The sequence below is a fragment of the Candidatus Methanoperedens nitratireducens genome (assembly GCF_000685155.1).
Lineage (GTDB): Archaea > Halobacteriota > Methanosarcinia > Methanosarcinales > Methanoperedenaceae > Methanoperedens > Methanoperedens nitratireducens.
The window spans coordinates 162739-218791 of sequence record NZ_JMIY01000003.1; the positions used below are offsets into that span (position 1 = coordinate 162739).

Genomic DNA, 56053 nt, shown 5'->3' on the forward strand with positions numbered 1-56053 from the left:
AGCTTCATTTCATCTGCATTTACAATCCAGTTGAACCTGAAAGATCCTGTATCGTTTGATTCAAGGATCATTTTGCTTGGAAAGGAGGATATCTACAGGTATCTCGTATGGAGACAGGCAGAGACATGGAGGAACCATGTAAGCTCTTATGGATACTATACACTGTTGAATACCGGTCTTTCTGAGAATGAAGCAGCTTCACGCCTGAAAAATATGAAGGCCAGCTCAATCCATGAACTTGTATTCCAGCATGGCATCAATCTTTCACAGACACCTGCGTGGCAGAGACGCGGCATACTGATCTACAGAGAAACCTATGAGAAAAAGGGATATGACCCCATTAATAAGATATATGTCAAAACGATAAGGAAAAAGATAATACAGGAATGGAACACCCCTGTATTTAAAACAGAGGAAGGAAGAGAACTTGTTAACCGTCTTATTGCCTGATATGTTTGTGTCAATTTTTGCCTGTAACGTTACTTTATATATAAAATAAGCATGGTTTAAGCTATTTATTATGGACATTATATTAATAGTAGCATTTTTAGTAGCTATTTTCATGGGACTGAATATAGGCGGCAACAATGCTGCGGCTTCTATGGGTGCTGCTTATGGGGCAAAGGTCCGCACCAAATATCAGGCTGTGCTGTTAATAGGTGTATTCTCCCTTCTTGGAGCAGTATTCAGCGGTGGAGAAGTGATAAAAACACTGGGGACGGGAATTCTCCCTGAAGGAACAATACTGCTCGAAGGAGCTACAGTAGCAGTCGGGGCAGCGGGTATAACTCTTTTTCTGGCAAATATACTGCGCATACCGGTATCCACAAGCCAGGCAGCAGTTGGGGCAGTTGTAGGAATCGGGTTTTTTTACGGGGCTTCGCAGGTAAATGTACCGCTTCTTGGCAAGATCGTGGTCTGGTGGATCGTGACTCCTGTTACTGCCTGGCTGCTTGCATACCTTATGGGTAAATACCTTTACACAGATATCCTTGTCTGGATTGCGGATCATCACGAATCAGAAGCCGCAATACGAAGATCCTTGAGTGTACTGCTTACCATTTCAGGTTGCTATGTAGCCTATTCTGCCGGAGCCAACAATGCAGGCAATGCAGTCGGGCCGCTCGTGGGGGCCGGTGCTATGCTCTCACTTGATGGCGCGATTTTAGGGGGTATTGCTATTGGTTTTGGTGCTCTTCTCATGGGTGGAAGGGTACTGGATACCGTGGGAAATGAGATCACTGAACTGTGCGTGATCCGGGCCACATTCGTGGAGTTCATATCAGCCATAATGGTTCACGCTGCCTCGATCTTCGGAGTTCCTGTTTCACTTGGTGAAATTGTTGCAGCCGGGGTCATTGGAATCGGGTGCGCAAACAGCGGAATGCATATCATAAGAGGTGAGGTTGTGAAGAAGATATTGATTGCCTGGGTTGTCTCACCACTCCTTGCTGGCACAGTGGCATATGTACTAATGAGATTAATTTAAATCAGTTTTGCAATTGCAGCCGATACATCTGTGGTAGAATATGAGCCGCCAAGATCAGGAGTAGTGATCCTGTCGCAGAGAACGCTGTTCACCGCTTTCGTGATTGAGTTCGCTTCCTCTACCCATCCACCCCATTCAAGCATCATCTTAACGCTCAGAATAGCCGCTATCGGGTTGGCAATACCTTTTCCTGCAATATCAGGGGCGCTTCCGTGAATAGGTTCAAAAAGCGCATAGCGTTCACCAATGTTTGCACTGGGACATAGACCAAGCCCGCCTGCTATGGCTGCAGCAACATCGCTCAGGATATCCCCGAAAAGGTTTGTGGTCACTATTACATCATACCTCTCTGGATGAAGGATCAGGTCATATGCCATGGCATCCATGAGCATCTCACGATGTGATATCCCGTTCCGCTGTGCACTACCTATGCAGACATCACGGAAAAAAGAGCATGATTTTAATACATTCGCTTTATGCACAATGGTTATATGCTTTTTTCTAGATTTCGCCAGTATGCATGCCCGCTCTGCAATCCTTTCACTGCCTGCCCTGGTTATAACCCTCGTGGTGTATGCCACATCCTCATGAAGTTCCTCCACTCCTGAGTACATGCCCTCGGTATTTTCCCTTACTATAACAAAATCGAATTCTTTTGTATCACAGGGCAATCTAATGCTCTTCAGGGGAACAAAAGGTCTGATGTTGGCGTATAGATCAAGCTCTTTCCGAAGACGCATAAGCACACTCTTATAATTAGGATCAGGCGGAGTAGTGATCGCCCCGAACAGCACACAATCGCATTCACTGATTATGTCCATATCCTCATTCGTGATTGCGCTGCCGGTTCGCTCCCATTTCCCATAACCGATATCAAGAGGTATTTTCTCGATACCAAGACCAAAAGCATCAAGCACGGATAATGCAGCGGGAATAACTTCCCTGCCAATGCCATCACCGGGGATAACTGCGAGCTTCATCTCAAACTCGCTCTGTTGTTATTTTCTATATTCCCTCTCAAAACCCTGACAAGCATCCTTATCGCATCAACGATATCATACTCGGATGCTCCCCAGTGTACCACAGCGCCATCTATCCCATTGATGTTGATCATACCTGATTTCTTGCTCTGGCAGCATCTTGTGATAAAGGGTCTGGTTGGCGTATAAAGATGTGCCTTAATGGGACACATGTTGATATGCCTGTAAGAGAGGCTGGGAAAGCGCAGTTCAAATATCTGTTTTGAGATATCGCATCCAACAAGCTCGGAATTATCCTCAATATCAATATCAGTATCGAGATATTTTCCTTTAAGTTCTGATGCATGGCAGGGGAAAACCACCTTCCCCCCCTCAAATGTACGAAGATCAATGAGCTTTGTTGTGAACCTTATGTCCAGCTCACCCAGTATACCGCTCCTGATAAGCCTCTGTATTGCAAAGGCAAGCCACGGCGGCTCAGGCGGTGATATATCAATTATCTCTATCTCCATAACCTCATCAAGACCTGGCTCATAGACAAAAGTGATATGCCGATCCATGCCTTCAAAAAGAACAGTATTTACACTCCCTTTGCATAATGGAATTGCGGATTCAATAAGCAGTGTCCTGTCATGAGAATCGAGTTTTTCTTCAAATTTCTTTACCTGTTCTCCTTTTGCTATCAGCTCAAGTGAAACAAGTTTTTTGAGCAATCCTTCACCTTCACTTTTTACCCTGTATATTGCATAACCATAAGGCAGATCAGCGATCAGGTATTCTGTTGTGAAATAAATGGGACAGCCTATTCGCCCTGTAGGGTCTGTTCTTGTCACGCCCACGCGTTTATATTCTGCTGGAAATATCACTACTGCACCTTCCTTTTTCTGTACTCAACAAGCCCTCCGTATGCCAGGATATCACGCAGAAAATCAGGAAGTTCCGTACCCTTAAAGCTTTTATCTTTATTTCTTACAAATCCATTTTCAAGGTCGATCTCAATAATATCGCCCTCTTCACAGTCTATTCTTGCTTCTATAATAGGCAGGCCGATATTGATGGCATTCCTGAAAAATATCCTGGCGAAGGACTCTGCCACTATACATGCTATGCCTGCATATTTTAAAGCAAGGGGTGCCTGTTCCCTTGATGAGCCGCACCCGAAGTTCTTGCCTGCCGCGATTATATCGCCGCTTATCACTTTCTGTGAGAACTGCGGCTCAATCCCCTCCATGACATGCGATGCGAACACACTCATATCAGTGGTGCGCAGGTATTTACCCGGAATAATAACATCTGTATCGACATTGTCGCCGAATTTCCATACCCTTCCTGATATTCTATCGATTTTTTTATTGCTCATTGCTTGCCTGGGTATTGTTCACGGCAAGCATAATCATTTTGGTGCTATCAAACAAAAAATTATGAATATGAGCTATTATCTTCTCTTTCGCCCGATAAGGTAGATCGCGCAGAGTGTTATCACAGCCAGAGTCACTTCAAACCCTGGGGCCTTTTCTGTCGGTACTGCTGTCATGGTTGTGGTTTCTATCAGGGCGCCGTCGGTGGCAGCCCCAGCCTTCACTACTGACGCTGATATCGGCTCTTCTGCACTCCTCAGTATGGTTATAGCAAACGGGGAGAATTTCTCTGTTGATGCTACATAATATTCAAATTCAGTATCCTCTCTTAATTTTTGAGTGGGTAATTTGATCCACTGGGAATCGTAGCGGTAGAGCGCAATTGAGCCCGGATCAACCGCATCAGTCCATTGTTTCTCAACCCTGAAGGTTATATCAGCATTTTTAATATTCTTCGGTACTGCAAATCCTGATGTGCCGACCCATATATTTATATTTTTATAAGCAATCCCGGGCGCCGGACCTTTTACAATGGAAGAAGGATTTCTCAACACTTCGACAGCCGCGCTGATCTCCCCTGCATTGACATTGCCTGTTATATTAACGAACAGTACGGGGTTATTCTTGCTGGTAAATATATATGATGTTATCTTATCTTTAAAGATATATTTATCATATTTTTCTTTTACTTCGATATTAGAATAATCTTCAGCCGAAGCTACTCCACCACCGCCGCCGCCTCCACCACCGCTGCTTGAAGATGCTCCCCCTCCGGAGAGCGTCGTGAGACTCCCGGTGACGTTAGCAGTATTGCCGCTATGATCTGTGCTAATGACAATATAATAGTAGGTCGTGCCCGCAGATAATCCTGCTAACTGCACGCTATGTGAGGTCACATTGGAAGTATCCTCTGTATTAGAGGTATAGCTTCCTTCAGTTGTGCCGTACTTCACAAGGCTCTGCGCAGGCTTGTCTGTGTCCCAGCTTATAATGGCAGAGCCTGTGGTGACCGAAGTCAACGTTATATTTGAAATCACAGGTGGGGTAACATCAGCAAGAGGCGCGAATACTGAGAAATGGCTTGTGTATCCTGAGACTGTCCTGTTCAGGGTATCGACACTTGAATTCTCTGTGATCTCCCATCTGTTTGTCGTTGTATTGTAGAACCACAGCCTGAGTTTTGTTTCATCTTCAGTGAAAGAAGAGAAATAAGAGAAATTATACTGCATCTCTATCCTGATGAGCTCATCAAAGGTCAGGTTAGATAGATTTAAAGCAACTCCAGCATGCTTTAGACCATCCAGGGCTGGAATATCTACAGGCGCTACCAGAAGCACGCCTGATAGGTCTGTGGATTCAGGGATGCTGATCGAGGCATTGAATATTGTCGAGTCGATTGTAAAATTAAATCTCAAGGTTCCAGCGCTTGCATTGATCGTTTCTTTGATCCCGAGAAGAATGCTGGTCGAGGTATTGCTGTTGTCTCTGGCATCGGTCACATTTACAGGGAGCCTGATTAAAGTGCCGTTTATGCCAGTTTTATTAGTGGTTACATCAAATCGCCATATGCCGCTTGAATTTTCCATTTCCTGAGATGCATTCCCACCCAGATTAGTAAGATCCACAGTTACATTTTTAATACTGCTCACATCGGCAAAATCATGTGTGATGATCTCCAGAGTTGTACTATCTATTCCATCAGCCCTTATCGAATCAGGGGTGGCTCTGGCTGATTCTATTACAGGCGGGGTTAGATCTGTTACACTCAGTAGTATAGTCCCATTCTCAATATTCCCTGCACCGTCTGTGGCATTCACTGAAAGTGAAAAGTTGCCGACCGCTGTGGTATTTACAGTTATCTGCCAGATATCGCCTCCTGTATTCTGCATTGGACTGCCTGGTGAGCCGCCAATTGCACTTAAGTTCACTGCTACCTGAGCAACTCCGCTCAGGTTGTCAGTGACGTTAACACTTAATATGGAACTCCCTGAACCAGCCTCGATTTTAGAGGGGGTTGCACTGGCGCTGCTAATAAGCGGGGGCGTATTATCTACTATTATGGATAACTGAATTAAATTGTTTATATAACCCATATTGTTATATGCTGTAACATTGAGATCGTATATTCCATCTGAGGCATTTACTATTACATTATCATTTACCCAGAATCCTGAGATGCTGGATAATGAAACATTTGTTATAGATGCGTTTATAGATGAGACGTTTACGCTGGCGTTTTTTACTCCTGCGATTGCGTCTGTTATTGTGGCATTGAGGATTACTGCAGTGCCGTTCCTTGCTGCACTGCCTGCCTGATATCCTGTGGGATTTGCGATAACAGATGGAGCAATTGCCGCGAAGACATTAATTCGCCCCGCTCCGTATGTATCGTCTTTTCCGGCAGTACCCAGATCCACTGAAGTAGTTTCAAGAATGCTTTTTATCTGTGAAGGTGATAGAGTTAGATCGTTTTTCTTTGCAGCATGTAAAAGAAGAGCTACCATGCCTGAGACATGGGGGGTTGCCATTGAAGTGCCTGATAGAGCCACATAACCATTTGAAAGATTCAATGAAGTAACACCAACACCAGGCGCAACAACGCCGTGATCTATCATGGCTGCACCCCTGCCTGAGAAATATGCTATCGAATCACTACTATCAACAGCGCCTACAGCAATTGCATTTCGGATGCATCCCGGTGATGAGACACCACTGGCATTGTTTCCTGCTGCTGCCACGACAACTATACCGGCGTTCACAGCATTATTAATTGCATATGCAATTGCAGGATTATCAATATCACAGTCTGGCGTCATCCAGGTCTGTTCGGTGCCCAAGCTCATGCTGATCACATCAGCTCTGTTGCTCACAGACCACTCTATCCCGCTTATCATATCACTTGCACTACCACTGCCTTTATTATTAAGCACCTTTACTCCAAACAGGCTCACATTTGGCGCCACGCCCGTAGTTATTCCAAGGCTACCATTTCCTCCCACAGTTCCAGCGACATGGGTTCCGTGACCATAAGGGTCATCGTCGTATGCTGATCCACCGCCATTTATATAATCCACCCACTTAACGACCCGTCCTGCAATATCAGGATGTGCTGCGTTAATCCCTGTGTCAATCACGGATACATTGATGCCGCTGCCGTCAATCCCGAGTTCCCACACTTTTGTTGTATTTATGTATTTTATTTCAGATGTCGCATTGTCAATCTGCCCCTGTGAGACCAGAGCTGAATAATCCTCAAGAATATGAAGCTCAGAGTCAAGCTCTATACTTGCAACATCATCGCGCTTTGAAAGTATCTCGATGAGCTCAGGCGATGCATTGACCGCTATGGCGTTCACGATCCAGAACTGTTTTATTTTATCTGCTTTTCCCCTGCTTCTTTCTTTATTCAATAAAGTTACAAGGTTCTGCTGGCTGTCTGATGCACGTTCCTTCATCAGGGTTACTGCATCTCCTTTTGATAAAGTCTTAAAAGAAGGACTGTCTTTCAGAGTGATTATCACAGGAACATACTCGCCTTCTAACATGCGGGATTTTACATCCATCGTGATTCTATCACTCGCAGCTTCAGTTTCTACCAGAAATATACCTGATAAAGAAAATAAGAGCAAAAATACCAGTATGGAAGTAACTTTTTTGATTATTATCTCCTCCGGTTCACCACATCGATTCGAGATGGCAATTCCTGCCGTATCATAGTTTCAAGGTTATTTATATTTTATGATCATAATGATAATGATTAGGGCTCAGCTAATTATAGTTTGCTGCATAACAATCAATAAAATATTAACCGCAGATGAACGCAGTAGATGCAAATGTAGATATCGAATAAGCCTCAGTATCCCGTGGCATGCTGGGAGACCATACAATAATTCCAACTTCTCAACTGTGATTCGTATATCAAAAAAGCTCTCTGCGCCTCAGTGTCTCTGTGGCTTCATAAAAAACTTGCCACTGAGACACAGAGAACACAGAGGTTACAATCAGGATTTGCAGAGCACTACCTAATCCTGTTATCCCTTTAATTATTGGATGGGTTCAGGATAACCAGAAAGCTTTTATCCAGATCTTTCTTTCTAGAGTGCTATGGTGAGTTTCGAAGAGATTGAAGAGGTCTACAAAAGGCTTGAGGGGAGACTTAAGCCAGATGAGTTCAAGTCAATGGTAGAGGAGAAGGTTATAATGATGAACGGACTTTGCGATTCTAAAACCGCTGCTATGCTTGTTGCCAGCGAGCTGGGATTAAATGAGACCATTAAGATCAAGGACATAGCACCGGATAAAGGCGGTGTCGTTTTTATAGCAAAGGTGATCTCAATCGGTGATATCCATGAGTTTTCACGCAGTGACAGCAGTACAGGGCGCGTAGTGAACATAACCTTTGCTGATGATACTGGCTCGATTAAGGCTGCACTGTGGGATGAGGCTTCCGATCTTGTGAAAATCGGGGACATAAAGATGGGACAGAGCCTTAAAGTGAAAGGATACATCAAAGAGGGGCAGAGAGGACTTGAGGTAAATGTAGGCAGGGGCGGGAACATAGAGCATGTAGATAAAGCGGTAGCTGTGAACCTGGAGCCCATGAAGATCAATGATATAAAGTCTGGAATGAGCGGCTTGAACATTATAGGCAGGATCATCGATACAGGAAAAGTGAGGGCTTTCCAGCGCAAGGATGGAACAACTGGAAAAGTGACAAATTTAACCCTTGGAGATGAGACAGGCAAGATAAGGGTAACTCTCTGGGATTCAAAGGCTGAGAGTGCTGATTTTAAGATAGGGGATACAGTGGAGATAATAAACGGGTATGCCCGTGAGAATACATTTAGCAATCAGATAGAACTACAACTGGGCTCAGGTGGAAACATAATGAAGAGCAACACTGCTGTTGATTATTCTGAAACCTTTACACAGATTGCCGATATCGGGATCAACTCGGCCTACAGCGTAACAGGGCATGTCTCAGGGCTTGATGAGATCCGGGAGTTTGATCGTCCGGACGGGACCAAAAATAAGGTATCGAATATATACGTCTCTGATGATACAGGGCGCATAAGGGTGGCACTGTGGGGTGAGCATGCAGAGCTTGTAAATGAGCTCGATATAGGCAGCGAGATAAGTATAATAGATGCTTTTGCTAAACCGGGGAGGAACGAAGAAATAGAGCTTAGCGCTGGTGCAAGGACACGCATACAGGTTCTACGGAAATAATAGATACGGATAGAACAACAGCGCCAAAAAAGCTTTAGATATTATATTCCTTTCTACTATTCATGAGTATCAGGCTGTCCCGCCCGTGCATTGAAGATCCCACCCGGTACATAGCAGAATGTCATCTCGGGAAAAGGGTGGTTATGGATAAGTTGTGCGATATTTTGCGCAATAAAGGGGCAAAAGAGTTGAAATGCTCAATAAGGCTTGGTGTTGCACGGTTTGAATTGGATGGAAGGAGCGTGATGATATACCAGAGCGGGCGCGTGGATATAAGAAGGATACAGAGCATGGGCGAGGCAAGGGAGGTGATGGAACAGATAATGTATATGGTAAAGGATGCTCTTAGCGATATATCCTCTTAGAGAATTCACCGAATATATTACTGGTACTTTTAGATAGGTCTTCTATCTTTTTCTCAAGATTCTCCTCAACGCCTTTGATATTTATCCTTATGGAACGTTCTTTTGAATTTACGGTCTCTTCAAGTTCCCGCAGCCTTGAATCAACCAGCAGTATCATAATAGCAAGAGAACCGATCAGAAGTACAGCTGATATGATAATAACAGTATCTGAACTGCCAAGCCGGATAAGCCATTTATATGTCAATACCATCGAAGAGGCTATCATAACCACAGCCAGTACAACGTTTTTAACTTCCATTCATACACCTCTTAATCAGTAGCAGTTGTACTTTTGGATATATATAGGTTTAGATTTTCAATCAGGCAGGAGGGTTGCGCAAAAGTAACGATATAGATTTGAAAAATGGGGCCGCTGAGATTTGAACTCAGGTCTCATACACCCCAAGCATGAAGGATGGTCCAGGCTACCCTACGGCCCCTCGGGTGCATCTCTTAGTTATCCTGCCAGTACTTTATTCTTTCTAATCAATTTATGGACTCAACAGGTGTATTCTTCATATATACACTTCGTTGTTTGACGATGTATCTTTCGTTAGTTTTATATGCATCTACACCATTATCCAACCATTAACATGACCGAAAATGCAGCTGTAGCTCCAATATATGTTCCGCCTGCTCCTGGTATGAATGTTGCTTATAAAGATCTCCGGCATAAACTTGCTGAGAAAATGGCAGGAGAAGTAACGCTTTCTGATAATCCTGGAGAGACATTAAAAAAATGGCGCTCACTTTTTGAAATATCCCAGTCCGATCTTGCTGCTTATCTGAAAGTCTCACCATCTGTGATCAGTGACTATGAGAGCGGCAGGAGAAAATCTCCCGGGATTTTCATTGTGAGTAAGATCGTGGATGCCATCCTGGATATGGATATCGCGCGGGGGGGAGTAAAGATCCGCTCATATGAGGATATACTGCGGGGGGATTTCAGTGCCGATGCCATCTATGATATCCATGAGTATCTCTCGCCTATTTCAGTTGAAGAGATAACAAAACTGATCAAAGGAGAAGTGGTATACAGCCCGGGCAGTGAATACATAAAACCATTATATGGCTATACTGTAATCGATAGTCTAAAAGCTATTCTCCAGCTCTCTTATAATGAATTCCAGAAATTGTATGGATGGAGTTCTGAGAGAGCCATGATATTCACCCGTGTCTCAACAGGTCGATCTCCTATGGTAGCGCTCAGAGTGACCAACTTAAAACCAGCTTTAATCGTGCTTCATGGGCTTCCAGCATCCAGTATAGACCCGATAGCAGCTAAAATCGCTGAGATAGAGCACATGCCGCTCATTACTTCTGTTATGCCTATAGCCGATATAGTTAGCGAACTACAGTCACACGATATAAGACATTAATATTTTTTAAGATATCCCTAAATTAAAACAGAGGTTAAAAATAATAGAGGTTAAAAATGAATGTTGGAATTGTTTCATACGGTGCATATATCCCCTGCTATAGAATCAAAATTGAAGAGATAGCCAAGGTATGGGGCGATAATGCAAGTAGTATTATTGATGGGCTGATGATTTATGAAAAATCTGTGCCCGATATGGATGAGGATACTATTACAATAGCAGTAGAGGCTGCACGCAATGCAATAAATCGTGGCGGCGTGAATCCTGAGCGGATCGAGGCTGTATTCACAGGCTCAGAGAGCCACCCCTACGCTGTCAAGCCCACAAGTACAGTTGTGGCTGAAGCTATCGGGGCCACCCCGAATCTCACGGCTGCTGATTTTGAGTTTGCCTGCAAGGCAGGGACTGCTGCTGTCCAGGCATGTATCGGATTGGCTGAATCCGGCATGATCGATCTTGGACTGGCAATAGGTTCAGATGTCTCGCAGGGGGCACCTGGTGATGCCCTTGAGTACACAGCCGCAGCAGGCGGGGTTGCATTCATCATAGGAAAAGAAAAAACTGTAGCAAAGATAGAATCAACATATTCGTTCACTACAGACACGCCTGATTTCTGGAGAAGGGAAGGAATGCCCTATCCTGAACACGGCGGACGATTTACAGGTGAGCCGGGTTATTTTAAGCATGTGACCTCTGCAGCATCTGGACTTATGGATAGAATGGGTACAAAACCTTCTGATTATAAATATGCAATATTCCATCAGCCAAACGGTAAATTTCCTGTCCGGGCTGCAAAGATGCTTGGTTTCTCAACTGAACAGATCAAACCCGGTCTTGTGGTCTCTCGTCTCGGGAATACATATTCAGGCTCGTGCATGATGGGATTAGCCGCAACTCTTGATATTGCCAGACCCGGAGACAGGATATTCGTGACAGCTTTTGGTTCTGGTGCAGGAAGTGATGCTTTCAGTATACGTGTGACCGATAGAATAGATGAAATCCGCAATGGTGCGCCCAGTGTTGAAGAACTGCTGGCTAACCCTATATATATCAATTACGCAACCTATGCGAAGCATAAAGGTAAGATTAAGTTATGAGGTGATATCATGAGGGATGTTGCGATCGTAGGTGTGGGATGCACGGAATTTGGCGAATTATGGGATAGATCATTCAGGGAACTTTTTGTTGAGGCAGGGATAAGTGCGATCGAGGATGCAAATATCCAGGGAGGAGAGATCGATGCGCTTTATGTCGGAAACATGAGCGGTGGGCGCTTTATAGAACAGGAGCATCTTGGCGCTCTGATTGCCGATTATGCCGGGTTAGCAAGTCTTAATATACCCTCAACGCGTGTTGAGGCGGCCTGCGCCTCAGGCGGACTGGCACTGCGGCAGGGAATTGTTGCCGTTGCATCAGGTTATCATGATATCGTAATAGCAGGCGGAGCTGAGAAAATGACTGATGTTGATGTTCAAATAACAACAGACGCTCTGGCAGCCGCAGCCGATAGAGAATGGGAAGGTGTAATGGGGGCCACGTTCCCGGGCCTTTATGCAATGATTGCCAGGCTTCACATGCATAAATACGCCACAACTCAGGAGCAGCTTGCTTGCGTCGCAGTTAAGAACCACCATAATGGAACAATGAATCCAAAAGCACAGTTCCAGAATGAGATATCGATAGAAACAGTTCTGAATTCGATCATGGTGGCAGATCCTCTCCATATCTATGACTGCTCGCCCATTACAGATGGTGCCTCTGCCGTGGTTATCGCACCTGCCGAGATTGCGCGAAAATATACGGATACGCCTATATACGTAAAGGCGTCAGCGCAGGCAAGCGGAACACTTGCTCTTCACGACAGGCTGGATATAACCACACTTGATGCGACTGTGGCTGCAGCGAGCAGGGCATACAGGATGGCAAAGGTTACACCAGGGGACATCGATTTTGCCGAAGTGCATGATTGTTTCACTATCGCTGAGATATGCGCTATTGAAGACCTTGGCTTTGTGAGGAAGGGAGAAGGCGGGCCAGCCTCTCTGTCAGGCATGACTGCCATAGGAGGAAAGATACCCATAAACCCATCAGGTGGATTAAAAGCATGCGGCCATCCTGTCGGTGCGACAGGAGTAAAGCAGGCTGTTGAAGTAGCGCTGCAGCTTCGCGGTGAGGCAGGAAGACGCCAGATAGATGGTGCAGAGATCGGCCTTACCCACAATGTTGGAGGCTCAGGCGGCACTGCTGTTGTCCATATATTCTCAAGGGAGAAATAAAAAATGTCAGTTCCAAGATTCTGGAGAAGGCTTAAAAATCTGTACAATCTCATAGGTACACGATGCGAGAAATGCAATGAATACTATTATCCGCCCAGGAATATGTGCCCGAAATGCAGGAGGAGCGGTTTAATGGTTCCGTTTAAATTCAAAGGATTTGGAGAGGTGCTGACTTATACGGTTATGCACAGCTCTACAAAGGATTATGCAAAGCAAACGCCATATATACTTGCCATAATTAAACTGGATGAAGGCCCCAATCTTACTTCACAGGTAATATGCAGCCATAAGGATATCCATATAGGCATGAGGGTGAAATCTACATTCAGAAGATTAGGTGAAGAAAGCGAGAGGGGAATGATATACTACGGCACAAAATTTGTTCCCCTGATTAACCCATCTAAAGAGTTTTGATTAGTTTCACCCCACTCACATCAAGTATATATTCAGAAGATTCCTTCATTGCTACAAAGGAGGCATAAGATCATGGAATACATGCAGGATATTCAGGTATGCGAACCATTCGTTATAATGGAATCCAGCAGTCAGGACTACAGTTCAACTGTGGTGCTGCTGCGAAACCTTGCCGAGAAAAAAGATATCACATCACTTGAAAGGAAAGCCCTGGCTATTGCTATTAAACTGATCCAGAGCAATATCGAGCCAAAAAAATCATAGATTGTAATGCGGCAGTTCTTTGTGGACTTTCTCAATAAAACCGTGCTCAAATATCTCGCTCTCGGATAAGTTCCTTGAGATATATTTTAGCCTGTGAAGCACAGGCACAAAAGACATGGTGGAGCCAACAAAATCAGAGGACAGTGCAGCACAGTATTTTGGTGAAACCCTGTAGGCATCCAGAATAAAGTCCTCATCCACGATTCCTGTCAGTTTTGAGACTATCCCTGCCGCATCTTCAGGTTTTGTCCGAATAAAATTACTGGCTTGCTCATGCATATTTAAGAAACCCGGGATTACATCAGGATATTGCATCAATTCCTTCCTGATAACTATCCCGTAGCTCGGGTTGTTGGGCCAGAGCCTGTATGGTGGAACAATTATCTTTGCACTGCAGGCGCGCGCTGCTGCAACAGCAAGAGATGGCGTCCCGACTGCTGCGTCGATCTCGCCATCCACCAGCGCCTCAAGAACAAAGTCAGTCCATGCAAAGTTCCTCACCTTAATTTTGAACTTCGCTTCCTCTAACGCATTATTAATGATGACATCGTGAATTGAGCCTCTTGGGGGAGAGCCGATAACCTTTCCTTCGAACTGCAACAGTACGGCATTGAGATCCATCAGGTCATCAAGTGTCCTGTACTCCCTCCGGGCTATCAGTACCGTTCCTTCAACATGGCCTCCTGCTATGCATATAATCTGAACTCCGCGGTCGATACCGATAATGGCTGGAGGAAGGCCGATATACCCGATATCTATCTCCTCACTCTCAAAAGCCTTTACGATATCAGGACCAGAAGCAAAGAGTTTCCAGTTTGCATGTATGCCTGCTTTATCCAGCCAGTCCGTGCCCATTAGAATAAAGGAGGTATGATAGGCAGTGGATAGATGGCCGATGTTGATGGGGTCAGGGTTAAGCATTATTAATCTTTTTACTAATAACAGGCTATATATTTATTTTGCCTTCCTCAACTTAAGAGAAAGATACTAAAGAGATAAGCTATATCATAGTATGGGGTTTTATGGAAATCGTTTATATCATTTTGCTCGCTATTATTCAGGGGATTACAGAATGGCTTCCTATCTCAAGTTCTGCGCATCTGGCTCTGACACAACAGATTCTGGCTGTTCAGCCGCCCATACTTTTCGATATTTTTCTACACGTCGGTACTATTGCCGCAGTCATGGTCTTCATGCGCAATGAGATCCTCGATATGTTCAGGGCACTGGTAAAAGCCGATATGGGTGATGAAAATTTCAGACTTGCTGCTCTTGTAATTGCTGCAAGCATTCCGACAGCAGTCGTAGGATTTGCATTCCGGGATTTCTTTGAATCAATGTTCCTGGATTCCAGAGCTATTGGCACAGCACTGGTTATAACAGGCATTTTCCTCCTCATCTGCGAGATAAAAAAAGGGCATATGACCGTTTCGATACCGAGCGCATTATTGATCGGCCTGGCTCAGGGAATCGCTGTGGCCCCCGGAATCTCAAGAAGCGGTGCGACAATTGGCGCTGCCCTGCTGCTTGGAGTAAGAAGGGAGAGTGCTGCAAAATTCTCTTTCCTGCTCTCAATACCTGCAATCTTCGGAGCAACGATTTTTGAGGCAAAGGATGCTTCCTTTGTCGGAATGGATAATGGAATGATTTTTGTCGCACCGCTTGTCTCGGCAATAGTCGGTTATTTCACTATCGGGTTCTTTTTAAGATACGTGAAAGAGAAAGGGATGCGCCCGTTTGCCTATTACTGCCTGCTCTTTGGGGCACTCGCATTCATATTCCTGACATGAACCTGTGCTTTTGAGAAGCAAAAATAAATGGTGTTAAGATTACAGGAGAGTTTCGGGTATGTTCATCATTTCAACTCCTCCTGTTACCAAAAATCCGCTTAAAAAGCAGCGTTAGAAGAGCCAGCAGCAGAGCTATAGGTTCGTATCTCTTTACCATGTCTACCCAAATCCTTTGATTTTACCTTTTTCTGACCAGCATCGCTACCAGCAATGCTGAAATTGCAAAAAGTGCTTCAAATTCAGGCATTTGGGGTGTTGCTATGGGTGTAAGCATCTCTGTGGGGATTGGTGTGGGTTCGCCTGAAACAATCACATTGAATATAAGCCCAATTGATGCTGCGCCGCATGCGGGCTGAGATTTACGGCAGTACGGCTCACCATCTGCAATCAATGTAGCGTGGCCAGGGCTGCGCGCCTGATATATGCCCTGAACACCCTTAATAGCCACTCCTGTGACCTGATTGAGGACGGTCTGATTATCCAATGTAATATTCCAGTCATAGAAGCCCTCTTCCAACTTGATTAGAACGGTTTCATTGATCTGAAGTGTAGTGGTCTTACCATCATCTTCAGCGGTGATAATTTTGCCCGCCGGCATTGTTGTAGTGGTTGTCGGTGTTTGAAGCCCAAGTCCGATTGTATCTACTACGAACCCTTTCTCAGAACCGCCTTTACCGTAGTGGCACCTGAAGCAAAAACCGTTGTTGATCGTGATCTCAGAGAATTTTGATGGCTTTGTATCCAGATTGCCGTGGCAGGTATCGCACTTGCTGTCATTCCCGCCGTAATCATTACCGTGGTTGCCTTCGCCAAACATCCATTTAGAAAACGATGGATTGATTGAGGTCGGGGTATTCGGATGAGTGGGTGCGGTTGGTATATAGTCAATTATCTTCTGTTCTCGTCCTAAACGCGGTGCTCCGAGCGTGATAACCTGGAAACTTGGGTTGGTCTTCAGGGACAATACGGTATAGACAGTTCCATAAAAGGGACTAAGCACTTCCGGTGAGTAGTTGCCATCATAGTAACTGACCGTGGGATGCTTCCCCTGCTCTGTGGTAAAAGTCTCGAATCGATAGGTCGGATCCGAAAGGTTGCCAATAACAGATACCCTCAGCTTTTGCCCCACGAACTGGTGGATATCCTTCGTCGGGTCGTCAATGCGTGTTGGAATGAGATCGTCGAGATTATTTATCACAATGAGACGAGCGCCTGCATCTCTATCACTCAGACTAAACTGCATGCGTCATCGGTTAAGCCCACCATTCCTCTCTGAATCGATACCTGTTCACATGCGGATCAAGAGCTTGGCTCTCATACACCTTCATAACAGTCTCAAAAGTTGACTATACTTCCGAACCAATGAATATATTCTTCTGCTTATAAAAAGAGTGAGAATAGCGATCTATATATAAGCTTCAACAATCTGAGCGTTCTTGGTATTGACAACATCCAGAGCATATCGGCTTTTCAATTCCTTGAAAATCAGTTCAATCTCCCATCTTGCACCATATAGCTTCGCAACATCTTCAGGTCCCAGAACATCTTGAGTTATATCCGTAATTTGCCTCTTAAGTTTTGGCAGAACTTCGCTGAGATGTTTTCCTACAACGTCGATGCTGTTTCCCCGACATGTGTTATATACACCTGTGATGAGAGGATCAGCATTTCCCTTCAACCCCCCTACGATTGAATAACTAAAGATTCATCCATCTATAAAAAATCAATCAAAAGGGGCGATTACATGAAAACTCTTAACCGATGACCAATGAATAAGATTTAGGGTATCAAAACAATAAAATACTTCAAGGATATTTTAGATGGAGTGAAATAAATGAATATACTGATTACAGGAGGACTGGGACAGGTAGGTTCATATTTATGTGAGCGGCTTTCAGATAGCAACGAAGTTACTGTTCTGGATAATTTCTCTAACAACCTGAATAATATAGAATTATCATCTGATGTTAAAATAATAAGAGGTGATATACGCGATCAGAGGGAAGTTAATGAACTTGTAAGTGAAGCGGATGTGATAATCCACACAGCAGCACAGATAAGTGTTAAAAGATCCACAGATGATCCGATATACGATGCAGATAATAATATAAGCGGAACTCTAAACATTCTTGAGTCGGCCAGAAAGCAGAATATTGAACGTTTTATATATATAAGTTCGGCAGCAGTATATGGAAAGCCAGAGAACCTGCCAATCAATGAAGAGCATCCAACCGATCCGCTCTCGCCATACGGATTAAGTAAACTCACAGGCGAAAGATACTCAATGCTCTACTATAGTCTTTATGGGCTTCCTGTAGTTTGCCTTCGTCCTTTCAACATATTCAGTCCACGCCAGAATCCAGACAATCCATATTCAGGTGTGATCACGAAGTTTATTGAGAGGGCAAGAAATAACCAGAGCCCGGTGATCTTTGGTGATGGGAACCAGACCAGAGACTTTGTTTATATTGAAGATGTTGTGGAAGCTGTATTTAAAGCAATGGAAAACAAGAGAGCGATAGGAGAGGTATTTAATATAGGCACAGGCAGACCGACCAGGATCAAGGAGTTGGCTGAGGTGATAATTAGGATCTCCGATAAAAAACTGAAGCTTCAGTTTGCATCTGCCCAGATAGGGGATATAAGGGAAAGCTATGGGGATATAACGAAAGCTGAGGAAATCCTTGGATATAAACCAGAATATTTATTAGAACAGGGGCTGAGGTTATGTGCGAATTATAATAAAATATGAAAGAAGTATGATGTAAAATTTAGTCAATTCTAGTGATATGTTATGGAGAAAAAAGCGCTAATAACAGGAATAACAGGCCAGGATGGATCATATCTGGCGGAATTTTTATTAAGTAAAGGATATGAGGTACACGGCATTATAAGAAGGGCGAGCACTTTCAATACAACAAGAATCGAGCATATTTATGTTGATCCCCATAAATCTGATGCAAGGTTGTTCTTACACTATGGCGACCTCTCAGATTCCGAGCAGATCTCAAATGTTATTTATAATATAAGACCTGATGAAGTGTACCATCTGGGTGCACAGAGCCATGTGAGGGTTAGCTTTGATGTTCCGGAGTACACTGGCAATATCACTGCCCTCGGTACTACCAGAATCCTGGAAGCGATAAGAAGGAGCGGGAATAATATAAAGTTCTACCAGGCCTCAAGCAGTGAAATGTTTGGAGCCTCACCGCCTCCGCAGAATGAATCAACCCCTTTTCGTCCCCGCAGTCCGTATGCTGCTGCCAAGATATATAGCTACTGGATGGCAGTAAATTATCGTGAGGGCTATGATATCTTTGCATGCAATGGGATATTGTTCAATCATGAATCACCGCGAAGAGGTGAAACATTTGTGACAAGAAAAATAACAAGAGCTATTGCATCTATAATCTCAAAAAAACAGGATAATCTATACCTGGGTAACCTGGATGCCAGGAGAGACTGGGGTTATTCACCAGAATATGTTATGTTTATGTGGAAGATGCTGCAGAATAAAATGCCGGATGATTTTGTAATAGGGACCGGGGAGACGCATTCGGTCAGGGAATTTGTAGATGAGAGTTTTTCTTACGCTGGTCTTGATCAGGATGAATTTATTAAAATTGATCCAAGATATTATAGACCGACAGAAGTTGAGGCACTGGTTGCTGATCCAGACAAAGCAATAAAAAAATTAAAATGGAAACCGAAAGTTAAATTTGAGGAGCTGGTTAAGATCATGGTTGATGCGGATATGAGAGCCGCAGGTTTAGAGCCCATCGGAGAGGGAGATGAGATAATCAAAAAGAAGTTTCCGGATAGATGGTGGTGTGCGGATTAATATCAAGAAGAGCGAATCAATGAACATTTGCTTTTACGGGCTTGCAAAGAAGATGATGCTGGTGCAGTCTCAGGCGTACTGTCAGCAGTACGGCCTCAATTCAATCTTCCTGCTGCCTGTGAACCTCTATGGGCCAGGTGATAATTTTGATCCCTGCTGTTCCCATGTAATCCCTTCATTGATAAAAAATGTGTCGATGCTATAGAGGAGAGAAAAAATGATATATGGGGCACAGGGAGGTCCAAACGCGAGTTCCTTTATGTTGAGGATGCGGCCTCAGGTGTCGTTATTGCAGCAGAGAAATACAATAAAAGCGACCCTGTGAACCTGGGGGCAGGGTTTGAGATATCTATAAAAGACCTTGTAGATATAATAGTAAAACTGACAGGCTTTGAAGGAAGGATCATCTGGGACAGGTCGAAGCCGGATGGCCAGCCGCGGAGATGTCTTGATTCCTTAAAAGCTGAGAAAGAATTTGGGTTCAGGGCAAATTATAAATTTGAAGAAGGATTAAAAGAAACGATAGACTGGTACGTTAAAGAAGGCTATAGATTGAGTTTATGACTATACTGTAATAATGAACCCTCTATCCACGCAGTAACTACGGGACCGACGACGACAATGATATGGATGTGAGGTAATATAGTGGAAGCTATGAGAAGCATATTGATCAACCGGATCAGAGAGCAGGGTAAGAAAGTATGTACAGAATGTAGATCATATGACCTGGAATTTTATCACCAGGTATATATTGAAGGAGAGCTGTTCTCTTTTCCCTACTGCAGGCAGTGCGGCCTGGTGCAATGGCAGGTCGTATCCGGTTTTCACCTGACACTTGAGAAGCTGTATGAACTGTACCTGAGGCTTGCTGATGAATTCGGTCTCTCTAAGGAGAAAATATTGTTAGATCTTGAATATATCAAAAAAAGAAAAGGCGATGAGGGTTATTCGGATGATGTGGAGATATTGAAGGATGTTTTTGGAAGAGTATGGATAAAACATTATATAAAAAAGTGATATGAAAGCTCTTCAACATTTAAAATATGTTTGATACTTTTTTAACTCGCATAATGAGCATAGAGCCTGTTCGGCGGCAGAGTATAGTATCGCTCATCTGGCAGATTGCACTTACTTTCATTGGTTTTTTAAGTACTATGTACTTCGCGCACGCTGTGGGTGCAGGCGTTCTGGGCGTATACTTCCTGTTTCTTGCATATCTCAGTATCATTGGTCTGGTGACTGACGGCGGTTTTGGCGGGGCTGCGGTCAAACGTATCAGTGAAGGAGAAGAGCAGGATGCATATTTCAGTGCATATGTTGTGCTGCGCTCTGTTTTTGTGACAGTGGTTGTAGTTGTACTTATTGCATTTCGCAGTTATTTTGCGGGTCTCAATGATGCAGGAACATTTATCTGGCTTTTAATGGCACTGATTGTGTCACTATTGTATGGGGCTGTTTCAGGCGGCATGCAAGGGTGCGGCAAGATGGGGATACATGCTACAGGCAACTTTATTAACAACATTTCGCGCATTTTTGTTCAGGTTGTTGCAGTTTTTATGGGTTATGGTGTTGCAGGCCTTGCTGGTGGCTTTGTTGTGGGCATTTTTGTTGGTTCCATAGTGCAGCTACGTTTTTTTGATCTATGCTTTGTGCGCTTTAGGTGGGGGCATATTAAAAGCCTGTCAACATTTTCGTTGTGGGTGTTCTTTATTTCAAGCGGGATGATAGTGTATTCTAATGCAGATACGGTCATGATAGGTTATTATCTTAGTAATGCGGATGTAGGTGTGTACCGTATAGTACTGCAATTCACATCAATGGCAATGTTTACAACAGCCGCACTTCAATCAACACTATATCCCAGGGTTAGCCGCTGGGGAAAGACTGGTGATACCGGACTGATAGAAGGGTCGCTCTCGCGAGCATTCACTTATTCGCTTATTCTGGTCATACCAATGTTTGTGGGTGGATTTTTACTCGGTGATAAACTCCTGTATTATTTCTACGGCGCAGAATTTGGACGGGGTTATACGACAATGGTGGTATTGTTTCTTGTGCAAATTGTAAACATATTCTACTATTTATTCACTACATATCTAACTGCAATGAATCACCTCAAAGACCTGTTTAAGATTACTGTGGTGGCAGTTACGGCTAATATTGTATTGAATGCTACATTGATACCTGTGATCGGGATTGCAGGGGCAGCGATCGCCACACTTGTTACTATGGGATTAAATGCAGTTCTGGCAATGTGGGTATTATCAAGGATGATAACAGTCAGTGTGGAGTCCGGGAGTTTGTTGAATATTCTAAAAGCAGCTGTTGTTATGTCGTTGGTTGTTGGAGGATATCGGATACTTGTACCGCTGTCGAATGTGTGGCTGGCACTGGTTCCAGTTGTGCTGGGTGCTGTAGTATATGGGGTTCTGGTGTTGAAGTTTGATAGAAAGATTTATGAAGAGTTAAAGGGGATTATGCTGCAGATGAATCTGGCATGGCCCGCATGGTTGTGATTATCCTTGCGCGGGGGGAAAGCTTGTGAATGAAGAGGTTGAGAAAATTCTACGTGGAGATGTCTATACTGCCGTCCTGAAGGTCAGGGAAGATGTCTGTCTTCACTGCGGTGAACGCCTCTATTCGCAGGAAATTGTTATAAGCTTTGAAGAGATCAGAAGAAAGCTGGAACACAAAGAAGTAGCAGACTTTCAACATATAGGATAATCTTCCGCAATCACAGGTGCGGTCAAAGAAGGAAAAATCACCATGCTTGGACGTGTAGGCAGCCTGCTTGAGGTGGGCACAGTTTTCCATCCCGAATTAAATAGATTTTTGCCAAAGGTGTAAAAAAATGAAAATGAATCAAACGTGTACTAAAATCTGCAGAATATTCCTCGAAAAAATTTCAATTCCAAATGAAGAAAAATTGGTTCAGAATTATATTCGCAAGTGGTCTCCAAAAGAATTTTATGAAGTTACATTGCCAGATGAAGGGGAGGTTAGAATGCTCACAAATCCTTCGGATCATGTAGGAGCTTATTATTATTATCTTAATGGTTATGAAAAACGGATTTGTGAGATAGTTCGCTCACATTTAAAGCCAGGGGATGTTGCTTTTGATATTGGTACATTTTATGGATTTTATTCTGCATTGTTCTCTAAAATTGTGGGCGACAAAGGCGAAGTTCATGCTTTTGAAATTGATCTCAAAAATTTTAACATCACAAAGAAAACAATTTTGCTCAATAGATCGGAAAATGTCACATTGAATTTCATAGCAGTTGCAGAATCTGATGGACTAATGGAATTTATTTCCCCCGAAAGCGTCGCAAACGCATATAATTTTGACTCATTGAAAGGAAATCGAGGTACAGGCCATCTATCATATGTTAAAACAAATGAAAGTATCTCTGTTAAAACATTATCACTAGATTCCTATGTCTCTGAAAAAAAGTTAGACCACATTGATTTTATTAAAATTGATATCGAAGGATATGAGTTACCAGCTTTGAGAGGAATGAAAAACCTAATTAAAAAATATCAACCTTTGATAATAGTTGAATTTGGATCTGTCTCTGCCCTGCGTACAGGTTATAGCCTTAAAGAAATGTATGATTTTTTTATTATGAACGATTACAAATTATATAATGCAGATTCAAAACTCCTCGTTCCAATTAAACGAGATGAGTTAGAAAAAGAACCTACTTATTTCAACGCATTTTGCATGCCGAATACAAAATGAAGACTAAAAGCGAGTCTTATGAAAACGTTGCAAGTAGGGAACATAGATACGATCGGTGGCAGATTTAATGGTGCCGACCTCCATCGTCAACTCCTCAAACGAGGAATAGAGTCACAGTTCTGCGTCTGGACTAAAGAGACAAATTATAAAAATACATGGCGTTTGACTGACTTTCCGGGTCGAGGGTTGTTAAACCGCGCGATAAATTTGGTTGAAAGAAAGTTATCTCTTCATTCAGTCCTGTATCCCTTTTCCTGGCAACTCCCATTTGACAAAAGATTTCATTCTGCAGATATCATTCATTATCATTTAATTCATACTGGATTTTTTAGCCTGTCTAGTCTGCCCACATTGTCGCGTCTGAAACCTTCTGTTTGGACGTTGCACGACCCATGGGCAATGACCGGTCATTGTATTCATCCTTACAAATGTGAGAAATGGAAAACTGGTTGTGGAGAATGTCCCCGCTTGAATACGCCGATATCAATGCTAAAAGACCACACCGCTTTGATGTGGAACATTAAGAAATGGGCTTACAAGAATGCAGATATAGACATTATTGTTGCTTCCAAGTGGATGCTAAATATGGCGAAGCAAAGTCCGTTACTTTCTAATTTCCGTTTGCATCATATTCCATTCGGGATAGATTTGAATGTATTTCATCCAATGGATAAGGAAAAAGCAAAACACATATTGGGAGTAAAACCAGGCAGTATCGTTCTTGCTTTTAGAGCAACATCTAATGAATTTAAAGGCCTTTCATTTATCAAGCACTGTTTGCACAAACTGAAATTAAGACAACCGATTTGTCTAATAACCCTCCACGAGAGAGGGCTATTAGATGAATTCATAGATAAGTACCAAATAATTGACATGGGGTGGGTTTCCGCTGATAAATTACCCATCGTTTACAATGCTTGCGATATTTTCCTAATGCCTTCTACTGCCGAAGCGTTTGGAATGACAGCGATAGAAGCCATGGCATGTGGAAAGCCTGTGATTGTTTTTGATGACACTTCTTTACCAGAAGTAATCTTTGCGCCAAAAGGTGGAATTGCAGTTCCGCAGGGAGATGTAGAGGGCTTGATGCATGCGATTGAGAGTTTGATTGAAGACTCTCAAGCTCGTCAAGAAATAGGTGATTCAGCTATAGAACTGGTTAGAAAAAATTATAACCTTGAAACATTTATGGAGAGAATCATGGAATTGTATCGCGAAGTGATTAAACTCAGAGAATAAGGATACTAATGAATCTCCTCATCCTCGGCGCCTATGGCATGTTAGGACACAAGCTTTTCCAGAAGCTAAGCCAGCATTTTGACACGTATGCAACCTGCCGCAATATCCGCAAAGAAGAGTGGATATCTCAGATACTTCCTACGGATCGTTTAATACCCAGTGTACAGGCAGAAGACTTTGACAGTATCTTGAAAGCAATTAATGCAGTCCGCCCGGATGCGATCATTAACTGCATAGGCATTATCAAGCAGCTTGATGCTGCAAAAGACCCTATCCCAAGTATTGCAATCAATGCGCTCTTCCCTCATCAACTTGCAGCAGTCTGTCAGGCTCAAGGGATCCGGTTGATCCATTTCAGCACTGACTGTGTATTTTCTGGCAAAAATGGCATGTACACGCATAAAGACATAGCTGACGCCGAGGATCTCTATGGAAGAACGAAATTTCTGGGCGAGGTTGGAGGGAAGGGATGTATCACGATCCGAAGTTCAATTATCGGACGCGAGCTGGGTACACGACACGGTCTATTGGAGTGGTTTCTTAGTCAGGCAGGCGGGACGGTGAAAGGTTATAGAAAGGCAATTTACACAGGATTTACTACTATAGAGATGTCCCACATTGTAAATAAAATTTTGGTAAATCATCCTGACCTGTCGGGCGTCTGGCATGTTGCTTCGTCTCCCATTTCCAAATATGACTTGCTCTGCCATATCAATGAAAAAATGGTGTTGAACGTCCGGATTGAACCGGATGACCAGTTTATATGCGATCGAAGTCTGGATGGGCGATTATTTGCTAAACAAACAGGTTATGTTGCTCCCTCGTGGGATAAAATGATTGAGGAACTTGCAAAAGATTCATCACCATATAATGACATTAAAAAAGCGGATGTGAAAAATTGATACTTGAAGGTAAACGTATTCTTATTACTGGGGGAACTGGCTCTCTCGGAAAAGTACTTGTGCGAAGGCTTATCTCTGGTGAGTTGGGGAAACCAAAACAGATTGTAGTGTTCTCACGAGATGAGGCAAAACAGCACTTTATGCGCCTGGAATATTTAAAACGCCAATCTGCGACAGATGATGTAATCTATCGCAATTTTCAAGAGCTTCTGACTTTTCGCATTGGCGATGTGCGTGATTTTCACAGTGTCAGTGCTGTTGTACGTAATGCGGACGTGATATTCAATGCTGCTGCACTCAAACAGGTTCCCACATGCGAATATTTCCCTTTCGAGGCTGTACACACGAATATAGCCGGGCCTGAGAATATCATCCGTGCCATTCGAGAGCATAATTTGCCCGTTGAAACTGTTATTGGGATTTCTACTGACAAGGCATGTAAACCTGTTAATGTAATGGGTATGACAAAGGCTATTCAGGAGCGTGTTTTTATTCGCGCCAACCTTGATTGCTCTGATACCCGTTTCATCTGCGTTCGATATGGTAATGTTCTTGCATCTCGAGGCTCGGTTATACCGTTATTCCATGATCAGATTAGAAGCGGAGGTCCTGTAACAATTACAACAGAGGATATGACCCGTTTCCTGCTAAGTCTTGATCAAGCTGTAGACACTATTTTTGCTGCTCTGCGTAATGCAAGGCCAGGGGAAACATATGTTCCCAAGGTCCCCTCAGCTAAGGTTACGGATATTGTTGATGTATTGATCGGTGATCGTCCCATAAAGAAAATAATTACTGGAATTCGTCCAGGAGAAAAGATACATGAGATTCTGGTTTCAGAGGAGGAAGCAAATCGTACTATTGATAAGGGTGCATATTATGCCATATTATCCATCCTGCCTGAGTTGAAAGCGGATACTCTGGAGAAATCTACAATTGGAAAAGAATTCAGTTCATCGGACAATTTAATGACAAAAGAAGAAGTTAAAGCTTTGTTTATTCGTCACAAGCTTATGGTAGAAGATAATCTCACTTATGAAGATGAGTTGCTTAGATGAAAATCCTTACAATTCTTGGCACTCGGCCAGAAATAATTCGCCTGAGTCGTATAATCCCCAAACTAGATCACCTATGTAACCATGTTCTTGTGCATACAGGTCAGAATTATGATCGAACACTGAATGAGCTTTTTTTTGAAGAACTCGATCTTCGCCTGCCAGATCATATTCTTGAATGTAAATCAAAGAGCACTATGGAGCAGATTGGCAAGATTTTAGTTGAATGTGAGCGAGTCATACAACAAGAAAAACCTGATCGTCTTTTAGTGCTTGGTGATACAAATAGTGCACTATCGGCTATTGTAGCTAAACGATCTGGAATACCTGTATATCATATGGAAGCGGGTAATCGCTGCTATGATGACCGTGTACCAGAGGAAGTAAATCGGAGAATCATAGACCATAGCAGTGATATTCTTTTACCTTACACCGAACGCAGTCGTGCTAATCTCCTCAGAGAAGGGATTCAGGGTGAACGCATCTATGTGACAGGAAATCCGATCAAAGAAGTGTTAGATTATTACACTTCACAGATTGATGCAAGCAATGCGTTGAAAAATCTCGGGGTAGAAGCGAACAATTATTTTCTGATAACATTGCACAGGGCAGAAAACGTGGATATAAAAGAGCGTCTTATAAAATTTATCGAAGCCTTCCATAAACTTCATGAGATATACAACCTTCCTGTTATATGCAGCCTCCATCCAAGAACCCGTTCCCAGCTCGATAAACGGTCTCTGATTCTTGATGGAGAAGGTGTACAGGTAATTGAACCATTTGGTTTGTTTGACTTTATCAATCTTGAAAAACACGCCAAATGTGTTCTGAGCGATAGTGGAACTGTGCAGGAAGAATGCTGTATATTTAGAGTTCCTGCTGTTACATTGAGGGATGCGACGGAACGACCAGAAACTGTGGAAGTGGGTAGCAATATGCTCAGTGGAGCTGAACCTGGGTCAATTCTTTCTTGTGTAAAGACTGTTCTGAATCAAACTTGTGACTGGATGCCACCACATGAATACCTTGAGAGAGATGTGAGTAATACAGTAGTTAAGATTGTGCTAGGATATAAATGGAGGTAGCTAGTGTTCTATCCCAAAGTATCTATTATAATTCCAGTCTATAACGGCTCGAAATATCTGCGTGAAGCGATCGACAGTGCTCTTGCACAAACTTACAAGAATATAGAAATTATTGTGATAAATGATGGATCTAATGACGGATCAAAGACAGAGATGATAGCAAAATCATATGGAGATAAAATCCGTTATTTCTATCAAGATAATGGGGGTGTTGCTTCGGCTCTGAATTTTGGTATTCGAATGATGAAAGGAGATTATTTTTCATGGTTAAGTCACGATGATATTTATTATCCGAATAAGGTTGAAGAACAAGTAAACTTTTTTAAAAAAAATAGAACCGATGTTATATTGTATACTGATTATGAGTATATAGATTCCGAATCAAAATACATACGCTCTGAAATAATTAAAAATATTGAGCCCCGACAATTTGTTTATTTTTTGATTACAAGCTATCCTATTAATGGCTGTACTACCTTAATTCCAAAAACGTGTTTCAGTAATGTGGGAGTATTCAATGAAAGTTTAAAAACTACACAGGATTATGAACTATGGTTTAGGTTGGCAAAAAAATATCAATTTATACACCTATCGAAAACTTTATTAAAATCTCGTATCCATTATGAACAAGGAACTATTGCATTGAATAATATAGTATTAAATGAATGTGATGACCTTTATCATTGGTTTATAGATGAATTGTCAATAAATGAAATATTAAGTTTAACAAACGATGCGATTGGATTATTTTATATTAAGTCTGCCATTGCATTGAAAACTAAAGGTTATATAGGAGCAGCCAATTTTACTTTGAAAAAATCATTGAGATATTTATTTAAATCAGATGTTAAATCATCATTAAAAAATATATATTTAGTTATTTATTATATTTTTTGTGAGCCTAAGATAACTGGCTATTATTATTTGAGGAAACTTAAATTAATAAAAATAAATAAGAGTTAACAATAGATATAAAATTAATATATATATATGAAAATTCTTATAATCCCAGAATATGGTACCTTTGGCGGGACGCTCACCTTTCTAAAAAGGTTATTATATATACATAATAAAAATAATATTGAAACAGCAGTATTGATTCAGAAAAATCAACAGATTCCCGAAACAATGGCCCTTTTTAAGGATTCCGGCGCAAAAGTGTATACATCCTCAAATAGATTCAAATTATTCTTACATCCTTTATTTTCACCGATATTTGATTTGTTTTTTTGTTGGAAAGCTTTTGTCTCGTATCGCCCTGATATTATAGTTGTATCAAATGGTTCACCAGGGACAATGCTCAGTGTTTTGTTCTTTCCAGTGCCCGTAATATTTGTGATGCATTCATATCCGAGAAAAAAAATGCTTCTTCCAATACGTTTTATGTGCAGAATGGCAAGCAGGTACCAAAATCGTTTTGTAACCGTTTCTCAATTTTCAAAGGAAAATATAAATCGCTTTATGGGGGTACCACTTAAGCATATTGAAGTCATATATAATAGCTTCCAGCCAATAAAAACTTATATAAACAATAAAAACGCACATATTCTTACCGTTGGACATGTGGAATGGTATAAAGATCCCGAATGTTGGTTAAGTGTCGCAAAAAAAGTCATTGATAAAAAACAGGATGTCCGTTTCTTATGGGTCGGTGATGGTGAATTGCTGAGATCCTTTAAGTTAAAAATTCATGAACTTGGCATGGAAAGCCGAATTGTTATGTGCGGTTTCAGCAACCAGATAGAAAACTATTATGCAGATGCCATATTATATTTTCAGCCAAGTTTACTCGAAAGTCACGGCATCTCAGTTGTAGAGGCTATGGCGCACGGATTACCTTGCGTAACATCCGATGCTGGTGGCCTGCCTGAATCAGTTGTAAATGGTGAAACTGGCTTTACATGTCCACCTAATGATGTGGAATGTTTTGTTTCACGAATTATTAAATTGCTGGATGATGATAAACTTAGGGAAAAAATGGGACAGTGCGGAAAATTGCGGGCAGAAATACTTTTTTCCGAAGAAGTCCAAGAGAAAAAAATGATCAGCCTATACACATCAGTATTACAAAAATAGGTATCGAAATGTCCGATTTCCAACTAAAAACCACGGTCGCGTTCATCGTATTCAACCGCCCTGACACCACCAGAAGAGTGTTCGCAGAAATAGCGAAAGCCAGACCAAGAAAGCTTCTGATTATCGCTGACGGCCCGCGCGCGGATCATCCTGAGGACGCAGAAAAATGCGCTGCTGTCCGTGCTATCATAGATGGTGTGGATTGGGACTGCGAGGTGCTGAAAAATTATTCAAATTCAATTTCTGCAACATTTGAATCAATCCTTCCCGAATGTTAATGTATGAAGAAACCTTAAATACGTGATTTCACATATATAAGAGTATGACAAATATAACACTTTCAATACCGAATGAAGTACATCATAAAATGAAAATGCATAAGGAAATAAGATGGAGTGAGGTCGTGAGAAGAGCTATTACTGAGTTTATAGGAAAGCTTGAAGAAAAAGGCGCTGAGATGACGACTAAGGAATTGCTCGAAGAGCTTGGTGATGATTTTAGAAAAAAACTGAACGAGCTGAGTTTTGAGAAAGCTGAAAAAGGGTATGAAAAAATGAGGGCTGCAGAGTGGAAAAGAGTCTCTTCGATACAAACTTTTTGATTGACGCATACAGGGGCAGGGAATCGCTCGACGGCTATACGACCATACTGAACCTCATAGAGTTCCCAAAAGCGATTGAGTTCAATCTTCTAGTTCTGTTTCCATCTAAATCCGATTATTATCTTGCTTTAAAAATTTCTACTGAACTTTTGATAACTGGAAAACCAATACCTGCTGTTGATTCAGTAATTGCAGCGGTTGTTTTGAACAATAAATTGAAGCTGGTGACAAAGGATAAGCATTTTCATATGATTAAAAATATTATTAAAGATTTCAAAGTTGATGTGGTTTGATAATGAATATGGAAGAATAAAACGCTGCATGAAATTCTACACCTCCCAATATTCATCATTATTACAAAAACAGATATAGAAATGTCTAATTTCAAACTAAAAACCCCGGTCGCTTTCATCATATTCAACCGACCTGACACCACAAGAAGAGTGTTCGCAGAAATAGCGAAAGCCGGACCAAGAAAGCTTCTGGTTATCGCTGACGGGCCGCGCGCGGATCATCCTGAGGACGCAGAAAAATGCGCTGCTGTTCGTGCTATAATCGACAATGTTGATTGGGACTGCGAGGTGCTGACCAATTACTCGGATGTAAATTTAGGCTGCAAACGCCGGGTGTCAAGCGGTCTGGACTGGGTATTCGATACAGTTGAAGAAGCAATTATTCTTGAGGATGACTGCCTGCCGCACCCGACATTCTTCCGATTTTGTGAGGAGTTGCTGGAGAAATATAGGAACGATAAGCGGATTGCCATGATCAGCGGGGATAATTTCCAGTTTGGCAGAAAAAGGACTAAGTATAGTTATTACTTCTCTCGTTACCCTCATATATGGGGCTGGGCATCCTGGCGTCGAGCCTGGAAGAATTATGACGTTGATATGAAACTGTGGCCTGAGATTCGTGATGGTGGATGGTTGCAGGACTTGCTTGGGGCTAAAATAAGCGTCTGGTATTGGAAAAATAGATTTGAAAATGTGTATAAAGGGAAGATAGATACCTGGGATTACCAGTGGGCTTTTTCATGCTGGATACAAAACGCATTGACCGTTATACCTGATGTAAACCTGGTTTCAAATATTGGATTTGATATGAACGCCGTGCATACAAAAGTCAAACATGAATTTGCTGATATGGAAATAGAACCCATGAGTTTTCCTATTTCACATTCAGATTACATATTACGCGATTCAAATGCAGATTTCTTCGTTGAAAATAAAATGTTTTCTGGTATTAAGTCATTGATGTTACGAGTTATTAAGAGAGTTATTAATAAATTGGAGGGCGTACAATAGGCTTTTCATAGATGAATTTAAATTTTAAAGCAGATAACATGTTATTAGAATAAAAGGTATGATGCTCGAAAACAAAAACAAATGTGCCTGCAATTATACAGCATTTAAGGAATATCATAAACATTCCCAGGCACTTGATTATGATGTAGAGTATGTTCAATGTGAATCATGCGGCATGATCATTGCTCCGGAATCGACGAAATATACTTTATTCAACATATATAATGCTGATTATTTTATAAATGTTGATTATAGGTAGAGGGGGCGAGCAAAAATATTGCTTACGTATATTAAATATATTTATATATTTATTTGTCTTAAAAAAATGCATATTTGCGATTTTGGCGCAGGGAATGGATATTTAAGTAAATTTCTGATTAATAATGGATTCAATGTTTTGGCTTATGAACCATTCAATCAAAATAATACATACTTAGAAAAATCATACTACTGTGACAAACCTTTCAATGCAGATGTACTATTGATGGTAGAAGTCTTTGAACATTTCACTAATGCATTTGAAGACATTCATAAAATCTTAACTGATTTTCATAACCCCAAATTAGTAATATTTACAACAAGATTAACCGATAATGCTAACGAACCTATCGAGGATTGGTTCTATTTAGATCCTGATTCAGGGCATTTCACTTTGTGGTCAAAAAAAAGTTTGACTTTGCTTGGTGAAATGAACGGATACAAATTGATATCTTTAGATGATACATTTCTTCACATCTTTTGCAAGGCATCAGATATAGAGATGTGCAATAATCTTAAAATTTTATCAATTCCTACAAAGTTTGCAGTGAAGGTAAGAGGAGTCATTAAGAGGTTATTCAAATGAAAATACTTTATGACCACACCGTATTTCAATTCCAGCGATATGGCGGAATATCAAGATATTTTTACGAACTCATAACAAAGCTTTCAATAAAAGAAGAGGTGGGCATAAACCTATTCCAAGGTTTTCACATAAACGAATATGACCTATCAGAGCACAAGCAAAATTTTGACTCATACTGGGGGCATAAATGGAATTACAAAAAACCCGCTGCACAGTATATAGCATATATATTATTTACAATTCCAAATAACATTTTATTTTATAATTATATGAGCTCGTCGGATGTTAATATATACCATCCAACATATTACAGAAACGATTTGGACAAATATAAGAAATCAGCAATTGTGTTAACAGTGCATGATATGATTCATGAATTGTACCCCGACCAGTTTATAGATAGCAGGTTTGTAATTAAAGCAAAAAAAAAATCCATTGATACAGCCAATCTAATAATATGTATTTCTCAAAATACAAAAAAAGATTTAATGAACATATATGACGTACCCGATGATAAAATAAAAGTCATATATCATGCAAACTCGCTGCCTAAATCTAATGAATACCTGAAATGTGCTGATTTTGAAAAAATATATTCAATAACCAAACCATTTTTATTATATGTCGGTGATCGAAAACGTAGTTACAAGAATTTTACGATGTTGCTTGAAACATATTCGACTAAGCTTTCAGATCGCTTTGATTTGGTCTGTTTTGGTGGAGGAGATTTTAATCATAATGAATTAAAAACCATTAAAAATAAAAGATTTTCCGGGAAAGTAATTCATTTAAGCGGTTCAGATCATCTGCTTGCATCGTTATATAAAAATGCATTTTGTTTCATATATCCATCTTTATATGAAGGATTTGGCATCCCATTGCTTGAAGCTATGGGAATGGGATGTCCGGTCATTGCCGCTAACACAAGCTCAATCCCGGAGGTTGTGAATAAAGCGGCTTTATTGTTTGATCCCAATTCAAAAGATAGTTTAATTAATGTAATTGAATTGTTAGAAAGCAATGAGTCAAGGCGTGAGAAATTGATTAATCTTGGTTTAGAACAAGAGAAAAAATTCAGTTGGGCCAAAACTGCTAATGAAACATTTAAAGTTTATGAGTATGCATATGATTTAAAACATTGATCAAATAAGCATAACTCCCGAAATCATTTATGGATAATAAAGAGATACACGGAAATAAAACAATGAACCCCAAATCCCCAATCTACATCGCAGGCCACCGCGGCATGGCCGGCTCAGCTTTAAAACGAAAACTGGAATCAAAAGGTTATACCAACATCATAACCCGCACTCACAGCGAGCTCGACCTCACCAACCAGCAGGCGGTAAACAACTTCTTCGAAACCGAAAGACCTGAATATGTTTTCCTGGCAGCAGCAAAGGTCGGCGGAATCCTTGCAAACAGCAAATACCCGGCTGATTTCATCTATGAAAATCTCATGATAGAAGCCAACGTCATCCATGCCGCATACTCCCATGGCGTGAAAAAACTGCTATTCCTCGGCTCATCATGCATATATCCCCGACTTGCGCCGCAGCCGCTCAAAGAAGAATACCTGCTCACAGGCGAACTTGAGGTCACAAACGAGGCATATGCTATTGCAAAGATTGCGGGAATACGAATGTGCAAGCATTACAACCAGCAGTATGGGACGAACTTCATCTCAGTCATGCCAACCAACCTCTATGGACCTAATGACAACTACGACCTTGAGACATCGCATGTCATGGCAGCACTTATACGCAAGTTCCATGAGGCAAAGGTGATCAATGCACCAGAGGTCGTTGTGTGGGGCACTGGAGCACCCAGGCGGGAATTTCTGCATGTGGATGATATGGCAGATGCGTGCGTGTACCTGATGGAGAACTATGATGCAGCGGATATCGGTGAGTTTGTCAATATCGGAGTAGGAGAGGATGTTACGATCAGGGAACTGGCTGAGTTGATAGGTGAGCTCGTGGGATACAGTGGAGAGATCGTGTACGACTCCACAAAGCCTGACGGGACGCCGCAGAAGCTGCTGGATGTCAGCAGGCTGCACGGACGGTGGGAAGCAAGGATATCGCTAAGAGCTGGAATTAAGCAGGCATATGAGTGGTATGTAATTAATAAGTGATGAATAATGACCTCAAAACCCTTAATTTCTGTTATTGTAGCCGTGTATAACGGTGCTAAAACCTTACAGCATTGTATCGATAGTGTATCTAATCAGACGTATCTCAATAAAGAGCTTATTATCATTGATGGTGGTTCTACAGATGGCACGATAGAAATTATAAAATCCAATCAAGATAAAATCACTTACTGGGAGTCAGAGCCTGACAACGGTATCTATCATGCATGGAATAAGGCACTGGGCCATGCCAGTGGAGATTGGATATGTTTCCTGGGATCTGATGACTATCTCTGGAAAAGTAGTGTATTTGAAGAGATAATACCGCATATGATCAAAGCGGAATCTCAAGGTACGCGAATGGTGTATGGGCAGGTTGCAAGAGTAACAGAAGATGAAGAGATATGTTGTCTTGATGGTGATTCGTGGGAGTACACATGGAGGGGCATCATTATAGATGGAATAGGCTCTTTTGCACATCAAGGGATGTTTCACCATCGCAGCATCTTTGAACTTTATGGAATGTTTGATGTATCTTTCAAAATAGTAGGAGATTATGAACTGCTAATCAGGGTGTTTAAGGAGGGAGGAAATGCAATCTTTGTAAATGGATTGATCGTTACAGGAATGCAAATTGGAGGAATTACTTCCAACTGCGTAAAGCTGGTTAATGAAATGGCCAGAGCACGCAGAAAAAATCGACTGAGGGTTATTACAATACCATGGCTCATATCCTATGCCTGGGCTATTTGCTTTCCATTTTTAAATTATATAATTGGAGAGAGGTATGTTAGATATTTAGTTAACTTTGGAAAAAGCTCGGTAACGTATCTTTCTTACAAGAAGAATGTTATTTTAGAACACAAGAATGATCAATGAATCAATTTAATTCATGACAAAAGTTTAATCGATAAAAAAGATGAATATACAAAAATCCACAATCTTTATAATCTTTAAATTCTACTTATAAAACTGTTCCGAGGTGTACATTGGCTAAAGCAAAATCTGAAAAACAATACAGGGAAAAACCTGGAAAAAAGACAAACAATACTACAGGGAAAGAAACAGGAACATTTTTTAATGTCAGGTACCTTTCTTACATATCAGTTATTGCAATCTTCCTGTTCTCATTCTATATAAGAGGGATCACACCCATAGAAAGCGTTTTCAGAGGTGGGATTGTAGGGTTTGCGGCTGATGATGCTGTGTTCCATATGAGGCTGGTTGAGAACACCATCTACTTTTTCCCCCATCGGATATTCTTCGATGCATATACCCTTTATCCATATGGAAATTCATTGCACCTTGCTCCTTTGTTCTCGCAGACGATCGCTTTTTTTGCCCTGATTGCAGGTTTTGTTACAAATAGCTGGAATCCCGCCATTGCCGGTATGCCTTCTCAATCCGCTATTGATACAGTAGGAGCGTTCTTTCCTGCGATTATGGGGGCTCTGATAGTATTCCCGGTCTACGTTATTGGCAGGGAATTGATAGATGAGAAAGCGGGATTGATTGGAGCTTTTTTAATTGCAATACTGCCGGGTCAGTTCCTCTCAAGGTCAGTACTTGGATTCACAGATCATCACGTAGCAGAAATATTCTTTTTAACGCTTACGATGATGTTTTTCATCATCGCCATTAAAAAAGCGGAAAATATCACACTTGACCACTGGCTGAATAAAGACTGGAATGCATTGAAGACACCCTTAATTTACTCTCTTTTTGCAGGCATTTCTTTCGGAGCGTATCTTCTCAACTGGGTTTATGGTGTTTTCTTTGCGGCTGTATTTGGTATTTTTGTTATCATCCAGTATATTATAGATCATTTCAGGGGGAACTCCACAGAATACCTGGGCGTAGTAGGTACAATCGCATATATTGTTGCCATGATAATGGTCATTCCTTATATTGATCTTAGCAATGGCTTTAGCTCATCAAGATACTCCCTCCTTCATTTAAGCGTAACAGGCGGTGGCGCCGCTGTGCTTGCTTTACTGAGTCTTGCTTCCAGGGAAATGAACAAACGTGGATATAAGGGAACTCATTATTTATTGTTTGTATCAGGCACGATATTGACCGGTCTGATAGCCCTGAAAATCCTGTTGCCTGGATTTTACGTTGCAACCGTAGGACAAATAGGTGTCATATTTAAAGGATATAGCGGCGGCAGTTTAACTATCGCAGAAGCATCTCCGATCACTCCTGAGATGATAATGGGCAATTTCGGATATAATTATTATCTTGCTTACCTTGCAATCGGGATACTTTTCTATTATATTATCAAAAAATCAAATGCAGAATATACACTGCTGGCAGTCTGGAGCGTTTTTGTTCTGGCAATGATGCTGGCTCAGAACAGATTTGCATACTACTATGCGGTGAACGTGGCAATACTTTTAGGATTCATGGGCTCCAGAATTCTGGATTTTAGTGGCTGGAATAGTTTTGATTCGAATGATATAATTGAACGTGTGAAAAAAACCAGGATACAGCATGCCCTCTCTTTAATTATTGTGGTCGCAGTAATAGGCTTCATGCCGCCGGGTGCTTCTCCGTATAAGATCACCACAGAAACTGCACAGTGGGGGGCTGTCTCACCAGGGTATTACGAATGGTATGACGCTCTTAACTGGATGAGATATAATACCCCTGATCCGGGTTTAGACTACTATGCTATCTACGAGAAACCAAAGAACAGCACATACACCTATCCTGAAACTGCGTATGGCGTTATGAGCTGGTGGGACTACGGGCATGTTATTACCTATTACGGCCGCAGAATCCCGAATGCGAATCCGTTCCAGGCAGGCATTGGGGGCGGGCCGGATCATGCACCCGGGGCCTCTACTTTCCTGATCGCACCTACTGAAGAAAAAGCAAACGAAATCCTTGATAAGCTGGGTACCAATGGAAAACCTGGTGCAAGATACGTTGCCAGCAATGCTTATATGGCTTATGCAATCCTTACCGTTTTTGCAGAATGGGATCTCTCCAATCAGGACTATTATATACCTGTTCAAACATCCCAGGGAACGATAGGCGCTCCCTCGATGAAGTATTTTAACACAATGGAGGCAAAACTCCATATATTTGATACGAATGGCCTGAGCCACTACCGCCTGGTGCATGAATCCGCGCCCAACCCATATACCCTTGGCGGCAATGCTGAAAGGTGGTATAAGAATGTTTATAATGTTTTATACGACGGCAACTTGCCTGTCGAGGACTCAGGATATGCTAAGATATTTGAATATGTAAAAGGAGCCAGAATCACAGGAACAGCACCGTCAAATACTACAGTCACACTGACCAATACGATCGAAACAAATATAAGAAGAACTATTCAATACTCACAGACAACTTCCTCTAATGGTACGTATTCCTTTACAGTTCCCTATTCCACACTAGGTCCGATTCCGGGAGAGACGCAGTTCGATACAAAACCAGCAGGACCTTATACAGTGACAGCAGGTGATATCTCAAAGCAGATCGACGTAAGTGAAAAAGATGTTCTTGAAGGACGTACTGTAACCCTTGATCTGGTGTGATTACTCAAGCAAACTTTTCCCTTTAGTGAAGCCCAACAGCGATGCTGAAATTATAACTAAAACTATTATTAATACAGATACATATATACTCGCCACTCTCTCTATATTTTTCAAAATCAGGATATAGAGAAGATCTGCTATCCAGATGCCTATAATAAGTCCCATAAATCCAAAGGTAATGGCATATACCGATCTTTTGAGTAATTCTGAAATTTCCATAATTTGTTGTGATTAAGGCACTTTAATATATTAAATATATCGAAGGTGGTTACCAACAGGGATATATTCTCGTTAGTAATAGAAAGCAAAAGTTGGAACACAAATAACTTGCTACAAATATATAGCCGGTGCGGCCTGAGTGCTTGCATAGTCAATGCCTCCAGCAACTTTCGGGTATGCGCACCTGATATCCTCTATCGTTCTGTCCGAGGATGTGCGCTCATCTCCGACATCCTTAAATCTTATTGTAGCAATTTTAACTTAATATGACATTGAGATCTAAATCCAAGAAAATTAATTTGCCTATTATTGTGGAAAAAGATGAGGATGGATTCTATGTTGTGTAGTGTCCACTTTTAAAAGGTTGCTACACTCAGGAAAAATCACTTGACGATGCACTTAAAAACATACGAGAAGTAATTGAGATGGATCTGGCGCAAATCAAGGCAAAAGTTGGCATATCCTGATATTTTATACTATGAGTAAGAAAAGCCATATCGGGATAAATAATATGCTGAATCCTCTGAACTCTTCTCTCTTAAATATGTCTTTTGTCACGACTATTCCCAGGTTCAGATCTTTTATTTCCATGAATTCTATAAGTCCTTTCATGTCTGCATTTGTGGATTGCTCCTTATACTTCACTTCAACGGGAATAACCTTCAGCGAGTCATCATATACAAAATCAACCTCGTATTTATTTTTCCAATAATAGGGCTCAAAGAACGGTTTTGATTCGTGACCTTTTTTAATCAGGTGCCACGCAACTATATTTTCAGCAGCTTTGCCATCATCCCGATCCAGGGTAAGTGCCCTTCTTAGCCCTTCCTCCCAGAAGTAGAGCTTCTTTGCCAGCTTCTCGGCTGCTTTTTTAGATGGTGCATAAACCTCAGCTACGAACACCATCATAGAGCTTTGCAGGTAGTAAAGGTAGAGTTTCAAAGTTTCCCGATCAACATCGAGCCGTTCTGACAACCCTTTGTATGTGAACCTGTTGGTGGAAATAGCAGCGATATCCCGCACCATTTTTTCAAGAAGTAAAGGATCTTTTACCTTGAACACGCTTACGATGTCTTTGAACAGGATGAGAGCAAAATAATCTTCAACAATAGTTCTATGCCACTGCGTCAGATCTCTGACTTTGAACCATTCAGGATATCCACCGGTATCGAAATATTGACCCAGGAAATGCAGTATGATCTGTTTATGTGCGATAACGCTGTAGTATGCTTTTTCTATATCTTCAAAACTATCCATGCCGGGTTTTTGTGGTGACATCTCAGCCAGGGTGATGTTATTGAATTCCAGGAACTCTCGGAATGTCAGAGGAAAGACATCTATAAATCTAATCCTTCCTGCCAGGCTTTCAGAAGAATCCAGATATAGGAGAGTTTTAGATGACCCTGAAATAATGAATCTGCATGTTGCATGGGCATCTATGTAATATTTTAACTGTGACCGCCACTCTTTCAGGACATGTATTTCATCCAGTAAAAGGTAAACTTTTTCTCTGGATGGGTCTATACCTGTAAGTACATGGTACGTGTTCAGAATATCGTGAATGCTATCAATTCTACCTATAAGGTCATCTATTCTTACGTAGACGATTCTCTCAGGTTGCATTGTTTTAAGAAGATGTTCTATGTACTGGTAAAGTATAGTCGTTTTTCCGCTTCGTCTTATCCCAGAGAGGCATATTATTCTTTCAAGTTTATCTGATTCCTGTATTTTGTCGAGATAACCTGATCTCGGAATTCCTTTGTCCGATGGCTTTACATTTTTTGTTTGCCACCAGTAGTTTCTTTCTTTGAGGTAGCTTATTAAGAACTCTTTATCCATATGCAAGTATAACCCGCATAATTCTAATAAATGTTGCGGTCTGTGTTTGCAGTTTTATATAGTGGTTTTGTATATTTTTTAATTTGACAAGCAAAAATCTTGCAAAATCCTGTTCGCAATACCATCAATATCATCAAGCTCTATCCCTGCTCTCCCCACCACTGCCACAACACAGCATCCTCTTTTGAAAATATCTATATCCTCATCACTGTCCGCTATTATTATGCGGGGCTTACCAGACAGGGCGAAGCCATCGGCAAGCACGAGATCATTATCTGCAAAGTATTTATCACAGAGATCACCAAGCTCCATCTCACCTTCAACATTCTTAATTACCGCAAGTTTAACAGATGAAGATATCGCTACTGTATCTGCTCCAGCCTTTGCATATTTCCAGGTATCCTTGCCCTGTATATCAATCTCAAAATCACCGTGTTTGTGGTGTTTCAAAGCACCCACCCGAAGACCGCGGGCTTTAAGCTCTTTTATCAGTGCCTCCATCAATCTCGATCTATCGAGTTTGCTCTTTCCCATAATGCAGATCACAGGAGGCATCACAGACCAAGCCTCCATGGATGTGTGAAGACCGATATTTTATTATGCAAGACAAAACATACAAGACAGACACCGGTCCGTTCGGCAGCCTCCACACCTGTATTCAGGGGTGCTGTCTTTGTCGCAACTAACGGAATTCCTGCCCGTGCTGCTTTTAGTACCATGCCTGCAGACTGCCGCCCTGTTGAAGAAAGGAAATGCCTGCCAGGATCAATGCCCTCAAGATATGCACAGCCCACCACTTTATCAAAAGCGTTATGCCGTCCCACATCTATAGCCTTTACTATGCATTCACCATCTGTATTCACAAGGCATGCAGCATGGGTTCCGTGTGTCTTTTTGTATATCTCTGACTCTAAAAATGTGAAGCTTCTTTTAATTGCATCTGGCCTGAATACAGTATCTGATCTGACTGATATCGCTTCGTTCTCGTCCCACCGCACACCGATACATCCGGATGACCGCAGCTCTCGCCAGAGCTCAAGATGCTCTGTAGGCTCTATCTCTACATATACTGTCCTCTCCTCTATGTGCAGCTCCCTGATCTCGTGAGGATTTTTCACAATCCCTTCGCAGATGAGATAGCCAAGAGCAAGCTCTTCTATCATCTCAGGAGTAGCCAGGATTGAAGCAGTAAGGATTCTATTTACAAACAGTTCGATGGTATCCTCAACTGCTACCTGGTATGTTATCTCGTGCGATACATCATCGGTTAATTGATTTGCCTGATAGTTCTTTATGTACATATTAAAATTATTTGGATAATCTTTCGATATCCTTGTATGTTTCAATATCCTTGTATGTATTGATATTCATGAATGTTCTTAAATCAGGATCGATGCTCTTAATCCTATCTACTGAGACATAATTGACATCCAACCTGAATACAGGAGCCAGAATTATAGTCTCCCCCTTCTCAATTGCCTCTCTTGTCTCTTTTATCATAGGCTCGCATCTGTAAACAGCATGCAGGGGCTCAAGAAAGCCATCATCCCATCGGGGAATGGCAGCATCATAATGTTCGCTCTCCCTAAAGAGCATCTTGATCACATCTTCATTTATAAAGGGCATATCGCATGCTGCAACAAAACAGTATTCATCCTCACATATAAGCATGCCTGAGAGTATGCCAGCAAGCGGACCTGTATCTTTACAGATATCGTATGCAAATCTATACTCATGACCTGACAGAACAGAATCCAGCAGCTCGCCCTGTGCTGTATCGCGCACAGATACTATAATGTTATCCGCTGCTTTTTCCAGGCTTTCGATAACGAAGGCTATCAAGGGTTTGCCATTAATATCTACAAGTGCCTTCTCCTGGTAACCAAGGCGGCTGCCCTTCCCGCCAGCCAGGATGAGCGCAGAGGATCCCATATTAAATATGCCCTGCCTCTCTCATGCTAAAATGCCGCCCATCTCCTATTATAACATGATCAAGTACGTCGATTCCTATAATTTTTCCAGCCTCTATCAATTTCTTTGTTATCTCTATATCTTCCCTGCTCGGTGTTGGATCACCGGATGGATGGTTATGAGCCAGGATTATGTGCGCTGCTGATACTGCCAGTGCAGCCTTAAATACTTCTCTTGGATGTACGATGTTGGCGTTGAGCGATCCGATAGAAATAATCTCCTCTTTGATTATCTGGTTTTTGGTATCCAGACAGAGCTCGATAAAATTCTCTTTTTTCTGTTCCCTCATCCTGGGGTAGATTCGCCTGTAGACATCCTCAGGTGAGTTGATCTTTGGTTTTGCATCCTCATTAAAGGATTCAAGCCTTCGTGCGATCTCAAAACATGATGCAATCTGCGCTGCTTTACTCTCCTTGATCCCATGGATCTTCATTAATTGGTCAGGGCTTATCTGTGAGAGCTGCTTCAGGTTGTATTGTGATAATATCCTCTGGCATAGATTGATCACGTTCTCCTGTCTTGAGCCCGTCCTCAGGATTATGGCCAGAAGCTCAGAATCACTCAGCGCAGCCGCGCCATTCTTTATGAGTCTTTCCCTTGGCCTCTCTTCTTTTTGCATATCAAGGATTCTGATCTTGTACTCCTGCATGATTCCTCTTAATTATTTTAATAGATTAAAATCTTTGCAGGAATCAAGGTTTAAGCCTTCCACATCCATACTACACGCAAACATGCATCCAGACATAAAAAGATACATTGGCGACCCTCTTTACAGGAACTCCTTCTTTATCATGCTCACATCGATAACCGGTGCAGGCTTTGGCTTCTTCTTCTGGATGCTCGCAGCGAAACTCTATCCGAAGGAGGATGTGGGGCTTGCAACAGCACTTATCTCTTCTATGAGTCTTATCATACTGCTATCCAGATTTGGCCTGGATACTACCATAATCCGCTTTTTTCCATCGAATGACAAAAGCAGAGTTTTCAATACATCTGTACTCATAACGACTGCTTTTGCGGTTGTTTTCGGAGCAGTATTCATCCTTGGAGTGGATATACTCTCACCGCAGTTAAGCCTATTAGGATCACCTTTGAACTCAACTCTCTTCCTGATCTTTCTTGCTGCAAATTCTGTTGCCACTTTAACAAGCGTCTCGTTTGTTGCAATTCGAAGAGCAGGGTTTAATTTTCTCCAGAGCCTTGTGGTCGGCTCAAGAATACTCTTTCTTATCCCGCTTATAGCACTTGGGGCTATCGGCATCTTCGGCGCAGTTGGGATCTCGTTTGTACTTGCGTTTATTGTAGCGCTTGCTTTTCTTGCCCGGTATGGGATCAGGCCAAAGCTCACTATCGACAGGGTGTTCCTTAATGATTCCCTGCATTTCTCGGCCGGGAATTATGCTTCCGGGCTGCTCATGGCAGCTCCAAATATGATTCTGCCGATTATGGTCCTGAATGTACTGGGGGCTGAGGAGGCAGCACATTATTACATAGCTTTTGCAATCGCATCACTGCTTTTTATGATCCCCACTGCCATAAGCACATCCCTCTTCGTTGAGGGAAGCCACGGAGAAGCGCTGAAAAATACTACCATAAGATCAATTGCAGCGGTTTTTTTGCTTCTAACTCCCGCAATTGTGATCCTTTATTTTGCTGGTGGCTGGCTGCTCGGGATCGTTGGCAGGGATTATGCTGCAAGCGGGCTTGAACTTTTGAGAATTATGGTTCTTTCAAGCTTTTTTGTTGCCGTGGTTTTTGTTTATTTCTCGATAAAGAAGGTTCAGAAGGATGTTAAAGGGCTGGTTTTACTGAGCGGGCTTTTGTTCGCTTTACTTACCGGGTTGAGCTATGCTTTTATGCTCTGGTTCGAGATTACTGAAGTCGGGTATGCATGGCTGGTGGGCTATGGAATTGGGAGCAGTACAGCATTATGGGTATGGATGGTGGGGTGGGTGCGCCGGTTGCAGCGGGAGGATAGCATGTAGTGAAGAAATCATAAATACGATTGAAAAAGGTTGATTGTTGCGACGCGCCTATAGGTAAATGGGCAACCAATGGCGCAAATAACAAATCGAAGATGAACATAGATTTGATTACATCAATATCATGTTTTTACAGTTGCGGCGCTTCATAAAAGCCGATACAACTTCCAGAGCAAAACATTCACCGCAATGAGCGCAAAAGACGCAAAACATAGCAACAACAATTTTTGCGAGCTTTGCGCTCTCTGTGCTGATAGTTGGGCTGGGGGTACGTGGCTCTTTTGAAGTACGGGCTGGTGGGGCTGGGGTGTGCTGGGGGCGAATGCGATGGTGATGAAGGAGGGATGGGCTTAGGAAAAAGGAAGAATTGTTAACATAAAGATATATAGATGAAAAACAGATAAACCTAATTAACGAGAGAATTTTCATGTCAGAGCCCAGTATTATCGATGAAAAAGCGAAAGAAATTTATGAAACTCACAGGGAAGAATTGGAGAAATTGTATCAGGGGAAGATAATTGCCATAGATATTGATGAAAACAGCATTGTAGCTGTTGGAGAGTATGCCAGTGAAGTAGGTCTTGAAGCAAAGAAGAAAAGACCACATCATAGGATATTCATGCGGAGAGTAGGTAAAAACCCCTCAGTTGTCCGGCTGAAGAATCGAAAATATGTCTGAGAAGGCTATTTTCGAATATATCGATAATGACCCTCTGATTTTGATCACTCTTATTAATCCCGTTTCCAATAAAAAGGCGAGGGCTTATGCATATCTTGATACCGGCTCAGATACTGTTGTTATACCCAGGGATCTCTGGATAAAGCTTGGGTTGGAAATGCATAACCGTGCCAGCGCGAGCGCGGTGGGAGGCATCGTTACAACGTGGTATAGCTGGGTACATATGCAATTCCTTGGAGACGAACATAGAGATATTATCGCTTTTTACCAGGATGAAGGAGATGTTTTGATTGGACGGAGCGTTATCGATAAGTATTCAGTGACCTTTGATGGTCGAAATTCAAGCTTGATCATCGATAAGTAAGCAGATACAACTTTTACAATATAAAAAATACGTGTCTGCATCCTCAAGGGTTGCGCCCCTTGATGCGTGTCTATGCGTCACGGCGAGCATGACACCGATGAACGCAGATGGCTTCAGGATCAAAACTTACCTCATGTCCTTAAAGCAATACTACCCGACCCCCTCTACCGCAACTCCATCGCCATGATTCTGAACTCTGCATTCGGCGCGTTCTTCGGCCTCCTGTTCTGGATAGTGGCGGCGCGGACCATGTCCTCGAAGGATATCGGGCTTGCGACCGCGGCGATATCGGCGGCGGCGCTGATAGTGGGGCTTTCGAGGCTGGGGCTGGATGCCGGGCTTGTGAAGTATTTGCCTGAATTATTATAAGGAATGATATTTATTATAGGGAATGATATAAGTTATATTAGAATTAAATAGTAATGGTGCATATTTCATGAAATTAGTGGAGATCCCTGACGACATATTAACCTCAATAAAAATTCCTAAAATGGAATTAGAAAGAACATTAAAGATCGAACTGGCGATAGTACTCTACCAGAGAGGAGCCATCTCTCTTGGAAATGCAAGAAAATTGGCTGGCTTGAGCAAATGGGAATTTTTAGAGGAACTGGGAAGAAGAAAGATATCACGTCATTATACAAAAAAAGAGCTTGGAGAGGATTTAGCTTTTGCCAAAAGTAGTGTGTAATTCATCTCCTCTTATTCACCTTGCCAAAATCGGGAAATTGGAGCTGTTGAGGGATTTCTTTGAGAAAGTATTGATACCCGAGGCGGTTTACAAGGAATGTGTGATTGATGGCAAAGACAGGGATGATTCAAGCAATATCAAGAATGCATCATGGCTCAGGGTAGCGAAAATAAAGAATATTGAGCTTAAGAAAGCTCTCAATTCTTTTCTGGATGAAGGAGAGTCGGAAGCCATAGCACTGGCACTTCAGGAGGAGGCGGATTTGATTTTACTTGATGACTATGAAGCAAGAGAATTTGCCAGAGTATACAAGTTGAAAATCATCGGTACCATAGGGATCCTGTTAAAAGCGAAACATACAGGCAGGATAGCAAGTTTAGGTGCAGTCTTGGATGAACTGGGAGAAACTGGCTTCTGGTTAAATGAGGATTTGCGTTCTGAAATTTTAAGAGATGCAGGAGAGAACACATAGAGCATATTTTCTAACAATTCCGCGCGCCTGTAGGTAAAAAAGCAACTAATAGTGCAAATAACAAACCGCAGATGAACGCAGATGGCTCAAGCGCCGGAACACCTTCAGCAATTCCCACCAGGCGCGCCAATAGAACCCCGTGCAACATCCAGACTTTATGTACTCTCAGCGCAAGCTATGCCCTCTAAAATGCTCTGGTTCGGGATTGCTGGAGTCGGATATGCATGGCTGGTGGGCTATGGAATAGGGGGCGCTGGCGTTGGGGTGATGGTATGGAGAGAGGGGTGGGTGTAGGGCAGGATGGATTCACTGCAAAAGGCACTGGAACATACTTAAATACAGATAGACATTATATAAGATTATGAATTTAGCAAAGCATTTGAAAGAGCCGATCAGCCCAACTTCAGAGAGCAGGTGAATTTCCATTGCCTTGGCTTAGAGAGATCAAAGGAAAATAAGCAATAAAAGCTTTTGTAAAAGCTGGAGGAGTTAAAAGGAGCGGTAAAGGCGACCATGTTAATATCAAGATGCCAAATGGACAAATTATCACAATACCAGTCTCAAAAGAACTTAAAATCGGTCTGATCAAAGCAGCAATAAAAAAAGCAGGATTGACTGAAGAGGAATTCATGCGATTGTTAAAAAGGAGATGAGATAATGGAATACACTGTATTAGTTTATAAAGCCGAAGAAGGAGGTTATTGGGCAGAAGTCCCGGCCTTACCCGGCTGCTATTCTCAGGGTGAGACGGTCGAAGAAACAATAAAAAATGTAAAGGAAGCAATCGAAGCACATATACTTGCTTTAAAAGAAGAAGAGAAGGTACCAGTAGAAGAAGATTTTATCATAGCAAGAGTAAATGTGGCAGAATCTGCTGCAGTGTAAAGTTTATGCTATACCGGGCTTGCGGCTGCTGTAAAGGATGGCAACAGGCGGGGCGCATCAATATATGCATGAATTATTTAGATTATATATTTTTCCAGTGACGGCGCTTCGTAAAAAGCCGATGCAACTTCCAGAGCAAAACATTCACCGCCAAGAACGCAAAGGGCGCAAAGAAAACGATAACAACTAACTCAAAACGAACTCCAAACTAACTCGGGTTAATCTGCATCAAACATATTGATTATAGTGATATTATTTTTCAACATTTCGGCATGCCGATAGGATTCTCACGCAACCTTAAGACTTTATGTACTCCCAGTAATTATAAGCACTGATGCTCACAACCCTGAAGCAATACTACCGCGACCCCCTCTACCGCAACTCCATCACCATGATGCTCAACTCCGCGTTCGGTGCGTTCTTCGGGCTTCTGTTCTGGATAGTGACGGCGCGGACCATGTCCTCGAAGGGATCATGGGATCGCAGTGAGGTTAGGCGGCTGGAGTTAATATGAGGAGATGAGGCTGATGATTGGGTGCCGGACTTGTGAGGTTTTTGGTGACAGGGTTAAAAGCAGGCAAAACACCATAATCCTATATACATTAAAGTGGTAATTGAGTGTTAGAATATGAAGAAGGAAGAAATCGAACTTGTGGAAGCAGTTCATAAAGCCAGATTAAAGAGTACGAGATTACTTGAAGAACAGGGAATTTCAACACTGGCATTGATACTATCAAAAACTCTGGTGGATGTTGTAGAAAATCCTGAAAAAATCGATGCCTTAATATAAATTATAAATGAAACTTTATCTTGACACCACAATCCTTGCAGCTTTAACTTATTTCAAAGATAAAGATACCAGGCGATATTCCGAATGTAACAGGCTTATTAGAAAATGTAATGACAAAGAATCAACGCTTGTTATTTCTTTTTATTCAATCCACGAACTTTTTTTACTGCCTTTTGAATATGAAGATAAGAAAACGGCTCGCAAGATTGGTCTCGCATTAATAAAAGAAATTCTGAGTATAAATCGAATTGAACTTACTGAGCTTTTATCCCGTGAGAAGAGAATTATTCACCAGGATATGTTCTCAATGAGCGATAGAACGGACATTCCACATGCAATCTCGGCGTATGTTGAAAATTGTGATTGTATCGTGACATATGACAGTCATTTTGATCAGATATCGAATAAAATAAAAGTTTTTGAACCTGAATCAGTTCCAATTTGATTTCTTAACCTACATCTTCTAACAGTCCGGCGCGCCGATAGAACCCCGCGCAAAACATCCAGACTTTATGTACTCTCAGCGCGAGCTATGCCATCTAAGGATCCAGAGCGCCCGGCTCCGCCCAGGGGAAGCGCCACTCGCAAGCCGAGTCTTGCATTGGATCTCAACACGTTATTTTTCCTTTTAGCCCTGTGTTTTCCGGGATGAGCATAAAGCAGCCGGAATAGTGGTGCAAGTCGGCATGAACACCTTATTGATATGCCACATGAACCCGATAATTATCGTGATGATAATCCGCAGTTTTTAAATATTAATTAAACATAGAGGGTTTCGGAAAAACGGAATGAAAAACGAAAGGGTACTGGTAACAGGTGGTGCAGGCTTCATCGGCTCAAACCTGGCAGAGGAACTGGCAAGGAAAAATGAGGTTGTTATTCTTAAAGGTGAATATTCCTGTAGCATGTTCAGCAATGCGTATAATCTGTCCCTAGTCCCACATGGATATTTCTATGATATTTAAAAAACCTGAGGATTTAACGTTAGATAAAAATGTACAATTATACGATTTTAATAGGAGATGGGCAGAGAACGCCAGATACCTCTCCCAGGGCTTAAAGGGCATTGAGGGAATCGGGATCCCGCATGTAAGAAAGGGCTGCACGCATGTTTTTCATCAGTATACCATCAGGGTCACGGACGGGTGCAAATTCAAACGGGATATGCTTGTTAAGATCTTAGGAGAAAATGGTATCGGAACAGGCATATATTATCCGATACCGATACATAAGCAGCCCTTTTATAACAATCTCGGCTATCGGGATTCATTAAGAAATACCGAAATAGCTTCGAAGCGGGTGATATCCCTGCCAGTACACCCGACTGTCACAAGGGAAGATCTGGACCACATCATCAGGACAATTGAAGAGGCGGCTGGATGAGGGTAGGAGTTATTGGTGCGGGTGCAATGGGACAGCACCATGTACGCATCTACAATGAGATGGAGAATGTTGAACTCGTTGGTATATCCGATGTTTCAGAGAAAAGAGTGAAAGAACTATCAAGGCAATACGGCATTGAGGGCTATACTGATCATGAGGTGCTGCTCAAGCAGGACCTTGATGCTGTAAGCATAGTTGTGCCTACGACCCTGCATACATCCATCGGTCTGGATGCTATTAATTCTGGCGTGAATGTGATTGTGGAAAAACCTATTGCTGATACTCTGGAAAATGCCAAAAAACTGACTAATGCTGCTAAAGATGCGGGTGTTAAATTAATGGTAGGTCACATTGAGAGGTTCAATCCGGCAGTAACAAAACTGAAACAGATAATCGAATCCGGGATACTGGGCAAGATCGTATCTATCTCAACGCGTCGGGTTGGTCCTTATAATCCCAGGATACGCGATGTCGGCGTAATACTTGATATCGGGGTGCATGATATTGATGTGCTATCCTACCTGTACGGCATGAAGGTAAATGAGGTGTATGCCATTGCCGGCGCAGATATTCACTCACTTGAAGACCATGCAGCAATCATCCTGCGCTTTAATCACGAATATTCAGGAATAGTGGAGACGAACTGGCTTACGCCGCATAAGGTGCGAAAACTGACAGCTATCGGACTTAAGGGTGTGGCATATCTTGACTATATCGATCAGACCGTGGAACTGCATGACGGTGAATGGATAAGGACAGCAAAAGTGATAAAGGACGAACCATTGAAGAAAGAACTTCAATATTTTATTCGTATATTATCTAACGATATTGAGCCCAGCCCCTCTGGAGAAGACGGGATACATGCGCTCAAGGTAGCAACTGCAGCAGTCGAATCATATAACAAAGGAAAAGCAGTAAAGATTGAACTATAGATGGTTGTAAGTATGAGCAGTAAACTGAAAAATATACTCGATGAAAAAGGTCCTATCAGGAAGATAGGTGTTATTGGCATGGGTTATGTAGGCATTCCGGCAGCAGTGCTTTTTGCTGATTCAGATGCCTTTGAGTTCGTATGGGGATTCCAGCGCGACTCGCCGACATCTGGCTACAAGATAGATATGTTAAATAGGGGCGAAAGTCCGCTGAAAGGCGATGAGCCCGGACTGGAAGAGCTAATCAAAAAGGTGGTGGACGCAGGGAAGTTCCGATGCACTTCTGATTTTACCAGGATATCAGAAGTAGATGCCGTTACCCTTGCCATACAGACACCTTTTTTAAGCGCGAAGAGCTTGGAGCCTGATTTTGGTGCCTTGATAGAGGGATTGAGGCTTACAGGCAGGAATATTACAGAAGGAACTCTCGTTGTACTTGAATCCACCATTACCCCAGGTACCACCGGAGGACTTGCAAGGCAGATACTGGAAGAGGAATCAGGCATGAAAGCGAGTGAGGATTTTGCGCTTGCCCATGCCCCAGAGAGGGTGATGGTGGGGCGGCTGCTGCGCAACATCAGGGAGCACGACCGCATAGTTGGAGGCATAGACAGGGAAAGCACACAGAGGGCGGTTGAATTGTATTCCCTGGTGCTTACATCCGGCAGGATCATCCCCATGACCGCCACTGCTGCGGAGGTGACGAAGACAGCCGAGAACACCTTCCGCGACCTCCAGATAGCAGCGATCAACCAGCTGGCGCTGTACTGCGAGGTGATGGGCATCAACGTGTACGACGTAAGGACGGGCATAGACAGCCTGAAGGGCGAGGGCATCACCCGCGCGGTTCTGTATCCCGGCGCTGGCGTTGGAGGGCACTGTTTGACCAAGGATACGTATCACTTAGAGAGGGGAGTGAAGATATCGGGGGGGAAGCTTGATTATCCACAGGGTATGGAATCTATCTTTGTACTGGCGCGGAAAGTGAACGATTTTATGCCAGTGCATATGTATAATCTGACAGTTGAGGCACTTTCAAGGGCAGGTAAGACCCCAGCGGATTCGAAGGTCGCTTTGCTGGGCTGGGCATTTATCAGGAACTCGGATGATGCCAGGAATACACCATCTGAACTATACAGGAAACTGCTGCTTGATTCAGGATGTGCAGTCGAGGTTCACGATCCTTATGTGAAAGAGTATCCGGGTGTAAGTATATCCCATGAATTATCAGATGTGGTAAAGAATGCTGATGCAGCGGCGATACTGACAGGGCATGACGAGTATTTCAAACTGGATGCATCCGCTCTTAAAGAGTTAATGGGTAAGGAGCATCCAGTGATAGTGGACGGACGGAACGTGATCAAGCCTGACGATTTCATCGCTGAGGGCTTTGTGTACAAAGGGATTGGACGCGGTGACAAGAATTAAGAGGTGGTGATATAAATAAGGATTGATAGAATAATCTGGCTTGATGAGATTATTGAAAAAATACGCTATAAGCACAATGTTACTGTAACTGATGTTGAAGATGTTTTTAAGAATAAACCAAAGTTCCGACGTGGTCCAGCAGGAAATTATGTTAAAGAAAATATATATTATGCGCTTGGTAGCACAGATACAAACCGTCTGTTATTCGTAGTCTTCATTTTCAAGAGAACTAACGAAGCATTAATAATAAGTGCACGAGAAATGGATATTAAGGAAAAATTGATGTATTTAAAATTATGACCAAAAAAATACCAGATTTCAAATCACTGGAAGAAGCGGCTGATTACTGGGATAACCACAGTTTTGCAGAGTATATAGAAGACACAGAGCCGGTTGAAATCGAAGTTAATCTTACTAAACACAGAATAATACTGGAAATAGATAGCGATCTTTCTGAAAAGCTTAAGAAAATCGCCCAGAAGAAAAAGAAAAGCTATGATAAGCTGATCGGCTCATGGATACGTGAAAAAATAAACCAAGAAGCTTCTAATTGAAGATATGACTTGATAGAGAGCGTGTGTGTGAATATCCAAACATTGCCCATATTCTCCAACAATCTCCAGACTTTATGTACTCCCAGCGCAAGCTGTGTACTATAAAGATCCAAAGCATTGGGCCATGGAAGCGCCGCTCGCAAGCCGGGTCTTGTATTGGATCTCAATACGGTATTTTTCCTTTTAGCCCTGTGTTTTCCGGGATGGGCATAAAGCAGTCGGAATAGTGGTGCAAGTCGACATGAATACCTTATTGATATGCCACATGAAACCGATAATTATCGTGATAATAATCCGCAGTTTTTAAATATTAATTAAACATAGAGGGTTTTGGAAAAACGGAAATGAAAAACGAAAGGGTACTGGTAACAGGTGGTGCAGGCTTTACCGGCTCAAACCTGGCAGAGGAACTTGCGGGGAAAACGCTCTGGAAATCAGCATGAGGATTGCGATACCAAAAACACATGAAGAATTTAAACAATATTAAACAATATTTAAATAATCATTTATATAAAAATTCATTTTTCCTGGTTCTGAGCAGGGTCTTTAACGTTGCTGCCGGATTCATTTTCTGGATGATCGCAGCAAGGTTTTATTCAATAGAAGATGTCGGCCTGGCTACAGCTCTGATCTCTTCCCTGGGGCTGGTCATACTTTTCTCAAGGTTCGGGCTTGATTTCTCTATAATCCGCTTTCTTCCCGGCAGTGATAAAAGCAAGGTTTTCAGCACATGTTTGATCGTAACTACAGTCTCTGCTTTTATTGTGGGAATTATTTATATTTCAGGTATTAGCTTTTTCTCTCCAGGCCTGTCTTTTATTCAGGATTCAGGTTATGCTATGGTTTTTCTTGTTTTTGCGGTTATGAACTCAGTGGCTGCAACAACTGGAAATGCCTTTGTGGCCATGAGGAGAGCAGGTCATTTCTTCTTTCAGAATGTTTTACTTGCCTCAAGGATCCTGCTGTTAATCCCACTGGTATTTCTCGGAAGCTTTGGCATATTTGGCTCTATGGGCCTTGCCTACTTAATTGCAGCTTTATTTGCATTCTTAATTTTAAGCAGGTTAATAGTATTTGATCTCAGGGTGGATAAGCAGTTCATAAAAGGGTCTTTTAGATTTTCATCCGGCAATTACATGTCAAATGTTCTCCTCGCAGTTCCTACATTAGTTATGCCGATATTGATCCTGAATTTACTTGGAGAGGCTGAGGCTGCTAAATATTACATTGCTTTTGCTATCGGGAATCTTGTTCTTATAATCCCGGATGCTTTGAGCACCTCACTTTTTGTGGAGGGGAGCCACGGCGAAAGTTTGAGGAAGAACGTGATCAGGGCTGGCCTGGCTATTTACTCTTTCCTGGTTCCAGCAGTTATATTGATCTATTTCTTCGGGGATTTCTTACTTGGTCTGGTCGGGAAAGATTATGCTGAAGCTTCTGAGCTTTTGAGATTGCTGGCTCTATCAAGCTTCTTTGTTGCTGTGCATTCGCTGTTTGTTCCGGTTCAGAACGTAAGGATGAGGGTTGAGAGCATTGTGAAATTGAATCTACTGCGGTTTTTGCTTCTGCTGGGGTTGAGTTATGTTCTTATTCTGAAGTTCGGGATCGTGGGGGTAGGGTATGCGTGGATGGTTACTTATGCTGTTCTTGGGCTGGGGATTGTGGTGGTGGTGAAGAGGATGGGGTGGTTTTAAATACGCCACCTTGTTTTATATACCAGACTCTTTGGATAACTTTTTATAACCCTCTATGAAATTTTATAAACATTTGCATCTCCTGAATCATAAATTTTATAAGAAGAAAAATTTGTTTCCAATTCATTATAGTTATAATGTGGGTAAAATGGAGGAATCCCATATGGAATCATTAATGCTCTCCGCATCAAATCATTTAGTGCTACATAATTTACTTTCAAAGTTTTAAGTCCATGTATAATAATTCCATCCTTTGTTAGTGCAACGTTTGAATAAGTTGCATTCCGCTCACCATATCCAGAAATAGCCGCATAACTGTAGGCTCCGTCCGACCATATTAAAGACGTATTGTCTGTATATTTATTAATCCATAGGGCTACATCTATATGATAATGTTCTAAAAATCGTTGAGCTTCTCCATGTTCATAATCTATTTGTTCAATTGGATGTGGACTATACAACCAATCGCTAGGCAAAACAACTTCACCACTAAAAAATGGAGCTGGTATAATTAAAAGAGTTGTTAATAAAGTAAATATTAAGGTTTTTCTAAATTTACTTAATCGGCTTTCATTAATTCTATAAATAAAGTAACCTGCTACCATTATGAGCCATAAAGATGAGTATACAGCCGTTCTATAAAATGTTGTTGAAGAAACACTCGTGCCATAGTTTATTGCCCAAAATATAATAGCAAAGACGGATAAAGGTGTAACAATCGATTTAAATTTTTTATCAAATGATATGAATCGTAAACCAATTAACGAGATAATAATAAAAAAAATTACTCTAAGTAGTCCAAATATCTTAAATTCGATCGATGCAACTGAAAACGAACTTTGTGCTCTATTATTTAATATTTCGCTGGTTATTGAACCTTTAAAGAACGTTTCAAATGAGATAAAAAATGATTGCATGGTCTTTATAAATGGATTTAACATATATGCATTATATATCCAATATATAACTAAAAGGGTTATAGATAACACTACCAGCACATCAAATCTTTTTACAGAAGGGGTGCTCTCAACAATTTTATCTAACTTTGAACCAAGTGATGTACGGATTATTTCATAAATAAAAATAAAAATAAGAGATAAAACCCCGAAAAATGATACTACAGGATGAGCAAGTATAACTGTTAAAATGAGAATGATTATTAGAATATTTAATGATGATGTTATTTTATCTCGATCTGTTTTAATTAATAGGTACCCTAAAATTATTAAGAATGCAAGTGCAGCTGTAGTTCTTGTAAACTGCATCAGCCATCTACTTATAAAAGGTAATGAAACCAGAATAATGGCTCCTAACAATGCTGGTTTACTTTTTCCTGTAATTTTGTTTATTATTAAAAAGGTGAATAGTGCTAATATAATAGAAATTATTGTAGGCATCCATATCGCCACATTATATATGCTAGTAGCATTATTTTCACCTATGATAAGACCTAAACTGACCGTAAGTATATGAATTACGGGGAAAAGTTCAAAAGAATAGGATTGGACATTTTTAATAAAGCCATATCTTAGGATATATTGCACAGATGTTAAATCTATTTGAGAATCGCCGTGAAATAATCCAAATCTAATTGCAAACACGGATACAATAGATATTGTATAAAAAATTACAAGCATAGGATAAATCCGAGTTACATTATATTTAAACGATGCAAATAACAATAAATAAATTAAGATAAATATAGATACATACGAGTATGGTAGAGCAATTTCGTATCTGAGTGCAATGAATAATCCAACTAAAGCATCAATGAATAAAAAAATCACAAGCACTTCAATGCGGCTGTTTTTATTGCAATTTTGGGAATTTATTAGATTATCTTTTCTGCTATCCATGTTACTTCTAAATTGAATTTCGGTAAATTTTGATATATTCTTCTGCCATTTTTTTTAATGTAAACTTTTCTAATACTCTTTCCCTGTTATATTTACCCATTTTCTCTCGCATATTTTCGTCTCCTGCAAGCATTATTATATTATCTGCAAAATTATTAATATCATCTATTTTGCATAAAAATCCTCCTTTACCATCAACAATCAATTCAGGTAGGGAAGAACAATTTGTTGTCACAACAGGCTTTCCACAAGCCATCGCTTCCGCAACTGTTAATCCAAAACCTTCTAATCGAGAGGGAAACAAAAAAATATCACATAGATTATAAGCTTTCACCAACTCCTTTTCACTAAGTCTGCCTA

General features: G+C 41.6%; 68 protein-coding genes, 1 tRNA gene and 2 pseudogenes (2 of these 71 running past the window's edge). 54 read left to right on the plus strand and 17 right to left on the minus strand.

Going from position 1 to position 56053, the window contains the following annotated elements; translation table 11 throughout:
* Together ANME2D_RS07420 and ANME2D_RS07425 are read left to right on the plus strand one after the other, a co-directional pair.
* Positions 1 to 450, plus strand: partial view of a tRNA(His) guanylyltransferase Thg1 family protein gene (locus tag ANME2D_RS07420; protein WP_320408811.1) — the 3' portion only. It extends 303 nt beyond the left edge of the window; the window shows 450 of its 753 coding nt (coding positions 304–753); its start codon lies off the left edge, out of view; the stop codon is at positions 448 to 450.
* 70 nt (positions 451 to 520) lie between these two features.
* Entirely contained in the window at positions 521 to 1489 is a 969-nt protein-coding gene (locus ANME2D_RS07425; protein ID WP_052368649.1) for an inorganic phosphate transporter, read from the plus strand.
* Here the strand turns inward: ANME2D_RS07425 and ANME2D_RS07430 are convergent.
* From ANME2D_RS07430 to ANME2D_RS16830, 4 genes are all read right to left on the minus strand, one after another.
* On the minus strand, positions 1486 to 2469 hold the full coding sequence (locus ANME2D_RS07430; RefSeq protein WP_048090179.1) for an isocitrate/isopropylmalate dehydrogenase family protein: 984 nt from the start codon (positions 2467 to 2469) through the stop codon (positions 1486 to 1488). The two genes, ANME2D_RS07425 and ANME2D_RS07430, sit on opposite strands and share 4 nt — an antisense overlap.
* On the minus strand, positions 2466 to 3335 hold the full coding sequence (locus ANME2D_RS07435; protein ID WP_048090181.1) for a DUF7714 family protein: 870 nt from the start codon (positions 3333 to 3335) through the stop codon (positions 2466 to 2468). The genes ANME2D_RS07430 and ANME2D_RS07435 overlap by 4 nt, the downstream gene beginning before the upstream one ends.
* A complete protein-coding gene (locus ANME2D_RS07440; protein WP_048090183.1) occupies positions 3335 to 3829 on the minus strand; it encodes a 3-isopropylmalate dehydratase small subunit in 495 nt (164 codons plus the stop codon). The genes ANME2D_RS07435 and ANME2D_RS07440 overlap by 1 nt, the downstream gene beginning before the upstream one ends.
* 75 nt (positions 3830 to 3904) lie before the next feature.
* The gene (locus tag ANME2D_RS16830) at positions 3905 to 7390 is read right to left on the minus strand and encodes a S8 family serine peptidase (RefSeq protein ID WP_157834009.1); all 3486 of its coding nucleotides are present in this window, start codon (positions 7388 to 7390) and stop codon (positions 3905 to 3907) included.
* 541 nt (positions 7391 to 7931) lie between these two features.
* Here ANME2D_RS16830 and ANME2D_RS07450 point away from each other — a divergent pair.
* Entirely contained in the window at positions 7932 to 9056 is a 1125-nt protein-coding gene (locus tag ANME2D_RS07450; protein ID WP_048090185.1) for an OB-fold nucleic acid binding domain-containing protein, read from the plus strand.
* A gap of 62 nt (positions 9057 to 9118) precedes the next feature.
* Positions 9119 to 9421 (plus strand): hypothetical protein, encoded by a 303-nt coding sequence (locus ANME2D_RS07455; protein WP_048090186.1) that lies wholly within the window; start codon positions 9119 to 9121, stop codon positions 9419 to 9421.
* On the opposite strand, the gene ANME2D_RS07460 is transcribed toward ANME2D_RS07455, so the two are convergent.
* Together ANME2D_RS07460 and ANME2D_RS07465 are read right to left on the minus strand one after the other, a co-directional pair.
* Positions 9402 to 9719 (minus strand): hypothetical protein, encoded by a 318-nt coding sequence (locus ANME2D_RS07460; protein WP_048090188.1) that lies wholly within the window; start codon positions 9717 to 9719, stop codon positions 9402 to 9404. The two genes, ANME2D_RS07455 and ANME2D_RS07460, sit on opposite strands and share 20 nt — an antisense overlap.
* A 106-nt stretch (positions 9720 to 9825) precedes the next feature.
* A tRNA-Pro gene (locus ANME2D_RS07465) sits at positions 9826 to 9900 on the minus strand.
* A 153-nt stretch (positions 9901 to 10053) separates the two neighbouring features.
* On the opposite strand from ANME2D_RS07465, the gene ANME2D_RS07470 reads away from it, so the two are divergent.
* The 5 genes from ANME2D_RS07470 to ANME2D_RS07490 all read left to right on the plus strand — a co-directional run bounded on the left by ANME2D_RS07470 (position 10054) and on the right by ANME2D_RS07490 (position 13793).
* Complete coding sequence (locus ANME2D_RS07470) at positions 10054 to 10839, plus strand: helix-turn-helix domain-containing protein (RefSeq protein ID WP_241763328.1); 786 nt, start codon at positions 10054 to 10056, stop codon at positions 10837 to 10839.
* 56 nt (positions 10840 to 10895) lie between these two features.
* Positions 10896 to 11936, plus strand: a complete 1041-nt coding sequence (locus ANME2D_RS07475) for a hydroxymethylglutaryl-CoA synthase (RefSeq protein WP_048090190.1) — start codon at positions 10896 to 10898, stop codon at positions 11934 to 11936.
* A gap of 9 nt (positions 11937 to 11945) precedes the next feature.
* Positions 11946 to 13115 (plus strand): thiolase domain-containing protein, encoded by a 1170-nt coding sequence (locus tag ANME2D_RS07480; RefSeq protein ID WP_048090192.1) that lies wholly within the window; start codon positions 11946 to 11948, stop codon positions 13113 to 13115.
* 3 nt (positions 13116 to 13118) lie between these two features.
* The gene (locus ANME2D_RS07485; protein ID WP_048090194.1) at positions 13119 to 13529 is read left to right on the plus strand and encodes a Zn-ribbon domain-containing OB-fold protein; all 411 of its coding nucleotides are present in this window, start codon (positions 13119 to 13121) and stop codon (positions 13527 to 13529) included.
* Between the two features lie 72 nt (positions 13530 to 13601).
* Positions 13602 to 13793 (plus strand): hypothetical protein, encoded by a 192-nt coding sequence (locus ANME2D_RS07490; protein ID WP_048090196.1) that lies wholly within the window; start codon positions 13602 to 13604, stop codon positions 13791 to 13793.
* Here the strand turns inward: ANME2D_RS07490 and ANME2D_RS07495 are convergent.
* On the minus strand, positions 13788 to 14714 hold the full coding sequence (locus tag ANME2D_RS07495; RefSeq protein ID WP_048090198.1) for an ABC transporter substrate-binding protein: 927 nt from the start codon (positions 14712 to 14714) through the stop codon (positions 13788 to 13790). The genes ANME2D_RS07490 and ANME2D_RS07495 overlap by 6 nt on opposite strands.
* Positions 14715 to 14815: 101 nt before the next feature.
* On the opposite strand from ANME2D_RS07495, the gene ANME2D_RS07500 reads away from it, so the two are divergent.
* Positions 14816 to 15583, plus strand: coding sequence for an undecaprenyl-diphosphate phosphatase (locus ANME2D_RS07500; RefSeq protein ID WP_048090200.1), 768 nt, complete (start codon positions 14816 to 14818; stop codon positions 15581 to 15583).
* A gap of 178 nt (positions 15584 to 15761) precedes the next feature.
* Here the strand turns inward: ANME2D_RS07500 and ANME2D_RS07505 are convergent, their stop codons facing one another.
* Entirely contained in the window at positions 15762 to 16826 is a 1065-nt protein-coding gene (locus ANME2D_RS07505) for a hypothetical protein (protein ID WP_048090205.1), read from the minus strand.
* A gap of 10 nt (positions 16827 to 16836) precedes the next feature.
* Positions 16837 to 17270 (minus strand): annotated as a pseudogene (locus tag ANME2D_RS18650) (transposase); the annotation flags it as partial.
* 147 nt (positions 17271 to 17417) lie between these two features.
* Between ANME2D_RS18650 and ANME2D_RS07515 the strand changes: the two are divergent.
* The 24 genes and pseudogenes from ANME2D_RS07515 (at position 17418) to ANME2D_RS07625 (ending at position 37954) form a co-directional block, all read left to right on the plus strand.
* A complete protein-coding gene (locus ANME2D_RS07515) occupies positions 17418 to 18335 on the plus strand; it encodes an NAD-dependent epimerase/dehydratase family protein (RefSeq protein ID WP_048090209.1) in 918 nt (305 codons plus the stop codon).
* 42 nt (positions 18336 to 18377) lie between these two features.
* The gene (gene gmd, locus ANME2D_RS07520; RefSeq protein WP_048090211.1) at positions 18378 to 19424 is read left to right on the plus strand and encodes a GDP-mannose 4,6-dehydratase; all 1047 of its coding nucleotides are present in this window, start codon (positions 18378 to 18380) and stop codon (positions 19422 to 19424) included.
* Between the two features lie 19 nt (positions 19425 to 19443).
* A complete protein-coding gene (locus ANME2D_RS18405; RefSeq protein WP_052368652.1) occupies positions 19444 to 19629 on the plus strand; it encodes an NAD-dependent epimerase/dehydratase family protein in 186 nt (61 codons plus the stop codon).
* 17 nt (positions 19630 to 19646) lie between these two features.
* Positions 19647 to 19745 (plus strand): annotated as a pseudogene (locus tag ANME2D_RS19005) (NAD-dependent epimerase/dehydratase family protein); the annotation flags it as partial.
* Positions 19746 to 19988 carry a Rossmann-fold NAD(P)-binding domain-containing protein gene (locus ANME2D_RS18655; RefSeq protein WP_052368654.1) on the plus strand — a complete coding sequence of 81 codons (243 nt, stop codon included), beginning with the start codon at positions 19746 to 19748 and terminating at the stop codon, positions 19986 to 19988.
* A gap of 90 nt (positions 19989 to 20078) precedes the next feature.
* On the plus strand, positions 20079 to 20441 hold the full coding sequence (locus tag ANME2D_RS07530) for a hypothetical protein (protein ID WP_048090212.1): 363 nt from the start codon (positions 20079 to 20081) through the stop codon (positions 20439 to 20441).
* A 53-nt stretch (positions 20442 to 20494) separates the two neighbouring features.
* The gene (locus ANME2D_RS07535) at positions 20495 to 21940 is read left to right on the plus strand and encodes a flippase (RefSeq protein WP_241763329.1); all 1446 of its coding nucleotides are present in this window, start codon (positions 20495 to 20497) and stop codon (positions 21938 to 21940) included.
* Positions 21915 to 22148, plus strand: coding sequence for a YgiT-type zinc finger protein (locus tag ANME2D_RS07540; protein ID WP_048090215.1), 234 nt, complete (start codon positions 21915 to 21917; stop codon positions 22146 to 22148). The genes ANME2D_RS07535 and ANME2D_RS07540 overlap by 26 nt, the downstream gene beginning before the upstream one ends.
* A 127-nt stretch (positions 22149 to 22275) precedes the next feature.
* Positions 22276 to 23166, plus strand: a complete 891-nt coding sequence (locus ANME2D_RS07545) for an FkbM family methyltransferase (protein ID WP_048090217.1) — start codon at positions 22276 to 22278, stop codon at positions 23164 to 23166.
* Between the two features lie 18 nt (positions 23167 to 23184).
* Positions 23185 to 24405: a glycosyltransferase gene (locus ANME2D_RS07550; RefSeq protein ID WP_048090219.1), complete on the plus strand. Its 1221-nt coding sequence runs from the start codon at positions 23185 to 23187 to the stop codon at positions 24403 to 24405.
* An 8-nt stretch (positions 24406 to 24413) separates the two neighbouring features.
* Positions 24414 to 25307 carry a dTDP-4-dehydrorhamnose reductase family protein gene (locus ANME2D_RS07555; protein ID WP_048090220.1) on the plus strand — a complete coding sequence of 298 codons (894 nt, stop codon included), beginning with the start codon at positions 24414 to 24416 and terminating at the stop codon, positions 25305 to 25307.
* Entirely contained in the window at positions 25304 to 26365 is a 1062-nt protein-coding gene (locus ANME2D_RS07560; RefSeq protein ID WP_198527371.1) for a polysaccharide biosynthesis protein, read from the plus strand. Before ANME2D_RS07555 ends, ANME2D_RS07560 begins: the two co-directional genes overlap by 4 nt.
* Positions 26362 to 27447 (plus strand): non-hydrolyzing UDP-N-acetylglucosamine 2-epimerase, encoded by a 1086-nt coding sequence (gene wecB, locus ANME2D_RS07565; RefSeq protein ID WP_048090222.1) that lies wholly within the window; start codon positions 26362 to 26364, stop codon positions 27445 to 27447. Before ANME2D_RS07560 ends, wecB begins: the two co-directional genes overlap by 4 nt.
* 3 nt (positions 27448 to 27450) lie before the next feature.
* On the plus strand, positions 27451 to 28410 hold the full coding sequence (locus tag ANME2D_RS07570; RefSeq protein WP_048090224.1) for a glycosyltransferase: 960 nt from the start codon (positions 27451 to 27453) through the stop codon (positions 28408 to 28410).
* 27 nt (positions 28411 to 28437) lie between these two features.
* Positions 28438 to 29523 carry a glycosyltransferase family 4 protein gene (locus ANME2D_RS07575; protein ID WP_048090226.1) on the plus strand — a complete coding sequence of 362 codons (1086 nt, stop codon included), beginning with the start codon at positions 28438 to 28440 and terminating at the stop codon, positions 29521 to 29523.
* Positions 29524 to 29531: 8 nt separating this feature from the next.
* Positions 29532 to 29801, plus strand: coding sequence for a hypothetical protein (locus tag ANME2D_RS07580; RefSeq protein WP_048090227.1), 270 nt, complete (start codon positions 29532 to 29534; stop codon positions 29799 to 29801).
* A gap of 44 nt (positions 29802 to 29845) precedes the next feature.
* The gene (locus tag ANME2D_RS07585; RefSeq protein ID WP_048090232.1) at positions 29846 to 30124 is read left to right on the plus strand and encodes a hypothetical protein; all 279 of its coding nucleotides are present in this window, start codon (positions 29846 to 29848) and stop codon (positions 30122 to 30124) included.
* Entirely contained in the window at positions 30091 to 30417 is a 327-nt protein-coding gene (locus ANME2D_RS07590; protein ID WP_048090233.1) for a type II toxin-antitoxin system VapC family toxin, read from the plus strand. The genes ANME2D_RS07585 and ANME2D_RS07590 overlap by 34 nt, the downstream gene beginning before the upstream one ends.
* 81 nt (positions 30418 to 30498) lie before the next feature.
* On the plus strand, positions 30499 to 31428 hold the full coding sequence (locus ANME2D_RS07595) for a hemolytic protein HlpA-like protein (protein WP_048090235.1): 930 nt from the start codon (positions 30499 to 30501) through the stop codon (positions 31426 to 31428).
* Positions 31429 to 31753: 325 nt separating this feature from the next.
* Positions 31754 to 32272 carry a methyltransferase domain-containing protein gene (locus ANME2D_RS07605; RefSeq protein WP_157834010.1) on the plus strand — a complete coding sequence of 173 codons (519 nt, stop codon included), beginning with the start codon at positions 31754 to 31756 and terminating at the stop codon, positions 32270 to 32272.
* Positions 32269 to 33414 (plus strand): glycosyltransferase family 4 protein, encoded by a 1146-nt coding sequence (locus ANME2D_RS07610; protein WP_048090240.1) that lies wholly within the window; start codon positions 32269 to 32271, stop codon positions 33412 to 33414. The genes ANME2D_RS07605 and ANME2D_RS07610 overlap by 4 nt, the downstream gene beginning before the upstream one ends.
* A 29-nt stretch (positions 33415 to 33443) precedes the next feature.
* Positions 33444 to 34409: a GDP-L-fucose synthase family protein gene (locus tag ANME2D_RS07615; protein WP_277812916.1), complete on the plus strand. Its 966-nt coding sequence runs from the start codon at positions 33444 to 33446 to the stop codon at positions 34407 to 34409.
* 6 nt (positions 34410 to 34415) lie between these two features.
* The gene (locus ANME2D_RS07620; RefSeq protein WP_052368656.1) at positions 34416 to 35285 is read left to right on the plus strand and encodes a glycosyltransferase family 2 protein; all 870 of its coding nucleotides are present in this window, start codon (positions 34416 to 34418) and stop codon (positions 35283 to 35285) included.
* Between the two features lie 110 nt (positions 35286 to 35395).
* Entirely contained in the window at positions 35396 to 37954 is a 2559-nt protein-coding gene (locus ANME2D_RS07625) for an oligosaccharyl transferase, archaeosortase A system-associated (RefSeq protein ID WP_052368658.1), read from the plus strand.
* Here the strand turns inward: ANME2D_RS07625 and ANME2D_RS07630 are convergent, their stop codons facing one another.
* From ANME2D_RS07630 to radC, 6 genes are all read right to left on the minus strand, one after another.
* On the minus strand, positions 37955 to 38173 hold the full coding sequence (locus ANME2D_RS07630) for a hypothetical protein (RefSeq protein WP_048090242.1): 219 nt from the start codon (positions 38171 to 38173) through the stop codon (positions 37955 to 37957).
* 471 nt (positions 38174 to 38644) lie between these two features.
* Complete coding sequence (locus tag ANME2D_RS07635) at positions 38645 to 40012, minus strand: ATP-binding protein (RefSeq protein WP_048090244.1); 1368 nt, start codon at positions 40010 to 40012, stop codon at positions 38645 to 38647.
* A gap of 78 nt (positions 40013 to 40090) precedes the next feature.
* On the minus strand, positions 40091 to 40546 hold the full coding sequence (mobB, locus tag ANME2D_RS07640; protein ID WP_157834011.1) for a molybdopterin-guanine dinucleotide biosynthesis protein B: 456 nt from the start codon (positions 40544 to 40546) through the stop codon (positions 40091 to 40093).
* A gap of 20 nt (positions 40547 to 40566) precedes the next feature.
* Entirely contained in the window at positions 40567 to 41313 is a 747-nt protein-coding gene (fdhD, locus tag ANME2D_RS07645; protein WP_052368660.1) for a formate dehydrogenase accessory sulfurtransferase FdhD, read from the minus strand.
* Positions 41314 to 41320: 7 nt separating this feature from the next.
* A complete protein-coding gene (mobA, locus tag ANME2D_RS07650; protein WP_048090248.1) occupies positions 41321 to 41944 on the minus strand; it encodes a molybdenum cofactor guanylyltransferase in 624 nt (207 codons plus the stop codon).
* Position 41945: 1 nt separating this feature from the next.
* Positions 41946 to 42632: a RadC family protein gene (radC, locus tag ANME2D_RS07655; protein WP_048090249.1), complete on the minus strand. Its 687-nt coding sequence runs from the start codon at positions 42630 to 42632 to the stop codon at positions 41946 to 41948.
* An 82-nt stretch (positions 42633 to 42714) separates the two neighbouring features.
* On the opposite strand from radC, the gene ANME2D_RS07660 reads away from it, so the two are divergent.
* The 20 genes from ANME2D_RS07660 (at position 42715) to ANME2D_RS07725 (ending at position 53837) form a co-directional block, all read left to right on the plus strand.
* On the plus strand, positions 42715 to 43968 hold the full coding sequence (locus ANME2D_RS07660) for a lipopolysaccharide biosynthesis protein (protein ID WP_048090577.1): 1254 nt from the start codon (positions 42715 to 42717) through the stop codon (positions 43966 to 43968).
* Positions 43969 to 44392: 424 nt separating this feature from the next.
* The gene (locus tag ANME2D_RS07665) at positions 44393 to 44644 is read left to right on the plus strand and encodes a hypothetical protein (protein ID WP_048090251.1); all 252 of its coding nucleotides are present in this window, start codon (positions 44393 to 44395) and stop codon (positions 44642 to 44644) included.
* A complete protein-coding gene (locus ANME2D_RS07670; protein ID WP_048090253.1) occupies positions 44637 to 45008 on the plus strand; it encodes an aspartyl protease family protein in 372 nt (123 codons plus the stop codon). Before ANME2D_RS07665 ends, ANME2D_RS07670 begins: the two co-directional genes overlap by 8 nt.
* Positions 45009 to 45080: 72 nt before the next feature.
* Positions 45081 to 45377 (plus strand): hypothetical protein, encoded by a 297-nt coding sequence (locus ANME2D_RS07675; RefSeq protein WP_048090254.1) that lies wholly within the window; start codon positions 45081 to 45083, stop codon positions 45375 to 45377.
* Between the two features lie 67 nt (positions 45378 to 45444).
* Entirely contained in the window at positions 45445 to 45699 is a 255-nt protein-coding gene (locus tag ANME2D_RS07680; RefSeq protein ID WP_048090580.1) for a UPF0175 family protein, read from the plus strand.
* On the plus strand, positions 45680 to 46171 hold the full coding sequence (locus tag ANME2D_RS07685) for a DUF3368 domain-containing protein (RefSeq protein ID WP_048090256.1): 492 nt from the start codon (positions 45680 to 45682) through the stop codon (positions 46169 to 46171). Before ANME2D_RS07680 ends, ANME2D_RS07685 begins: the two co-directional genes overlap by 20 nt.
* An 81-nt stretch (positions 46172 to 46252) precedes the next feature.
* Entirely contained in the window at positions 46253 to 46465 is a 213-nt protein-coding gene (locus ANME2D_RS07690; RefSeq protein ID WP_048090257.1) for a hypothetical protein, read from the plus strand.
* A gap of 167 nt (positions 46466 to 46632) precedes the next feature.
* Positions 46633 to 46824 carry a type II toxin-antitoxin system HicA family toxin gene (locus ANME2D_RS17345; protein ID WP_081810187.1) on the plus strand — a complete coding sequence of 64 codons (192 nt, stop codon included), beginning with the start codon at positions 46633 to 46635 and terminating at the stop codon, positions 46822 to 46824.
* Positions 46825 to 46828: 4 nt separating this feature from the next.
* The gene (locus ANME2D_RS07695) at positions 46829 to 47056 is read left to right on the plus strand and encodes a type II toxin-antitoxin system HicB family antitoxin (RefSeq protein ID WP_048090258.1); all 228 of its coding nucleotides are present in this window, start codon (positions 46829 to 46831) and stop codon (positions 47054 to 47056) included.
* 334 nt (positions 47057 to 47390) lie between these two features.
* Complete coding sequence (locus ANME2D_RS17935) at positions 47391 to 47570, plus strand: hypothetical protein (RefSeq protein ID WP_157834012.1); 180 nt, start codon at positions 47391 to 47393, stop codon at positions 47568 to 47570.
* Positions 47571 to 47684: 114 nt separating this feature from the next.
* Complete coding sequence (locus tag ANME2D_RS17940) at positions 47685 to 47846, plus strand: hypothetical protein (RefSeq protein ID WP_157834013.1); 162 nt, start codon at positions 47685 to 47687, stop codon at positions 47844 to 47846.
* A gap of 7 nt (positions 47847 to 47853) precedes the next feature.
* Positions 47854 to 48291, plus strand: coding sequence for a type II toxin-antitoxin system VapC family toxin (locus ANME2D_RS07700; RefSeq protein WP_048090260.1), 438 nt, complete (start codon positions 47854 to 47856; stop codon positions 48289 to 48291).
* 343 nt (positions 48292 to 48634) lie between these two features.
* Positions 48635 to 48811, plus strand: a complete 177-nt coding sequence (locus tag ANME2D_RS17945) for an NAD-dependent epimerase/dehydratase family protein (RefSeq protein ID WP_157834014.1) — start codon at positions 48635 to 48637, stop codon at positions 48809 to 48811.
* A complete protein-coding gene (locus tag ANME2D_RS07705; RefSeq protein WP_052368662.1) occupies positions 48801 to 49229 on the plus strand; it encodes a DegT/DnrJ/EryC1/StrS family aminotransferase in 429 nt (142 codons plus the stop codon). Before ANME2D_RS17945 ends, ANME2D_RS07705 begins: the two co-directional genes overlap by 11 nt.
* A complete protein-coding gene (locus ANME2D_RS07710; RefSeq protein ID WP_048090262.1) occupies positions 49226 to 50161 on the plus strand; it encodes a UDP-N-acetylglucosamine 3-dehydrogenase in 936 nt (311 codons plus the stop codon). The genes ANME2D_RS07705 and ANME2D_RS07710 overlap by 4 nt, the downstream gene beginning before the upstream one ends.
* A 12-nt stretch (positions 50162 to 50173) precedes the next feature.
* Complete coding sequence (locus tag ANME2D_RS07715; protein WP_048090582.1) at positions 50174 to 51589, plus strand: nucleotide sugar dehydrogenase; 1416 nt, start codon at positions 50174 to 50176, stop codon at positions 51587 to 51589.
* Between the two features lie 60 nt (positions 51590 to 51649).
* Positions 51650 to 51889: a BrnT family toxin gene (locus tag ANME2D_RS19010; protein WP_394295698.1), complete on the plus strand. Its 240-nt coding sequence runs from the start codon at positions 51650 to 51652 to the stop codon at positions 51887 to 51889.
* On the plus strand, positions 51886 to 52143 hold the full coding sequence (locus ANME2D_RS07720) for a CopG family antitoxin (protein WP_048090264.1): 258 nt from the start codon (positions 51886 to 51888) through the stop codon (positions 52141 to 52143). The genes ANME2D_RS19010 and ANME2D_RS07720 overlap by 4 nt, the downstream gene beginning before the upstream one ends.
* A gap of 344 nt (positions 52144 to 52487) precedes the next feature.
* Positions 52488 to 52586 (plus strand): NAD-dependent epimerase/dehydratase family protein, encoded by a 99-nt coding sequence (locus tag ANME2D_RS18940; protein ID WP_338140328.1) that lies wholly within the window; start codon positions 52488 to 52490, stop codon positions 52584 to 52586.
* Positions 52587 to 52718: 132 nt separating this feature from the next.
* Positions 52719 to 53837, plus strand: a complete 1119-nt coding sequence (locus tag ANME2D_RS07725) for an MATE family efflux transporter (RefSeq protein ID WP_241763331.1) — start codon at positions 52719 to 52721, stop codon at positions 53835 to 53837.
* Between the two features lie 53 nt (positions 53838 to 53890).
* Here ANME2D_RS07725 and ANME2D_RS07730 read toward each other — a convergent pair whose 3' ends face one another.
* Both ANME2D_RS07730 and ANME2D_RS07735 read right to left on the minus strand, forming a co-directional pair.
* Complete coding sequence (locus ANME2D_RS07730) at positions 53891 to 55693, minus strand: hypothetical protein (RefSeq protein ID WP_048090268.1); 1803 nt, start codon at positions 55691 to 55693, stop codon at positions 53891 to 53893.
* A gap of 7 nt (positions 55694 to 55700) precedes the next feature.
* Positions 55701 to 56053: the 3' portion of a glycosyltransferase family 4 protein gene (locus ANME2D_RS07735; RefSeq protein ID WP_052368665.1), read on the minus strand. Its footprint extends 652 nt past the window's final position; the window shows 353 of its 1005 coding nt (coding positions 653–1005); its start codon lies off the right edge, out of view — the gene reads right to left on this strand; the stop codon is at positions 55701 to 55703.

Bases quoted from the DNA above. Each gene is read 5' to 3' on its own strand.
- ANME2D_RS07515 (WP_048090209.1), top strand. From the start codon at position 17,418: ATGAATATACTGATTACAGGAGGACTGGGACAGGTAGGTTCATATTTA.
- ANME2D_RS07485 (WP_048090194.1), top strand. From the start codon at position 13,119: ATGTCAGTTCCAAGATTCTGGAGAAGGCTTAAAAATCTGTACAATCTC.
- ANME2D_RS07725 (WP_241763331.1), top strand. From the start codon at position 52,719: ATGATCGCAGCAAGGTTTTATTCAATAGAAGATGTCGGCCTGGCTACA.
- ANME2D_RS07630 (WP_048090242.1), bottom strand. From the start codon at position 38,173: ATGGAAATTTCAGAATTACTCAAAAGATCGGTATATGCCATTACCTTT.
- ANME2D_RS07605 (WP_157834010.1), top strand. From the start codon at position 31,754: ATGCATATTTGCGATTTTGGCGCAGGGAATGGATATTTAAGTAAATTT.
- fdhD (WP_052368660.1), bottom strand. From the start codon at position 41,313: ATGTACATAAAGAACTATCAGGCAAATCAATTAACCGATGATGTATCG.
- ANME2D_RS07470 (WP_241763328.1), top strand. From the start codon at position 10,054: ATGACCGAAAATGCAGCTGTAGCTCCAATATATGTTCCGCCTGCTCCT.
- ANME2D_RS07610 (WP_048090240.1), top strand. From the start codon at position 32,269: ATGAAAATACTTTATGACCACACCGTATTTCAATTCCAGCGATATGGC.
- ANME2D_RS07505 (WP_048090205.1), bottom strand. From the start codon at position 16,826: ATGCAGTTTAGTCTGAGTGATAGAGATGCAGGCGCTCGTCTCATTGTG.
- ANME2D_RS07430 (WP_048090179.1), bottom strand. From the start codon at position 2,469: ATGAAGCTCGCAGTTATCCCCGGTGATGGCATTGGCAGGGAAGTTATT.
- ANME2D_RS17940 (WP_157834013.1), top strand. From the start codon at position 47,685: ATGAAGAAGGAAGAAATCGAACTTGTGGAAGCAGTTCATAAAGCCAGA.
- ANME2D_RS07475 (WP_048090190.1), top strand. From the start codon at position 10,896: ATGAATGTTGGAATTGTTTCATACGGTGCATATATCCCCTGCTATAGA.
- ANME2D_RS07455 (WP_048090186.1), top strand. From the start codon at position 9,119: ATGAGTATCAGGCTGTCCCGCCCGTGCATTGAAGATCCCACCCGGTAC.
- ANME2D_RS07710 (WP_048090262.1), top strand. From the start codon at position 49,226: ATGAGGGTAGGAGTTATTGGTGCGGGTGCAATGGGACAGCACCATGTA.
- ANME2D_RS07700 (WP_048090260.1), top strand. From the start codon at position 47,854: ATGAAACTTTATCTTGACACCACAATCCTTGCAGCTTTAACTTATTTC.
- gmd (WP_048090211.1), top strand. From the start codon at position 18,378: ATGGAGAAAAAAGCGCTAATAACAGGAATAACAGGCCAGGATGGATCA.
- ANME2D_RS07480 (WP_048090192.1), top strand. From the start codon at position 11,946: ATGAGGGATGTTGCGATCGTAGGTGTGGGATGCACGGAATTTGGCGAA.
- ANME2D_RS07460 (WP_048090188.1), bottom strand. From the start codon at position 9,719: ATGGAAGTTAAAAACGTTGTACTGGCTGTGGTTATGATAGCCTCTTCG.
- ANME2D_RS07705 (WP_052368662.1), top strand. From the start codon at position 48,801: ATGATATTTAAAAAACCTGAGGATTTAACGTTAGATAAAAATGTACAA.
- ANME2D_RS07545 (WP_048090217.1), top strand. From the start codon at position 22,276: ATGAAAATGAATCAAACGTGTACTAAAATCTGCAGAATATTCCTCGAA.
- ANME2D_RS07670 (WP_048090253.1), top strand. From the start codon at position 44,637: ATGTCTGAGAAGGCTATTTTCGAATATATCGATAATGACCCTCTGATT.
- ANME2D_RS07450 (WP_048090185.1), top strand. From the start codon at position 7,932: ATGGTGAGTTTCGAAGAGATTGAAGAGGTCTACAAAAGGCTTGAGGGG.
- ANME2D_RS07530 (WP_048090212.1), top strand. From the start codon at position 20,079: ATGAGAAGCATATTGATCAACCGGATCAGAGAGCAGGGTAAGAAAGTA.
- ANME2D_RS07500 (WP_048090200.1), top strand. From the start codon at position 14,816: ATGGAAATCGTTTATATCATTTTGCTCGCTATTATTCAGGGGATTACA.
- radC (WP_048090249.1), bottom strand. From the start codon at position 42,632: ATGCAGGAGTACAAGATCAGAATCCTTGATATGCAAAAAGAAGAGAGG.
- ANME2D_RS18940 (WP_338140328.1), top strand. From the start codon at position 52,488: ATGAAAAACGAAAGGGTACTGGTAACAGGTGGTGCAGGCTTTACCGGC.
- ANME2D_RS07495 (WP_048090198.1), bottom strand. From the start codon at position 14,714: ATGCTTAACCCTGACCCCATCAACATCGGCCATCTATCCACTGCCTAT.
- mobA (WP_048090248.1), bottom strand. From the start codon at position 41,944: ATGGGATCCTCTGCGCTCATCCTGGCTGGCGGGAAGGGCAGCCGCCTT.
- ANME2D_RS07615 (WP_277812916.1), top strand. From the start codon at position 33,444: ATGGATAATAAAGAGATACACGGAAATAAAACAATGAACCCCAAATCC.
- ANME2D_RS07680 (WP_048090580.1), top strand. From the start codon at position 45,445: ATGAAATTAGTGGAGATCCCTGACGACATATTAACCTCAATAAAAATT.
- ANME2D_RS17945 (WP_157834014.1), top strand. From the start codon at position 48,635: ATGAAAAACGAAAGGGTACTGGTAACAGGTGGTGCAGGCTTCATCGGC.
- ANME2D_RS07550 (WP_048090219.1), top strand. From the start codon at position 23,185: ATGAAAACGTTGCAAGTAGGGAACATAGATACGATCGGTGGCAGATTT.
- ANME2D_RS07720 (WP_048090264.1), top strand. From the start codon at position 51,886: ATGACCAAAAAAATACCAGATTTCAAATCACTGGAAGAAGCGGCTGAT.
- ANME2D_RS07585 (WP_048090232.1), top strand. From the start codon at position 29,846: ATGACAAATATAACACTTTCAATACCGAATGAAGTACATCATAAAATG.
- ANME2D_RS07715 (WP_048090582.1), top strand. From the start codon at position 50,174: ATGAGCAGTAAACTGAAAAATATACTCGATGAAAAAGGTCCTATCAGG.
- ANME2D_RS07575 (WP_048090226.1), top strand. From the start codon at position 28,438: ATGAAAATTCTTATAATCCCAGAATATGGTACCTTTGGCGGGACGCTC.
- ANME2D_RS07695 (WP_048090258.1), top strand. From the start codon at position 46,829: ATGGAATACACTGTATTAGTTTATAAAGCCGAAGAAGGAGGTTATTGG.
- ANME2D_RS07595 (WP_048090235.1), top strand. From the start codon at position 30,499: ATGTCTAATTTCAAACTAAAAACCCCGGTCGCTTTCATCATATTCAAC.
- ANME2D_RS07490 (WP_048090196.1), top strand. From the start codon at position 13,602: ATGGAATACATGCAGGATATTCAGGTATGCGAACCATTCGTTATAATG.
- ANME2D_RS07675 (WP_048090254.1), top strand. From the start codon at position 45,081: ATGCGTCACGGCGAGCATGACACCGATGAACGCAGATGGCTTCAGGAT.
- ANME2D_RS07660 (WP_048090577.1), top strand. From the start codon at position 42,715: ATGCATCCAGACATAAAAAGATACATTGGCGACCCTCTTTACAGGAAC.
- ANME2D_RS18405 (WP_052368652.1), top strand. From the start codon at position 19,444: ATGAACATTTGCTTTTACGGGCTTGCAAAGAAGATGATGCTGGTGCAG.
- ANME2D_RS07665 (WP_048090251.1), top strand. From the start codon at position 44,393: ATGTCAGAGCCCAGTATTATCGATGAAAAAGCGAAAGAAATTTATGAA.
- ANME2D_RS07635 (WP_048090244.1), bottom strand. From the start codon at position 40,012: ATGGATAAAGAGTTCTTAATAAGCTACCTCAAAGAAAGAAACTACTGG.
- ANME2D_RS07440 (WP_048090183.1), bottom strand. From the start codon at position 3,829: ATGAGCAATAAAAAAATCGATAGAATATCAGGAAGGGTATGGAAATTC.
- ANME2D_RS07555 (WP_048090220.1), top strand. From the start codon at position 24,414: ATGAATCTCCTCATCCTCGGCGCCTATGGCATGTTAGGACACAAGCTT.
- ANME2D_RS07425 (WP_052368649.1), top strand. From the start codon at position 521: ATGGACATTATATTAATAGTAGCATTTTTAGTAGCTATTTTCATGGGA.
- ANME2D_RS17935 (WP_157834012.1), top strand. From the start codon at position 47,391: ATGCTCACAACCCTGAAGCAATACTACCGCGACCCCCTCTACCGCAAC.
- ANME2D_RS07620 (WP_052368656.1), top strand. From the start codon at position 34,416: ATGACCTCAAAACCCTTAATTTCTGTTATTGTAGCCGTGTATAACGGT.
- ANME2D_RS16830 (WP_157834009.1), bottom strand. From the start codon at position 7,390: ATGGATGTAAAATCCCGCATGTTAGAAGGCGAGTATGTTCCTGTGATA.
- ANME2D_RS07535 (WP_241763329.1), top strand. From the start codon at position 20,495: ATGAGCATAGAGCCTGTTCGGCGGCAGAGTATAGTATCGCTCATCTGG.
- mobB (WP_157834011.1), bottom strand. From the start codon at position 40,546: ATGGGAAAGAGCAAACTCGATAGATCGAGATTGATGGAGGCACTGATA.
- ANME2D_RS07690 (WP_048090257.1), top strand. From the start codon at position 46,253: ATGGCTCAAGCGCCGGAACACCTTCAGCAATTCCCACCAGGCGCGCCA.
- wecB (WP_048090222.1), top strand. From the start codon at position 26,362: ATGAAAATCCTTACAATTCTTGGCACTCGGCCAGAAATAATTCGCCTG.
- ANME2D_RS07580 (WP_048090227.1), top strand. From the start codon at position 29,532: ATGTCCGATTTCCAACTAAAAACCACGGTCGCGTTCATCGTATTCAAC.
- ANME2D_RS07730 (WP_048090268.1), bottom strand. From the start codon at position 55,693: ATGGATAGCAGAAAAGATAATCTAATAAATTCCCAAAATTGCAATAAA.